Raw genomic sequence first — 57671 nt, 5'->3', positions numbered from 1 at the left:
CCGCGTTGGGGAACATGAACCACCAGAGTAGGCATGCCACCGGCCAGTAGGTCAGAGCCGCAACCGCGAAGTACCACGGCCGCCAGCCCTCCAGCAGACCGGAATATCCTTGCCCGACGGCCCACCTGTGCGTGGCCCAGGTCCACAGGCCATAGCCCATCAAGAAGGCAAGGGACCAGCCAATGCGTGCTGCCTGGCTTGGACCCCGGCTCCGCCAACGAGAGACCGAAGCGACCACCGCGCGCATCACGAACCCATGATGCCCTGCCTTGCCCTCCGGAGCTGGTGGCGATTCTGCGGGAGCACCTCGACCGGTACGGGACGGCGTCGGACGGGTGGTTGTTCTTCAGCGAGCGGAGCAACGTGGTGGCGGCGTCGACGTACTCCGGGTCTGGGACGAGACGCGGACTCTGGCGCTGGCTCCGGCGCAGGCCGCCTCGCCGCTGCCCGGGCGGCCGTACGACCTACGGCACGCTCCCGCCCCGGAGGTCGCGGATCGGACCGGTCACTCCGTCGACGTGCTGCTCAAGGTGTACGCGAAGTGCCTCGACGGTGACCGGTCTCGGATGAATGAGCGCGTCGAAAGGGCACTGGCCTCATGATCCGTTGCGATCGTCCGTGCCAGGATTCTCGAATGCTTCAGTCCGTAGAGATCAAGACTGTCCTTGCTTTAGCCGCCTCACCTTTCCACAACCTTCACTGGCCCTGTCTGTCAAGGTGAGTTGAGGCCAGCGGTTCATAGCAAGTCCGCCGGACAGGGCGAGTTCAGGATCGAGAAGCGTTGACTACTGCTGTTGAGATGGTCCTGGCTCAGGATGGGGTCATGAGTCGCAGAAAGGGCCCGCGTTCCGGAACGTGTCAAGGGATTGAGGCCAGCGGGAGTTCAGCGGCTTGTCGTTTCGGTTCGGGTTTGTTGATCCAGACCTGGCGGGCAGGTCGAGGATCTTGGGTAGTAGCCGGGTGGTGCCGAACCGTTCCGGGCGCGCCGTGCGGCTGCGGCGAGGGCGTCCTCGCGGTTGGCGCGGGCGTCCTCGCGGTTGGCGCGGGCGTCCTCGCGGTTGGCGCGGGCGTCCTCGCGGTTGGCGCGGGCGTCCTCGCGGTTGGCGCGGGCGTCCTCGCGGTTGGCGCGGGCGGTGTGGTGGCGGCCGTGGTCAGCCCGACCGGGAAACCGTCAACCGGCTGCTGCACCGCTTCTACACCCGATGCGCCGCCACCGACCTGCCCGAACTGCACCGCCTCGCCGCCACCATCGAGAATCGAATCGGTCAACCAGACCTTCAAAGGCCAAACCTGGAGCAGCAACACCGTGGCCGAACCCCGGCAGGCGTGGTCGTACGCGTCCTGCAACGCATCCTTTGCGTTGACCGCCACCATCTGGCACAACAGGCCAACCCATCATGCGCTCACTTGTCGCGTACGACCACTGACCCGTTGGAATGGATCACCCACAGAGGGCTTCGCCCCGGACGATCAAGCGGTAATGGTGGGTGATGACCGATCCGTACCGATGAGGTAGCTCAAGAATTCAGGGCTTCCACCGCTTGCACGATCATGGGGTTGTCGGACTGGAGCTGCTTCAGCCACCCAACGTTCTCCAACGGGTACTGGTTGATGAGAATCAGCGTTTGCTCGACATCGGCGATCTCTGCGTAATGCTGGGCGATCACCTCCTGAAGCCCGACAACCAGCAGACGCTTGGCATCGACGTTCGACAGTTCGGGAGCTTCGAGAAAACCGACAGGTCGGATCGGGCCAGCGTCGACCCGTCCGTCCTGACAAACGTTCTCCTGCGGGTATTCCCTCAGAAAGATCCGGGTGTCGGGAAACTGGTAGGTCTTGTCGATGACCGCCGTCAACCCGGCCAGCAGCTCGGCCTTCGCGCTCCGGTCGAGTCCGGATGGAACCTCGAGAAACATCAGTGGCATGACAACTCCCTGCGTCGATCGCACCCAGCCGAGGGTCAGCGTGGGCTGTGGCCTGACTAGGCCCACTCTAGCAGTGAAGTTGGAAAAACCAACCTTGAAGTTGGAAACTTGAACTCTGTGTTACGATCAACACATGGCTGGACAGCGGAAGTACCACGACGCCTGTGCGGTGGCCCACGCCTTGGACATCCTCGGCGAACGCTGGGCACTGCTGGTCGTACGCGAACTCCTGCTCGGACCGAAACGGTTCAGTGACCTGCGGGCGGGACTGCCGTCCGTGAGCACGGACATGCTCACCACACGGCTCCGGGAGCTTGAGTCGCACGGTGTCGTACGCCGACACAAACTGCCCGCTCCCGCAAGTTCCTGGGTCTACGAACTCACGACATGGGGATCGCAACTCGAGCCGATCGTCGTGTCACTGGCCCAGTGGAGCAGTCAATCGGCCGGGCTGGCCGATCGCGCCAACGAGCCGCTCAGCGTCGACTCCGCCGCGCTGGCCCTGCACACCCTGTTCAAACCCGATGCCGACCCGCGTGTGGCCGCCACCGTCGAACTACGCCTCAATGGTCAACCATTCAGGGTGAACGTGACACATGGCGCGCTCAGCGTAGAACGCGGCGAGGCGCCAGACGCTGAGATCAGCATCACCACGGACCCTGCGGCGCTAACCGCGCTGCTCACAGGCACGAGTTCCTTGAACGCGGAGCGCAAGGGCGGTCGTACCAACCTGCATGGAGACCCCGCCGCCGCGCAAAGGTTCCTCGATCTATTCGGCACGCCCACTCACGACACGGCAACTCCCTGAGCCTCGATCCACCGATGAGGGTCGGCTCGACGGGACCTCGGATATAGAAAGTGCCCTCTGAACTGGAAGGATAGGAGTTACGACGCTTCTATCACCTCTCAGAGGGCGGTCGGAGACCCTTTAGGTTGATCTATGCGTTGAGTCCGTTTGGAGATCGTTCTGCGGGTTCATGGTAGATAGTGATCACTCGATGGCGTGAAGAATGAATACCGGTCATGTCCTGGCCACCGGTTGCGGTGTTGGGCTGGTCATGAGTGATCGCAAGCCGTACCCCAGCGACGTCACCGACGAGCAGTGGGCGATGATCGGCCCGTTCCTGAACGCGTGGAGAGCCAAGCGGGTCTCGGTCGCGGGCCGCCACGGGGAACAGGATCTGCGGGAGGTGCTGAACGCGATCTTGTACCAGAACCGGACCGGCTGTCAGTGGGCGTATCTGCCGCACGACCTGCCGCAGAAGCCGGTGACCTACTACTACTTCGGGTTGTGGCGGGACGACGGTACCGACGCCGCGATCCATGACCTGCTGCGCTGCCAGACGCGGGAGAAGGCCGGCCGGGCCGAGGACCCGACCGCAGTCGCGGTGGACACCCAGTCGATCAGGGCCGCGAACCACGTCCCGGCCGCCACGACCGGTAAAGATGCCGGCAAGAGGGTACCGGGTCGCAAGCGGGGCCTGGCCGTGGATGCGTTGGGCCTGATCATCGCGGTCGTTGTCACCGCGGCGTCGGTCACCGACAACCAGGTCGGGATCGAACTGCTCGACAAGGTCGCCGAGCACACCCCGACGGTGACCCATGCCTGGGTCGACGCCGGCTTCAAGCAGGACTTCGCTGTTCACGGAGCCGTCGTGGGCATCGACATCGAGGTCGTCAAGCGATCCGACACCCTGCCGGGGTTCGTACCGGTCAAGAAGCGGTGGATCGTCGAGCAAGCCTTCGGCACCCTGATGCTGCACCGCCGCCTGGCCCGCGAGTACGAAAGCCGGCCCGAGTCATCGGTCTCGCGGACACTGTGGGCGGCGACGGCGAACATGGTCCGCCGGTTGACCGGTACCAGTACCCGGACCTGGCGAAACGGGTAGACCGCCGGTGCACCTCGACACGATCCTCGGCCTGATCACCGAACGCGAAACCAGCGCACGCCGGGCCGCTGAGCAACTCCGCGCGCAGATCGCCGCGCTCACCAGCGAACTCGCCCGCATCGACGCTGAACTGGCTGACCTGACGACCACCCGCAGCACTCTGCGCGTTCTGGCCGCCGCCGAGTTCACCGCCGACGACCCGACCGTGACCAGCTCCGCCTACCAGCAGATCCTCGCCGTCCTGGCCGCGTCCGCCACAGGGATGCGCGCCAAGGACATCTGCCTCGCACTCGACATCGAGCCGCTACCGAAACACGTCGAAGGCACCCGCGCCAAGCTGAAACGCCTGGTCAGCCGGAATGTCCTCACCGAGAGCGAACCCGGAATATTCGCTCTATCCCCAAAAAGGACCTAATCTCCGCAACCGCCCTCTCAGGTGCTCGCCGTACTCAACGGCGTGTCCCGGCGCACCTTCTACCGGTGGCGTGAGCTGGGCATCGCCCCGAAGTGCATCAAGCTCCCAAACGGTGAGCTGCGCATCGAGCGGCGCGGCCTGCGGGCTTGGCTGGAGCAGCATCGGGAGGCGGCGTGAAGTCGCGCGAAGTGCGGATTCGCGGTATCCAGGTCAACGCGCTGGCCAAGCGGAAGAAGTCGTACACCGTCCGGTGGCTGGTGGCGACGGAGCCGAAGTCTCGGACGTTCGGCACTCGGGCGCTGGCCAACAACTTCCGCTCGGACCTGATGCAGTCCGTGAATCGTGGCGAGGCGTTCGACACCGATTCCGGGCTGCCCGATTCGCTGGCTAGGCCGGACGAGTCGGTGACCTGGCTGGCCTTCGTACGGCGGTATGTCGACATGAAATGGCCGGTTGCCGCCGCGAAGTCGCGAAGTCGCGGGACAGCATGACGGACGGGCTGGCGGCCGTGACCGGCCTACTCGTCCAGGACCTGCCCGGCCGGCCTGATCCCGCGCTGGTGCGTCGGGCGCTTCACGAGTACGAACTTCCGCCGGCCGCCCGGCAACTCGACCGACCGGCGGAGGTCGCCGCTGCGCTGCGGTGGCTCGGCAAGGCGTCCCGTCCGCTGCCCTCCCTGGCGGAAGCGTCGGTGGTCCGGCCCGCGCTGGATGCGCTCGGGCTTCGGATGGATGGCCGGCCGGCCGCCGCCTCGACGGCCAGGCGGCGGCGCTCGGTGTTCTACAACGTGCTTCAGTACGCGGTCGAGCTGGAACTACTCGACTTCAACCCGGTCGACAAGCTGCGCGTACGGTCCACTCGACGCAAGGTGACGGTGGAGATCGACCGGCGGGTGGTGGTCAACGTCGGCCAGGCGCGAGACCTGTTGACCGCAGTGACCTACGTCGGCCGGCGCGGCAAGGACGGCCGGCGGGGTGAACGGCTACGGGCCTTCGACGCCTGCCTCTACTTCGCCGCGCTGCGGCCGAGTGAGGCGTTGGGCCTGCGGCAGCGGGACTGCCACCTGCCCGACTCGGGTTGGGGCCTGCTGACAGTGGAGAAGTCGCGGCCGGCGGCGGGCAAGCGGTACACCGACAGTGGCGAGGTGCACGACGAGCGTGGGCTCAAGCACCGGGGCGAGACGGAAGCGTGTGAGGTGCCGATCCCGCCGGAGCTGGTGACGATCCTGCGGGAGCACATCGACCGGTTCGGCGTCGGCGAGGATGGTCGGCTGTTCCGCAGTGAGCGTGGCAACGTGGTGGCGGCGTCGACGTACTCCCGGGTCTGGGAGGAGGCTCGGACGTTGAGCCTGCCACCGGACCGGGTGGTGTCCCCACTGGCGGGGCGGCCGTACGACCTGCGGCACGCGGGCGTCTCGCTGTGGCTGAACGCCGGGCTACCCGCTCCGGAGGTCGCGGATCGGGCCGGTCACTCGGTCGACGTGCTGCTCAAGGTGTACGCGAAGTGCCTCGACGGCGACCGGAGTCGGATGAACGAACGTATCGAGGCGGCGTTGTCCGCGTGATGATCACGTGTGGGGTGCGAGGGGCCGTGGCCGATGCTGCGGCCTCTCCGCTTTTGTGGCCTCTGACCTGCGCGAACACGCCTCGAAAGAGGCCCAAGATCATTGCACGTATTTTGCACGACTGGCGACAAACGGCGGCTCGGGTAGCCTACGGCTGCCTACGAGATCACATCGGCCGGAGAGTGTTTCCGCTGGTCGGAGGGCGTTTTCGCTGATCGTCGAGGTGCCCCCGGCAGGATTCGAACCTGCGACACACGGTTTAGGAAACCGATGCTCTATCCCCTGAGCTACGAGGGCCTGGTGATCCACACTACCTAGCGGCGGCTGTCAGCGTACCGCAGGGAGCCCCGGCGGCGGTCAGCGCTGGCACCGCCGCCAGCGGACCGCACACCGACCGCACGTGATCGGGCCGGATAGGCGGACCGCCACCGGCGATCATGGTCCGGCAGCGTCGGTCACCGCCGGTCAGGGACGGCAGGAGTCTCTACGCGAGTTCGCACAGCGCCACCTCTCCTGATCTTGGTTGTTTGGGCTGGTAGGGGGCCTTGTCGCGGATGCAGGCCCAGAGGACGTTGAGGCGTTGTCTGGACAGGGCTGCGGTGGCTTGGCGGTGTGGGTTTTTCCTTCGGCTCGTTTCTTGTCGTAGTAGGCGCGTGATCGTGGGCAGTGGGTCAGGGCGGTGAAGCTGGACATGCTGAACACCCGGCGTAGACCCCGGTGGTATCGGTGCGGCCGGATCTGATGACCTTGCCGGCGTCCGGAGTCGCGGGAGATCGGGGCGAGCCCGGCGTGGGCGGCGAGCGCTGCGGCGCTGGGGTAGGTGGTGAGGGTGCCGGCGTGGGCGAGGAACTCGGCGGCGAGGGTGGTGCCGATACCCGGCAGGCTGGTGACGATCTCTCCCAGTTCGTGCTCGGCGACCACCGCGGTGATGGTTTTCTCGATGGCGACGATGCGGTCGTTGACCGCTTCCAGATCGGTCGCCATCTGCGCCAGGATCCCGGCCGCAGTGGCCTCCCCCGCGACGGCGACGGTCTGCGTCCGCGCGGCAGTGAGGACTTTGGCGGTCAGCGCTTTGGCGGCCCGGACGCCGTGCTGGCGCAGGTAGGCCAGGATGCAAGCTTCGCCGGCACGGCGCAGCCCGCCGGGGGTCTGCCACTGGACGAGGAGCCGAAGCGCGCCCTTGCTGCGCAGGTTCAGCGTCTTCTCCAGGGCGGGGCTGATCATGGTCAGCAGGTCCTGGATGCGGGCGGTGAGGCGGACCCGGTCGGCGACCAGGTCGAGGCGGCGGGAGACGAGCAGCTTCAACTGCTGCTGCACCCCGTCCGCGAGGGTGAGGGTCGGTAGATCGGCGCGCATGCGCAGGGTCTGGGCGATGACGTAGGCGTCGTGAGCGTCGGTCTTGCGTTCGCCGTGGAACGCCTCCGCCATCCGCGAGGTGACGGTGCCGCTGACGTAGCGCACGTCCGCACCCCGGTCGAGCAGGACCGCCAACAGCAGCGAGGCAGGTCCACCCCGCAGGTCGACGGCCCAGCGGATCGGCTTGCGGCGCTTACCGAGCCGTCCGGCGATGCCGGAGATGGCCTGCTGGTCGTTGGGGATCTTCTCGGACAGAACGACGGTGCCGTCGTCGTTGACGACGCAAACGTGGTGGTGGGTCTTGCCGACGTCGACGCCGGCCCACAGGCTGCCCACCGGGCATCACCCTCTTCGGTTGTCTGATCAAGGGGCGTGGACCCCGCCGCGGTTCAGTAGTCACAACTTCGGAAAGGGCGATCGGTCGCAAGTCTCCATCCAGTGCTGATACAGCGGTCATCAGCGAGGGCCGGGGCGTCCTACTCCAAGCTGGCCATGACATCGGCAGCACACACCCAGACAGTCACCCGACCCTCCGGGTCCACCCCGCCAAACGACGCAGTTCGATGTCCGGTTGCGGGTCCCGACGGACGCCTGGAGCGCACCGCCGCCGGCGTCGACTGTCTGGGGCGTCACGCTGGCACGCCGCACCGGCCCTCCACGATCCTCGTCGCACCTTGGCGACGGTCAGCGGGGAACCATGCGTCAGGTTTCGAGACCTGTGCGGTTGAGGCGTTCGAGCAGGCTGGGCTTGCGGGCGTGCACCGTCCGTAGCTCGGCCAGGCGATTTCGGAACGATGTGCTGTCTCCGTCTCGTTCAGCGAGGTCGCGCAGGTCGACGAGGAGTTGAACGGCGGTGTCGTACTCGCGGGGTTTCTTCGTGGCGATGAGTTCGGCGACCCGCTGCCAGGCGGCGGGTTGGTCGACTGCGAGGGTGTCAAGGTGTCCTTGCCGTGCTGCCGCAGCGGACCGTTCGCGGCGAATCCGGTCGCGTTCGCGTTGCTCGGCGTCCCGTCGTTCCCGTTCGGCGCGCAGGTCCGCGGCGGTGGCGAGCAGTTCCCCGGCGGTGCGGGCGGCTGCCGGGGTGGGCGTACCGGTGGGGTGCGCGTCGCGGTAGCGGCGCAGCAGTCGGCTGCGCAGGTGGCCGTCGCCGGTGATCAGGTCGGTCAGGATGGCGTCCTTGTCCCAGGCGGGCAGCCCTACGACCCACGTGCGTAGTTGCGCGGCGGTCGGTTCACCGGAGGCGGCCGGCGGCGACTCGGCCGCCGCGGCCGCGATCAGGTCGGGGTCGATGCGTAGGAACTCGGCGACGGCGGTGAGGGGCGCGTCGAGGGTGCCCAGTCGGGCTGGGACGGGTGGTTCGGGCTCGTCGTCGGCGATGTCCTCGGACTGTACGCAGCGGAGTCAGGCGAGGTAGAGCAGGCGCAGGTCGCCGGCGGCGAGGCCGGCCCGGACCGGGATGATGGAGGTGAGCAGGCCGTGGCCGTCGAGGTCCCATTCGTCGGTGCCGTCCTCGTCCTCGTCGTGGAGGTCGATGATGACGTGCTCGCCGGCAGTCCAGGCGCAGGCGCTGTCGCCTTGGCAGTACTGGGCGGCGGTGGCGGGGTCGAGCACGTGTTTCGGTAGCCGCAGCATGAGCTGGCGGGTGCCCCAGTTGGCCAGGTACAGGTGCGCGTCGAAGTACCGTTACATCAGCGTGCGCGGGTCGCCCTTGAAGTTGCCCCACTCGTAGGTGTTGACGAAGCTGGTGGCGGTGATGTCGGCCCGGGTCGACAGCGACCGAAGCTCGGCCCGTTCCCGGCCGGTGAGGGGCCGGTCGACGGCGCTAAATTCGTAGTACTGGTATTCGCTCACTGCGGACTACCTTCCGGCCCAGTGTCGGTAGGCGTCGATCCACGCGGCGCCGTCCGGCGCCGGGGTGGGTAGCGGCAGGTCGAGCAGGTCGATCCTCTGCCGGTGGCGGCCTCGGGCGCAGACCGCGACGACGCTGTCCGCGGTCGGGTCGATCTTCCGCACGGTGACCTCGACGCCGAGGACGGTGGTGGTGGTGAACGGCACCGCCAGATGCTCCTCGATCATGGTGAACAGGCCGGTGGGCTGCTCGTCGTCGCCGTACGCGTCGACCGTGGCTTCCTCAAACATCGCCTCCAGCGCGGCGTTGCCCTTCGATGCCATCGGCGGATGGATAGCGGACCGGTGTCGGGGTGCTCGAAGCCCGATGCGCGAGGATGGTCGGCATGAGTTCGGTGGCCGAGTTCGTCGATCTTCGGCGGGAGGTGGAGCGGTTACGGGCGCATGACGCCCGACTGGCACGTCCGCTGGACCTGCGCGGCCAGGACACCACCGCGGCACCGGAGCAGTTTCGCACCGGTGGAGCCGCCGGGCCTGGTCACCATGGCCTCGCCGACCCGGGACAAGCTGGCGTTGTTCGCCGACCGGTTCCGGGTCGACCTGTACGCCGTGCGGCGCAAGAACAGGCCCACTTGAAGATCCGAAGGTACAGCCGGACAGCTCGCGTACGTGGCCAGCCTGTCCGATCTCGGGCCTACCGGTCGCGCCGGCCAGGGCTGCAGGCCAGGGCGCCTACCCAGGCGCAACAGCTCTGGACGCAGGTTCCACGATCACCTCGGAGACCCTTGGCGCCTCGCGCGTCTCGCCGCTCTCCGGAGCCGGGTGGGTAGGGTGGGTAGCCGTTCGCGTCCTGTGGAGGAGAACGATGACCGCTCAGCCATCCAGGCCCACGTTCGGTTTGGACGATTTCGGGCTGGACGACCGGATGCGGCTGTTCGGTTACGTGACGGCGGAGAACCGGTTCGCCTATCTATGGCTGCTGCGGGCGTTCGACTCAGCACGGTCCAGCTACCACGTGGTGCTGCACACCTCCGACGTGGCCGCGGCGCTGGCGACGCTGCACGAGGCGGACGCCGACTGCCCGGACCCGGCCGGGCTGGAGTTGCCGCGGCTGCTCGACGCCCTGGTGGAGTGGGGTGTGCTCGACCGGGGACAGGACGGTTCCCGGGCCACGACGCTGGCGGAGTACCGCAACCGGCACTCGGTGTACCAGTTCACCGAGGCGGGCTACCGGGCGCACCGGGCGGTGGAGGCCGTGCTGTCGGCGAGCATGGACGACTCGACGCTGTCCCGGCTGGTCTTCGCCGACCTGCTGGCGGACCTGAACGCGCTCGCCGCAGCCAACGAGGCCGGGGACGCCGAAGAGGTCTACCGGAAGTTCAACCGGTTGGACCGGGCGCTGGCCGACATCGCCGAGCGGGCCGCCCGCTTCTACCACATGCTGGGCGACCTGGGCCGAACCAACGACGTGCGGCCGGAGGTGTTCCTCGCCCACAAGGACGCGCTGCTGGCGCACCTGCGGGACTTCCACGACGAGTTACAGCGGTACACACCCCGGCTACGCGCGGCGGTGCACGAGGTCGAGGCCACCGGCCTGGACCGGCTGATCGAGGCCGCCGCCGAGGCCGACGAGCGGCTGTTCCACACCCCGGTGCAGCGGCTGGAGGACTGGCGGCGGCGCTGGGCGGGGCTGCGGTCCTGGCTGGCGCCGCCAGGCCCGGAGCAGCCCAGCGAGGCGGACCGGTTGTCGGACGCCACCATCGCCGCGATCGGTGACGTGCTGGCCCTGCTGCGTCGGGTCACCGAGGCGCGTCGCGGCGGGGTGAGCCGGGAGTCGCAGTTGCGGCACCTGGCCGCGTGGTTTACCCACGCCGGCACCCAGGAGGCCGCGCACGCCCTGTTCGACGTCGTGTTCGGCCTCGGCGCTCCGCGCCACGTCGGGGTGGCGCACCCGGATCCGGAGGGGATCGCCAGCCGGCTGTCGTGGTGGGAGGCGCCGGCAGTGGAGTTGTCCCGCACCCTGGTGACCACCGGCCGGGCACCGGGGCAGGGCCGGGGGCGGCCGGCCCGGCTGGACCGGGTCGACGACCGGCGGCACCGGCTGCGCGGCGAGCAACTCACCCGGGAGCACCGGTTGGCCGACGCGGCGACGGCGCTGGCCACCGAGGGCGTGGACGATCACCTGTTGGACCGGTCGCAGACCCAGGTCCTGCTGCGCCTGCTCGACATCGCCCTAGCCGCCCGGGTGGGCGGCCGGGCCGGGGTGCCGCTGGCGTCCGCCGCGCACGGCGTGCGACTGACCCTCACCCCGACGCCGGGCCGGTTCACCACGGTGCGCACCGCCGAGGGCCGGCTGCATCTGGACGGGTACGCGTTGACGGTCACCGCCGCGCAGCACACCGCGGTCCGCCGACCCGAGCTGGTGCCGGCGTGACCGCGGAGGCAGGGGCGCCGCGGCCGGCGGCCCACCGGTTCGCCGCCGACGTCCCCGAGTTGGAGCTGGCGGACTACCAGCGGGCGGTCCGGCTGGTCCTGCGCCACCCGCTGATCACGGCGACCTGGCCCAACGAGCGGGCACTACCCCGCGTACGGCGGTTCTCCGCCACCCTGCGCCGGGATCTCGCCGAGGCGTTCGGATACCGGCTGGAGCTGCACGGTTCCACAGCCCGGCTGGTACGGGCGAAGGACCAGCTCGACGGCACCCAACCGGCGGTGTCGCGCACCGGGCGGCCGTTCGACCGGCAGCGCTACGCGTACCTGTCGTTGTGCCTGGCGGTGCTGGGCCGCGCCGGGATCCAGATCACCCTCAGCGAGTTGGCCGACTCGGTGGCCGGCGACGCGAACCGGATCACCGGTCTGGGGTTGGATCCGGATCACGGCCCGGACCGGCGGGCGTTCGTGGACGCGGTCGGCTGGCTGGAGGAGCGGGGCGTGCTGCGGCTGGCCGACGGCTCCAGCGCCGCCTGGGCCAGTGACCCGGGCGCCGGGGAGGCGCTGTACGACGTGGCGCGGGACGTGGTGTTCGCGCTGTTCCGGCCAACCCGGGTGCTGCAGCACATCGACTCGGTGTCGGCCCTGCTGGACCGGGCGATGAGCAGCAGCGGCAACGCCGAGCGCCGGCAGGCGGCCCAGGCGGCCCGGCGGGCGGTGGTGGAGTCACCGGTCGTCTACCACACCGACATCGACCCGGCGGTCGCCAACCATCTGCGCGGCTCCGCGCTCGCCACCGACCTGGCCCGGCTGACCGGTCTGCGGGTGGAACGGCGGGCCGAGGGCGTCCTGCTGGTGGACACCAGCGGGTTCACCGCGGAGCGGTTCCCGGGCATCGGCTCGGTGGCGCAGGCCGCGGTGCTGCTGGCGGTGGAGATGGCCGACCGGGTGGCGGATCCCGACGGCCGCCGGGTCAAGCGGCTGACCCCGCCCGACGGGCACGCCCGGCAGCAGGCGCTGGCGAGCCAGATCGACGCCGGCCTGCCCACGGCCACCCTGGTACGCCTCGACGACGCCGGTCCGGACGAGCCGTGGACCGCCGAGGACCGGAGTGACAACGACGAGGCCGAGGGGGCAGGCCGGTTGCCGTTCGTCACCGACAGGTTCCTGCATACCGCCGTCGGGGAGATCCTGCAGCGGTACGGGACCGCGTTCGGAGCCCAGTGGCACGCCGACCCGGAGCGGCTGCGCGCCGAGGCGGTCGCGCTGCTGGAACGGTTCGGCGCGGTCACCGCCGTGCCGGGCGGGGTGCTCGTCCGGCCGCTGGTGGGCCGCTACCGCCACACCATCGCCATGGTCAAGCGCCGTGCCACCACCGAGACCTTGTTCTGAGGGAAGTCGATCGTGATCGAACAACGCGCCGTCCGCCGGTTCGCCCCCACCCGGGCCGGGATCATCAACCTGTGGGACTACCGGGACGAGGAGTTCAGCTTCGTCGACGGGTGGCTGGTGCTGCGCGGTCCCAACGGATCCGGCAAGACCAAGGCGCTGGAGGTGCTGTTCCCGTTCGTCCTCGACGGGCGGATCGAACCGCGCCGGCTCAACCCGTTCGCCAGCGAGGACCGGACTATGAAGTCGAACCTGCTCTACCGGGGGCAGGAGGTCACCCACGCGTACGTGTGGATGGAGTTCGGCGACGGCGACCAGTACGTGACCGTCGGCATCGGGTTGCGGGCACACCGGCACGTCGACCGGGTCACCCGCTGGCACTTCGTGGTCGACGGCCGGGTCGGGGTGGACTTCTCCCTGCTGGACGCCGACGACCGGCCACTGACCCGCCGCGATCTGATCGACCGGCTGGGCGCCGAGGCGGTGCGGGACTCGGCCGAGGACTACCGGCAGCTCGTCGACGCCCGGCTGTTCGGCCTCGGCCCGGCCCGCTTCGAGCAACTGCTGGACCTGGTACTGACCCTGCGCAAGCCGCAACTGGCAAAGGACCTCAACCCGGTCGAGCTGTCCCGCACGCTGCAACGGGGGCTGCGCCCGGTCGAGGACCACCTGCTGGTGGAGGCCGCTCGCTCCTTCGACGACATGGAGGCGGTCGCCCGTACCCTCGAAGGGCTGGTGGCGGCGGACGGCGCCACCGCCGCGTTCCTGACGGTCTACTCCACCTATCTGCGGACCCACGCGCGGGCCGCCGCCGACGCCCTGACCGCCCGCCGCGACGCGGTCGCCACGCGGTCCAACGCACTCGACGACGCCCGTCACGCGGCCGGCGCGGCGGCCGAGGCGGAGTCCGCGGCGGGTGAGCGGCTGCGGGCCGTGGAGGGCGAACCCGGACGGCTGCGCGCCCACCTGGACAGCCTGAAGGCCTCGGCGGCATACCAGTCCCACGAGCAACTCGCCGACCTGCAACGGCACGTGCACGACCTGGCCGAGGCGGCCGGACGGGCCGACGAGGCGGTCGTCGCCGAGGAGAGCGCGGTGGCGCGGCGGCGTACCGAATCGGAACGGGCGACGGTCGCGGCCCGGGACACGCGGACGGCGGCCGACCGGCTCGCCGCCGATCTCCTGCTCGACGCGGAGGCGGCCGGAATCGCCTGGAGCGTCGACGACGTCGCCGCGGACGACCTGGCGGCCCGGATCACCGCGCGGGCCGCCGCCCGCCGCGACGACGTGCGCGCCGTCCGCGCGCAGGTGACGCGGCACGACCAGGCCGACCGGGACCACGCCCGGGCCGCCGCCGACGCGGCCGGCGCCACGGCTGCCGCCGCCGACGCCGAGCAGGCCGAGCGGCGCGCCGAGGACGCCGTCACGCAGGCCCGCGCTCATCTGCGCGCCCAGATCGAGCAGTGGGCGCAGGGCAACGCCGGGCTGCTGGCCGACGTCGCGCGCCCGGACCTCGCCGCCGGGCTGAGCGCCGCCGTGGACACCACCGGCGAGCCGGGCGCGCGCACCCTGCGCGAGGTGTACGCCGACGCGACGGCCACCGTGGTGACCCAGCGGCGGGACCGGCTCGCGGCGCTGGCGGCCCAGCGGGCGGCGCTGGCCGACCGGCGGGCCGAGGTGGCCGCCGAACGGGACCGGATCGCCGCCGAGCACGACGACGCGCCACCCGCCCCGGTGACCCGGCCCGCACCACGCGCCGGCCGGCCCGGCGCACCGCTGTGGCGGCTGGTCCGTTTCGCCGACGGGGTGAGCGGCGCGGACGCAGCGGCGGTCGAGGCGGCGCTGCACGCGGCCGGGCTGCTGGACGCCTGGCTGCACCCCGACCCCGGGACCGCGACGGCCGCGCTGGCCGGCGACGACCTCGACGGCTACCTGCTGCCGCTGCCGCCGCACCGGCGGCCCACCGGGGTCACCCTCGCCGACGTGCTGGCCCCCGAAGAACAGGACGACGTGCCCGCCGCGCGGATCACCGAGGTGCTCACCTCGGTGGCGCTGGCCGACGTGACCACGCCCGACACCTCGCCGGTCACCATCGGCGTCGACGGCCGGTACGCCCAGGGCATCGCCGCCGGCCGGTTCGCCAAGACCTCCTGCGAGTACATCGGCGCGACCGCCCGGGCCGCCCGCCGCGCCGCCCGGGTCGCCGAGTGCGACCGGCTGCTCGCTGTCATCGACGCCGACCTCGACGCGGTGGACCGCGACCGCGCGTCCGTCGAGGCGCTGCTGGCGGCGGTGGACGCGGCCGCCGCGCACCTGCCGGCATCCGCGCCGGTCCACACGGCGCTGCGCGAGCTGGACCGGGCCGCCGCGACGCTACGCGCCCGGCAGGAGGCCAGCGAGGCCGCCGCCGCCCGCCTCGACCAGGCCCTGGCCGAGCGGGCCGCCGCCGCGGCCGCACTGCGCCGGAGCGCGGCGGAGCGGTCGCTGCCGGTCGACCGGCTCGACGACACCGCCGAAGCGGTGAGCCGCTTCGAGAAACGAGGGGTACGCCTGGAGGGCACGCGAACCGCCGCCGTGCGTGCCGCCGAGCAGGAGGACCAGGCCCGGCAGCGCCACGACGAGGCAGTCGACCGGTTCTCCGCCGCGGCGGAGACCGCACGCACCGCTCGCGCGCGGCACCAGGAGAAGGCGGAGGCGTACCGCACGTTGCGCGACAGCGTGGGCGCCGACGCGGAGCAGGTGCTGGCCGACGTGGCCCGGACCGCCGACGCCATCATCGGGGCGGAGCAGGCCGTCGAGCAGGCCCGCACCCAACTCGGCGCCGCCCGGGAACGGCGGGTCGCCGCGCTGACCCGGGTGGAGCTGGGCGAGCAGGCCCTGGTCGCCGCCGTCGCCGAGGCGCAGCACGACGCCCAGCGGCTGCGCCCGTACGCCCAACCGGACCTGCTGGGCCTGTTGCGCTGCCCCGCCGACCTGCGCTGGCCGGCGCTGACCCCGGACGACGAGCTGCATCCGCAGGTGGCAGCCCTGCACGAGGCGATTCTCGCCGCCACCCGGGAGCTGAGCCCCACCGAGACGTCGCTGAAGCAGAGCGCCACCCGGCTCACCACCGCGCTGACCGAGCTGCAGGCGCAGCTACCCGCCGCGGGCCTCGACCACCGGCCCGAGTGGGCCACCGACGACGGGGTGATCGTGGTCCGGGTCGCCGACGAGCAGGGCCTCACTCCCGTCGCCCACTTCGCCGACCGGATCGCCCGCGAGCGTCGTGGCCAGGAGCAACTGCTGACCGACTCCGAGCAGCGGGTGCTGGAGGACGCCCTGCTCGGGCAACTCGCCCGGCAGATCCACCACCGGACCATCGAGGCCCGCGACCTGGTGGCGGCGATGGACGGCCAGATGCGTGCCCGCCGGATGTCTTCGGGGCTCACCGTGGGCGTCGGCTGGCGGCTCGCCGACGACCTCGACGCCGAGCAACGCGACGTCTGCAAACTGCTCGAACGCGACCCGGCCCGGCTCGGGCCGGCCCAGCTCACCGCCATGCGTCGGCACTTCGCCGCCCGGATCAAGACGGCGCGGGCCGCCGCGCCCGAACGGCCCTACCGGGAACTGCTCGGCGACGTCCTCGACTACCGGCAGTGGCGCGCGTTCGCGTTCACCCTGCACCGGCCCGGCGGCGGCACCGAGGCACTGACCCGGGCCCGACACAGCCAACTCTCCGGCGGCGAGCAGTCGGTCTCCCTGCACCTGCCGCTGTTCGCCGCCGCCAACGCGCTGTTCGGCTCGGCCCGACCCGACGCACCCCGGCTGCTCGGCCTCGACGAGGCATTCGCCGGCGTGGACGACACCGGACGGGGTGAGCTGATGGCGCTGGCGAAACAGTTCGACCTGGACCTGTTCATGACCGGCTACGACCTCTGGGCCACCCACCCGGCGGTCAGCGGCGCCGCCCACTACGACCTGTCGCACTCCGCCGTGGAACACGCCGTGTCGACCGTGCTGCTGGTCTGGGACGGGTCGACCAACATCGCCGACTTCGACGGAACCCTGGCCCGCGCCCTCGGCTCCCCGGAGACCCGCCGCGCCCCCGGTGTTCGCGACGAACCCGAGCGGGCCGGCGTGCTGCTCGACCTCACCCACGAATGACCGACGATCGCGGCGAACCGCCGTCGGACCGGGCCGCCGCACACCCGTCGCTCATGCCGACCGGGTGGGATCGGCCGAGCGGTCCGGCGGATCTCGTGGATCAGCCCGGCTGGCGGCGGTTGCTGGCGGCCGCCCGGCGCAGCCTGGAACGCACCGGTGGCCGGCTCGACACCACCGTGACGCTCTCCACTCCCACCGACGACGAGCGCCTGGTGGTCATCGGCATCACCGGCACCCACCGCTCCGCAGCGGCGGCCCGCCTCAGTGTCCGCCTGACCGACGTGGACGAGCACCTGCGCGCGGCACACGCGACCGGCCTGGTCGAGGTGCTCACCGCAACGGCCCCGCTGCGCAACCTGCCGTCCGACCGGACACGCGAGACGGTGGCCCGCGACGCCGTCCTCGCTGTGGCCAACGACGGCCGGCACGCGAGCAGCCCCTGGTACGCCGAATGGCTCGACGGTTTGCGCCGCGCCGGCGCCTTGACCCGCGTCGTCCGCGCCGGACTGCCGTTCGAGGATGTGGTCCGCGTCCTGGACGCGCTGCCCGCGGCCGACGAACCGATTCCGGTCTTCGCCGACCGGGTACTGGACGACACGAAGGCCCTCACCGACGGGCCACTGCGCGGGCTCGTCCTCCGTGCCGTCGCCGCCTGGCAGCAGACGGCGCTTCCGGTCGACGGCGAGCAGGAACGGGCGTTGTGGGAATCGGTCGGTCTGGTCCCGGACGACCTCGCCAGCCAGGTGCTGGTGCTCAACGCACCGGCCACCGGCGGGCTGGTCGGGCGGTGGCTGACGGAAGCCGCACAGGCAGGTGTGCCAATGCGGGTCACCCTGCACCAACTGCGCCTGGCACCGCTCACACTGAACTGCCACGAGGTATACGTCTGCGAGAACCCCGCCGTGCTGCGCGCGGCCACCACCGCGCTCGGGGCCCAGGCCCCGCCGCTGATCTGCACCGAAGGGGTGCCGTCGGTCGCCGTTCACACGCTGCTGCGTGCCGCTCGGGGAGCGGTGATCCGGTGGCGCAACGACTTCGACTGGACCGGCGTACGACTGACGGCGGCGGCTCTCCAGCTGTATCCGGGCGCGGTCCCGTGGCGGATGACCGCGGCTGACTACCTGCCGGCGGCGGGCACCGGCACGGCCCTGCTCGGCACGCCCACCCGGACGCCGTGGGACGAGTCGCTGGGCGAGGCGATGCGGCGCACGGGCCGAGCGGTGATGGAGGAACGGCTGCTCGACCTGCTGATCGCCGACCTACGCGTGACCGGAGCCGGGTAACGGCTGGCAGGAGTTGACCAACTTGCTGGATGCCGTAGGTCGAACGCCGCAGGCCCGCGTATCGAACACGGGTGTCGCCGCAAATTGAAAGGGCGCCTCCTCGCAGATCGAACGTGCACTGGCACTTGTTGAGTTGACCGGTCATCGACGAAGTTCGACTCGCTCCGGAACTGCTGCTTGCCATCAAGGCAGCCGTCGCGGTGATGACCCGCATCCGGACGACAGCGAAGCCAAGCACGCTTGGCCTAGCGTTGTAAGCTGACGGGCATGAGTCGGTTCTCCGAGGATGAGCTGCAGGCGGTCATCTCCCGGTACGAGGCGACGCGGGCGCAGGCGTTGACCGAACGGGACGAGCAGCTACGGGCGTTTCACGCCGCCGGCTGGCGACCGGTCGATCTGCAACGGGTCACCGGATACAGCCGGGAGACGATCCGCCAGGCACTGCGACCGGAGGTCCGGCGCGCGACAAACCTCAGCCGGCGCCGCACATCCCCCCAACCGCCGGCGGACTACCGACCCTACGGTGACCGGAAGCCCTACGTGGTGGCCGAAACCCTTGCCGCGCTGCACGGCCCGACTGACGGCACGGTGACGCTTCCGCGTCATCTCGACTGGTCCGGGCATGCCGAGTACGACCTGAACCGGCCCGCACGCCTGGCCAGCATGTACAAGGTGGTACTCACCGAAGCCAGCACGGCCGAGGACCTGAACACCTGGCTCGACGCTGACCTCCTCCGGCGACTCTGGCCCACCCTCTGGCTGCCACCCCAACTCCGCCAGCACTGGGAGGAAGCCTTCCCCGAACTCGCCGCCACCCGCAGCGACGCGGCATAGCGGTGGACCCCTTCCACGAACGCCTCGCCCGTAACGGGCTCGCGGCGGCCGACCGATACGGCTTCGCACTGGCCGGCGGCTACGCGGTTCAGGCCGCCGGACTTGTCGAACGACCCAGCGAGGACGTTGACCTGTTCACCGCCTGGGACCGCCGCCAAGAGTTCACCGCCGCGATCGCCGCCGTCGTGAACGCCTACCGAGACGACGGCCTGACCGTCGAAACCGAGCGCCAGTACGACACCTTCGCCCGGCTGGCCGTCACCGACGGTGTGCGGGCTTCCAAGGTCGAACTCGGCGTGGACTGGCGCGCCAACGAACCGATCCTCATGGCGATCGGACCCGTACTCCACCCCCCGCATTCCGCTGCCCAATGAGCGGACGCCTCGGGTGATCGGCGTAGACGATTTCGCTCTGCGCCGGCGGCACCGCTACGCCACCGTGGTGATCGACGCCGAGACCCATGAGCGGACCGACGTGCTACCCGACCGCACTGCCGACACCCTCGAAGCGTGGTTGCGCGCACATCGGGGCGTCGAGGTCGTATGCCGCGACGGCTCGACGACCTACGCCGAGGCCATTCGCCGTGCCCTGCCCGACGCGGTGCAGGTCGCAGACCGGTGGCACCTATGGCACAACCTCTGTGAAGCCGCCCTCAGCGAGGTGCAGGCGCACAGCACCTGTTGGGCCCCTGTCCTGGACGCACCCATCTACGACGGCCCCCGCGCGCAGACGACCCAGCAACGCTGGCACCAGGTCCATGACCTGCTCGACCAAGGCGTGGGCCTGCTGGAGTGCGCCCGCCGCCTGCAGTTGGCCCTGAACACCGTCAAGCGCTACGCGCGAGCCGACCGGCCCGAGCGGATGCTCCGCGTCCCCAAATACCGTGCCAGCCTCGTCGACCCCTATCGCGAACACCTACGCAAACGTCGAGCCGAGGACCCCGGCGTCGGCGTCAAGCACCTCTTCGAAGAGATCAAGACCCTCGGCTTCACCGGCTGCCTCAACCTCCTGCACAAGTACATCAACCAAGGCCGCGCGGACGCCGACCGCAGCCACATCTCCCCACGCCGCCTCGCCCGGATGATCCTCACCAGACCCGACAACCTCAGACCCGAGCACCAAGATCTACTCGCACGGCTCACCGCAGCCTGCCCAGAGATGACCCAACTCGCCGCCGCTGTCGGACGCTTCGCCGAGCTCCTGACGCCTCAGCCCGGAAACACCGACCGGCTTTCGCACTGGATCCTGCAGGTCCGCGCGGGCGATCTACCTCACCTGCACGCCTTCACCCGCGGTCTGGAACGCGACCGCAACGCCGTGAACGCCGCGCTCACGCTCCCCTACAGCAACGGCCCCACCGAAGGCGTCAACACCAAGACCAAACGAATCGCACGTCAAATGCACGGACGAGCAGGCTTCACCCTGCTCCGCCACCGCATCCTCCTCGGATAACAGCACCCTCCGTCACCACCGAAAGTGAGACAGGGCCGTTGTTTTTACAGTCCCTCACCAGAACGCGGAACGGGCTGGTTTCCGGCAACGGAGACCAGCCTCGATCCGCCGCCAAGCCGCCGGGCGGGTTGACGGTCCATCAACTGGTCGGCCATGATGCCTCGATGTCGGCCAGGGTCGTTCCGGTGTCCTGTCCGTTGATCCACGCCGTCATGCCGCTCCAGAACGTTCCCGCGCCAACCTCCGACGGCATGAGGTCGGACGCGTCGAACCGGAACACCGCCCCCGGGTCCTGAAGTAGCGCCACCGACTGCTGGTCGATCGGGTTGACGACGTTCGTCACGTCCAGTTGCCGGTTCGCCGAAACCCAGTTGCCGAGCTTCGCCCGACTATTGGCGAAGTGCCACCGAACCGATCCTCATGGCGATCGGACCGGTACTCCACCCTGACGACGCGGTCGCCGGTTACCAGGCCGGCCTGGCCGATCCGTCCTGACCCACGCCCGATCCGCGCACCCACCGGGTCCGGGTACGCTGCCCTGCCCTGCCCAGACCGGGGCTGGGACCGGGACCGGTGCCCTATCCCCTGAGCCACGAGGGCGCGAGGGGGCGCAGCCTCGCGACCTGGGATTCCCTGGGCCGCAGGAACTGACCCGCGGTCACCCACGTCGCCCGTACCCCTGTTCGCCCAGCCCAGGACCAGCAGCATACGAATTCGGGTACGTCACCGGTGGTTGGCCGCGTGCCGGTGGAACGCCGTGTCGGTGGCCGTGTCAGGGCAGTGTCAGGGGGGTGACAGGCCAGCTGCCCATGGTGGTCGCATGACAAGTTCAGCGATCGCGGCCTCCGGGCTGCGGAAGGCGTACAAGGACAAGGTCGTGCTCGACGGCATCGACCTGGACGTCCGCGCGGGCACCATCTTCTCCCTGCTGGGTCCGAACGGGGCGGGCAAGACGACGACGGTGAACGTGTTGACCACGTTGGTGCGGGCCGACGGTGGCTCGGTGCGCGTCGCCGGGCACGACGTCGCGACCGAGGCGAAGGCGGTGCGGTCGGCGATCGGGGTCACCGGTCAGTTCGCGGCGGTGGACGAGTTGCTGACCGGGCGGGAGAACCTGCAGCTGATGGTGGACCTCAGCGGTCTGCGCACGAAGGACGGCAAACAGGTCATCGGTCAACTGCTGGGGCGGTTCGAACTGACCGAGTCGGCGGACAAGCCGGCGTCGACCTACTCGGGAGGCATGCGCCGGAAGCTGGATCTGGCGATGACGCTCGTCGGCGACCCGCGGATCATCTTCCTCGACGAGCCGACGACGGGGCTGGACCCGCGCAGCCGCCGCACGATGTGGTCGATCATCCGTGACCTGGTGGCGGATGGTGTGACCATCTTCCTCACCACCCAGTACCTCGAGGAAGCCGATCAGCTCGCCGACCGGATCGCGGTACTCGATCAGGGCCGGCTGGTCGCCCAGGGCACCCCCGACGACCTCAAGCGCCAGATCCCCGGGACGCACGTCCGGCTCCGGTTCGCCACCGTCGCCGAACTCGACGCTGCCGCGCGCGTCCTCAGCGACTCCACGCGGGACGACGAGGCACTGGCCTTGCGGGTTCCCGGCGACGGCGGGACGAAGTCGCTGCGGGCTCTGCTGGACCGGCTCGACGAGTACGCGATCAGCGCCGAAGAGCTCTCCGTACAGACCCCCGACCTCGATGACGTCTTCCTTGCCCTGACGGGCCGTACCACGGAGGTGGCCGCGCAGTGAGCAGCAAATCCCACTCGATCGTCATGTTGCGTCGCAACTTCCTGCACATCGCCCGGAATCCGACGTCGGTGTTCAACGCGGTCCTGATGCCGATCGTGCTCATGCTGATGTTCGTCTACATGTTCGGAGACGCGTTCAGCGTCGGTGTCGACTACATCGACTACGCGACACCGGGGCTCATGCTGCTGGCCGTCTGCTATGGGCTGGGGACGACCGCGACCGCAGTGAACTCCGACATGACGAAGGGCATCATCAACCGGTTCAAGGTCATGCACGTCTCTCGTGATGCCGTGCTGACCGGCCATGTCGTCGCCACTGTGCTGACCAACATGGTCGCCATCGCGGCCCTCCTCGGGGTGGCCTTCCTGCTCGGCTTCAACCCGTCGGCGGGTCTCCTCGACTGGCTCGGCGCGATCGGCGTCATTCTGCTGCTCAGCTTCGCGGCGAGCTGGCTCACCGTCGCCCTCGGGCTGTCGGCGAAATCTCCGGAAACGGCGGGCCTGGCCGCCGTACCGCTGATCATGCTGCCGTTCTTCAGCAGCGCGATCGTCCCCGCAGAGAAGATGGGAGTCGGACTCCGGCAGTTCGCGGAGTACCAGCCCTTCACCCCGATCATCGAAACCCTGCGCGGCCTCCTCAACGGCGCACCGTCCACCGGCACGGCGATCACCGCCATCGCCTGGTGTGTCGGCATCGCCCTCGTCGGATACCTGTGGGCGCGGTCCACGTTCACGAAGCGAGCGTGACCGCGGCCAATTGGCTCCAATCCGTCTCAGAGCCCTTTCGAGCCTCCTCGGCGAACGTCGCTTCGCCGAGGAGGCTTCGCACCGTCCGCTCGATCCGGGCCGCGTCGGGGTGGGAACGATCCGGCTGACCACGCACGGCGGCACTTGCCCCGAGCAGCCGCGCGGCCTGCTCGGGCTGGTCGCGACGCAGCGCCAGATCCGCGACCCCGACGAGCACCTGTGCGATCGTCGATGCGTAGCCAACCTCGAGCGCCGCCTCACACGCCGCCGCGCGATGCGTACGGGCCTCGCCGACGTCGGTGGCCAGGTAGCCCAGCAGGTCGTGGGTTCCTGCCCGGACACCCGCCTGCTGCGCCTCGTCGCCAAGCAGCGCCGTCATGACTCCGAGCTGCTCGTACGCCTCCTCGGCGTGGCCGCCCCAGCGCGCCAGCTCCGCTTTCGACAGCGCCAGTTCGGCGAGCGCGCCCGGCCACGTGACCCGTTGGGCGAGCCGTTGTGACTCGGCTATTGCCGCCGCGCTGGAAGCCTCGTCGCCCAGCAACCAGTAGAGCCGAGCCTGTCGGGATCGGACCCGGATGATCTCCTCGGCGGTGCCGACCTCGGTGACGACCGCGATTGCCTGTTCGTAGTACGCGCACGCGGTGGCGATATCGCCGCGCACGGCGAGTAGCTCCGCCAGCTCGGTCAGGGCGAACGAGATGCCGAACCGTTCACCGAGGGCCCGAAACTCGGCGAGTGCCTGCTCGAGATACCCGACCACATCCGGCCCGTCCTGGCCGAGCATGATCCGCATCTTGCCCAACTGAAGCCGGGCCAACGCGCGTACCCAGGGGTCCTCGTCGTCCAGCAGCGGTTCCCATGCCGCCAGGATCGCGTCCGGCGCCCGCAACATTCGTTCCAGCGGAACGACGAGCGACAGGCACGGGTGGCCGCGTCGACCGTGCCGGCTGAACCGGTATGCCTTGTGGATCCACTCGGCGGCGTGGTGTTCGTCGCCCAGCCCGGAGTTCACGAACAGCACCACGAGCGCGTACACCGTGGCCCGGATGCCGTCGGGCACCTCGCCGGGCGTTTCGATGGCCGCCGTCATCAGCTCCATGCCCTCGGTCCGGTAACCGCCGAGCCACCAGTACCAGCCGGCGCCGGCGGCCAGCCGCATCGCCGCATGCGCCTCACCCGCCGCGAGCGCACCGCGCATCGCGGCGGCGATGTTGTCGTGCTCGGCGTCGAGCCTGGCGAGCCAAGCCAACTGGTCGGCTCGGCGAAGCTGCGGCTCGGCAGTCTCGGCGAGGTCGGTGAAGTAGGCCAGATGCGCGTGACGCGCCAGGTCCGATTCCCCCGCCTCGGCAAGCCGGTGCCCGGCGTACTCCTTGATCGTGGCGAGCAGGCGGTAGCGCAACGCGCTGTCACCGTCCGCGATCAGCAGTGACCTCTCGGTCAATGCCGTGAGTATTTCGAGCACCTCCTCCTGCTGGATCGTGTCGTCCGCGCAGACCCGTTCCGCGGCTTCCAGGCTCGCCCCGCCGGCGAACACCGACAGCCTGCGCAGGACCGTCCGTTCGGCGTCGGTCAGCAGTTCCCAGCTCCAGTCGACCATCGCGCGCAGCGTTCGGTGCCGGGGCAACGCGGTACGGCTGCCGCCGGTCAGCAGCCGGAACCGGTCGTCGAGCCGGCTGGCGAGCTGGTCGACGGACATGGTGCGCAACCTGGCCGCGGCCAGTTCGATCGCCAGCGGCATCCCGTCCAGCGCACGGCAGACGCGCGCCAACGTCGACGACGTGTGGGCGTCGACCGCGAGATCTCTGCGCACCGCGTTCGCCCGCTCGCGCAGCAACCGCACGGCGGGAGAGGACTCGATTTCGGTGGGGCTGGCCTCCCGGGCCGGCAGGGCCAGCGGCGCGACCGGCCACAGCGCCTCGCCGATGATGCCGAGCGGTTCCCTGCTTGTCGCCAGGATCCGCAACCGCCGGCACTCCCCGAGCAGCCGGTGGGCGAACGTCGCCGCCGACTCGATCATGTGCTCGCAGTTGTCCAGGATCAGCAACATCGCCCGGCTCCGGATCGCCGTGACGAGCCGGTCGGTCAGTTCCGTGTTCGGTGCCTCGCCGAGCAAGGCGTCCCGGAGGCCGAGCGCCGCGAGGGTCGCCTGGGCCACGTCACCGTCGGCGCCGACGGCGGCGAGGTCCACCAGCCAGGCGCCGTCCGGTAGGTCGTCCAGCAGCCGGCGCGCGGTTTCCGTGGCTAGCCTGGTCTTCCCCGATCCGCCCGGCCCGATCAGGGTGGTGAGCCGGTGTTCGCCGGCGAGTGCGCCGACCGCCGCGACAGCTTCGTCCTGGCCGATGAAGCTGGTCAGCTCGGCCCGCAGATTGGTCTTCCGTTCCTCGCGCCGAACCACCTCACCCCGGAGCACGGCGACGTGCAGTGTCGAGAGCTCCGGTGCGGGATCGACGCCCAAGGCGTCCGCCAATGCCTCTCTCGCGCGCTCGTAGACCAGCAGCGCCTCGGTGTCACGACCCGTCCCGGCGAGGGCACGCATCAGCGCGGCGACCAGGCGTTCCCGCACCGGGTTCGCGGCCACCAGGTCGGTCAGCTCGGTAACCACCTCCGCGCCGTGGCCGAGGCTGACCTCCAGGTCGAACCGGTCCTCCAAGGCGGCCAGGCGTAGCCGGTCGAGCCGGGTGACCGCCGCATCGAACGCCGCGCTGTCGGTCAACCCGACGTCCTGCATGGCCGCACCGCGCCACAGGGCGAGCGCCTCACGCAGCCGTCCAACCGACTGCGGATCCTCGCCGTCGTGGGCCCGGTTGAGGAGGCGTTCGAACCGTACGGCGTCGACGGCGTCCGGCTCAACGGTCAACCGGTAGCCGTCCGGCTGCCCCTCGATCAACCCCTCCGGCAGCACCTTCCGCAGCCGGGAAACCAGACGTTGCAGGGCGTTCGCCGCGTCAGAGGGTGGCTGCTCACCCCAGACCCAGTCGACGAGCGCCGCCTTGGAAACCACGCGACCCGGGCTGAGCGCGAGCGCGACCAACAATCCACGCAACCGCGCACCCGTCACATTGACCGGGACGTCACCGTTCACGCGTACCTCGAACGGTCCCAACATCCTGATCTGCACCTGGCAGATCCTGCCACGGACCGTCCGTGGCCCTTCACCTGCGCCGGGTGACCTGGCAGGATCGTCGCGTCGCCGTGTCAGCGGCAGGACAGGGCGGTGACAGGAGGCGCGGCAATTCTCTGGCCATGCAGAGCATGTCGACCCTCACCGCCGCGCCGGAACGTGTCCGACCGAACCGCTTCGTCGAACTCCTGGTCGCCGACCGTCACTCGCTTCCGCTGTCCGTCGCGTTGCACCTCGCGCCCGGAGCACTGATCGTCGGCGCTTACGCGCTCCTGGCCGAACCGTTCGTCAAGGCGATCGGCTACCCGATCTTCCTGGCATGGGCGATCGCCTTGGTCGTCGTGCTCGTGCCGATACAGTTCGGCCTGTTGTGGCTGGGCCGAAAGCGCACCGGCCGCCTATCACTGCGCGGAGTCCTGGCCTACCTGGACAGGCCGATCTCCCGCGGGAAGATCATTGCCCTCATCGCCGGGCTGATCGTTTGGATGACGGTGGTGTCCCTGTCGCTCACCCCGCTGGACAGTCTCATCTTCGACAACTTCTTCACCTGGATCCCCTTCGAGGGCGCGGGCGGCAGCGCCACCACCTACATCGACGGGTACCCCCGGCCGATGCTGGTCACCACGATGCTGATCTGCCTTCCGCTGACCGGGTTCACCCTGCCGCTGATCGAGGAGTACTACTTCCGCGGGTTTCTGCTGCCTCGCATTGCCCACCTGCGCTGGGGGGCGCCCGTGCTCAACACTGTCCTGTTCTCCGTGTACCACTTCTGGTCGCCGTGGAGCGTACTGTCGAAGATCATCTTCTTGTTCCCGGCGGTCTGGCTCGTCTGGCGCAAGCAGGACCTTCGGGTGTCGATCGGCATGCACCCCGGTACGTGCCTACTCATGGCCACGGTGGGCACCCTCGCCCTGATCCTGGTGTAGAACTTGTTCGAGGTCGGGTTTGCGATGTCCGCATGTGCGCCCCTCTCCCTGCTGCTCGTGCCGGGGTCGACCGACACGAGCAGGCCGTAGTGCGGGAGCAGCCCGTCGACGTCGGTGGTGTAGACGTTGAGCCGGACGAGGTTCGCCTGGGAAATACCGACCGCGGCAAGCACGCCCGCCAGGTTGTCGGTGCTCAGCGACAGCTGTGCGGCCATGTCACCTTCGTGCTGCGGCACCTGGGACGAGAATGTGTGCCAGATCCAGCTTTTCAGGCGGAGCCGACAACTTCTCGCGCCATGAGCTGAAGCCGGCCGAGCCGACAGCGACGTCTTGCCCGGCCGTCCCTCATCGTCACGTCACAACTGGGCGTCGCTACGCACGTCGTCTATCAACTGGCCGGTGTGGCAGCGGCCCGCGAGCACGATCAGCCGGACATGCTGCCCGTGTTCCTCTATCAAGCAAGGTCTGGACGCGGGGCCGCATGGTGCGTGGGTGGACCTCGCCGACACCAAGGGCTTCAACGCGGCCAGCACCTCGGCCCGGTCCTCCGACCCGGCCGACGACCAGTCGCCGGTCAGGTCCCGTCGGCGGGCGGCCAGGAAGCCGGCAGTACGCCCCGGGGCGGCCGGCGCAGCAGGGTGACGGGTCTCGCGGCAGCGCACGCCTGGGACAGCCACTCCAGGACGGTGATCGAGTCCGCCGCCGAGCAGTGCCACCGTCAGCATTCAGATCAGATGAGGGCCGACCGTCAATAGGCGAATCCAGGTTTAGTGAGGCCACAAGCGACCCAAATCTGCAAGGCATTGAGACTCCCATCTCGGCAGGCGAAGTTCCTGGCCGACGGGGAGAAACCAACTCTATGCTTGCCACCGAATACCTGCGGCTCATCCGGGCCGGGGGAAAGCACCAATACAAGGAATTGCGGATGCGCCGGGATTCTGCTCTGAACAACGGCACTGCCGGCATCGACCAAGTAACACGAAACGGCGAACCGCCAACCCGTACCACGGAGGACGTCGCACACCGATCCGCGGTCGCCGAGGAACAGGGCTTTCTCGACCTGGCCACGGCTCGGCGCGACCGGCTTGCCGACCACCTTCAGGCCGAGCTTTCGTCAGACGCCCTGAACGCGTTGGAACGGGCCCGGCAGCGCATGCTCCGCCAGCAGTACGAAGAGCTACGGCGCGCACGGGAGGGGCTGGTCTTCGGCCGCCTCGACGGCCTTGATGGCACCGTGCGACACATAGGCCGTGTCGGTCTCCGCAACGAGGGCGAGGACAGTGAGCCACTGCTGGTGGACTGGCGCGCTCCCGCAGCCCGGCCGTTCTACACCGCGACGGCTGTCGACCCACAAGGCCAGGCACGGCGGCGTCACATACGCACGACAGGATCGGCTGTCGTCGGCATGGACGACGAACCACTGGACGGGACCATGACGACGGACCTGGTCGGTGAAGGCGCTTTGCTGGCCGCCCTCGACCAGCGGCGCACCGGCCACATGTCGACGGCGATCTCCACGCTGCAGCGCGAGCAGGACGACATCATCCGGGCCGAGGCGACCGGCCCGCTGATCGTTCAGGGCGGCCCCGGCACCGGCAAGACGGTGGTTGCCCTGCACCGCGTCGCCTACCTGCTGTTCGCCCACCCGAAGATGGCCGAGCAGGCGGTCCTGGTCCTCGGCCCCTCGCCGCGGTTCCTCCGGTACATCGCCCAGGTGCTGCCCGCCCTCGGCGAGACCGCCGTCGTCTCGGCGACCTGCGACACCCTGCTGCCCGGGATCCGCGTGGGCCGCGACGAGAGCCGGGTTCTCGCCGAAATCAAGGGCCGTGCACTCTGGCAACCCGCGCTCGAAAACTATGTCACGTCGCTGCTCCCCCGGCCCCGCGCGCTGAAGCTGCGCTGGGAGGGCGAGTTCTACGTCATCACGGCCGCATCAGTGGCACAGGCTCTCGCCTCGGCGGTGCAGGGACGCCCGTACCACCGCGCCCGCGCGGCGTTCGCCGAGCAGCTGCACCACCTCCTTGCCGAGGCCGTCGTCGAGCAGCGTGAGGCGCTGATGAACGAGATGGAGGAGGGCTTCGAGGACATCCTCGCCCGCGTCGACCGGAGCATGCGGCAAGACCACCACCCTGACAGGGCACCCATCGGCATCGACGTCGACGGACTGCTCTCCGAGGAGGAGGTGGAAGACCTTCGTCACCGTATCGCCGGGAACGCCACCATCGCCCGGTTCGTCGAGGCATGGTGGCCCACCCTCGACGCCGAAACCGTACTGCGTGACCTCCTGACCGACCGCGCCCTGCTGGGCCGGTTCGCCCCGCGGCTGTCCCCGCAGGAGATCACCGCCGTCTCGGCCGAACCCGCGCTGTGGGCATCGAGCGACATACCGCTGCTCGACGCCCTCGCCGACCTACTGGGCGAGGTCGACGCCCCGCAACCACAGGGCGAGTTCGTCGCCGACCACGCTCGCCGGCAACGCGGCTGGGTGTACGGCCACGTCGTCATCGACGAAGCGCAAGAGTTGTCCGAGATGCAGTGGCACATGGTCCTACGGCGCTGTCCCAGTCGCTCCATCACGGCCGTCGGCGACATCGACCAGGCGGAGGCGGCACACCGGCACGCCAGTTGGGCACAGGCGGTGCAGGCCGCTTTCGGAGACCGCTGGACCGCCGCGGAACTCACCATCTGCTACCGGACCCCGCGTGAGGTCATGGACCTCACCGGACCCGTCCTGAAAACGGCTGGCAGCCACAACACGCCGCCACGGGCGGTACGCTCCTCCACCATCGCCCCCTGGGAGCTCACGGTCACGCCCGTCGAGCTTGCCGACACCGTCGCCCGAACCGTGCGACAGCTGCAGCAACGGTGGCAGGGTGGCACCGTCGGCGTCATCGCCCCCGCCGGCCGCATCGCCGAACTCCAAGCCGTACTGGACGATGTGTCGGTGCTCACCGCGACCCAGGCCAAGGGACTGGAATGGGACGCGACGCTTCTCATCGACCCCCAGGGCATCGCCGCCGAACCGCGCGGCTGGAACCGCCTCTACGTCGCGCTCACCCGATGCACCCAGGAACTCGGACAGCTGATACTCACGTAGCAAACGTCGCCTTCTGGGACAACTCCTCCGGATGTTGGGCGTGTCCTCAACACGTGAGGACCCGCTCTGGACGTCAGAAGAGATGAACAGCCGCCGGAGAACGGCGATCGGGAAAGGTGGGTGCCGAGCCCCGCACAGCGTGGGCGCGACTGGTGGAGGCGCTGGTGGCCGAGCGCGCCCCGACCGGCCGGTACGGTCGGGGCGGCTGTGTATCCGCTGGCCCTCCTTGCCGAGGATGGCCGGAACCTGCCCTGGACGAGCGAGCGACCTCCTGGCCGACCGCATCTACCGTCTGTTGCCGGCCTGGCCGCCCGGGCTCACCTCAGGTGCCGGGCGAAGAACCGGTTCCCGGCGTCCCCCTCGAACAGCGGGACCCCGGTGTGCCCGCCCATGTTCGCGTGCAACGTCTTCTCCTTGGAGCCGAAGGCGTCGAACAGGTCCAGAGCCATCTGCCGGTCGTTTCCCTCGTCGTCCCACTGTCGTCAACCGGATCGCCGGCCTCCAGCGCCCGGTGCAGGTCGGCGCGGGCCTGCTCGGCGACGGCGGAACGGGGCCGTTCGCCGCTGCCGGGAAGTTCGATTGTGGCCACGGCGAAGCCCTCCGCCGCGGAGTGCCGGGCCCGGGCCACCAGTCGGGGGTACATCCTGTGCAGTCCGCCGGGGTGGCCGAGCAGGATCAGCGGAGCCGGTGTGGATGCGAGGCCGGGCGTCCACAGGATGCCGGGAATCTCGCCGAGGGTGAATCCACGCTCGAGGACGCCGTCGTCGAGGCGCTGTTCGGTGGTGAATCGCATGGTCGTGCCTTTCGGGAGTGCTCGTGAACGGCGCTCCCGGACGACCTACCGCCCGACCGTGACCCCAGAGGGGAGCACCCATGTCGATACGGTCACGGGTACCACCTCCTCGTTCTCTCCGCACGGCCTCCACGACGAACTCGACCAGCACGGCGGCTCAGCCGCCTGAGTACCGCCGCCCACCAGGCGGTGCGAACGCCGGCACGTCCCCCTGGCCAGGCGGCGTCGGGCGCCAGAAGCGGGCGCGGCCGTCAACCAGCCAGGGCAACCGCCGGCGGGGGCAGCGCGGTCGCGCCGACGGGTCCTGCGAGCTCAGTCGCTCTCGTCCACGAACCTGTAGTAGCTCATCCGGAAGCGCTGCAGCAGGGCACGCATGAAATCCGGGCCGGCCTGCGGCGGTACCCGTCCCGAGCCGACCGGAACGCCGTTGTCGTAGAAGTCCCGCGCCAGTGTTCCCCACTCCGGGTCGTGGATATCCAGCGACACCGCCTGGCCCGGCTGCCAGCGAAACTCGGCCACCCGCCGACTCCTGCGCCGGGCGGACGTGTACAACGCCACCCGGGTAGGTGCCCGCTCGGTCATGCCTGACCTCCTCGCCCAGTCCGAGGTCGCGTTAGCCTGTCGGCCAACGCGGGCCGGATGGCTGGTCCCGGCGATAGTGTGAACTGATCGTTCGGTTCACCTGCGCAGGAGACGATATGGCAGACGTATCCGCAACCCCCAGCGGCACATTCCAGCTCGGCGGGGACCTGCCGGTGACCCGGCTCGGATTCGGTGCCATGCGCCTCACCGGCGAGGGGATCTGGGGCGACCCACGTGATTCAGACGAGGCGGTACGGGTCCTGCGCCGGGCCGTGGAACTCGGCGTCAACTTCATCGACACCGCCGACGCGTACGGGCCGTTCACCGCCGACCTGTTGATCCACAAGGCGCTGCACCCGTACCCGTCCGAGCTGGTCATCGCCACCAAGGTCGGGTTCACCCGGCAGGGGCCCGGGGTCTGGACCCCGGTGGGCCGGCCGGAGTACCTGCGCCAGCAGGTCGAGCTCAACCTGCGGCACCTCGGGCTGGACCGGATCGACCTGCTCCAACTCCACCGGATCGACCCGAAGGTGCCGCTGGAGGACCAGCTCGGCGAGCTGCGCGCCCTCCAGGACGAGGGCAAGATCCGGCACGTCGGTCTGAGCCAGGTGTCGGTCGCCGAGGTGCAGGCCGCTGCGACGATCACCCCGATCGTGTCGGTGCAGAACCGGTACAACGTGACCGAACGCGACGACGACACGCTGCTGGACCACAGCGAACAGCACGGCATCGCCTTCATCCCGTGGGGTCCGCTGGGCAGTGGGCCACTCGCCCGCGAGGGGGGACCGCTGGAGCGGATCGCCGCCGCCCACCACGCCACCGCCGCCCAGCTCGCGCTCGCCTGGCTGCTGCGACGGTCGCCGGTGATGCTGCCGATTCCCGGTACGTCCACCGTCGCCCACCTGGAGGAGAACGTCGGTGCGGCCGGTATCGACCTCACCGACGCCGAGTTCGACACCCTCGCCGGCGCGGCCTGATCGGGCGGAACCGGCGATCGCCCTCCTGTGGCTGCGGGGCGGTCGAACGGGGCGAGGCCCGGCCGGGCGTGGACGCGGAGACCGCGACCGACGTACTGTCCGGCCCGCTCGTCTTTCGGCTGTCGACCCGGCACCAGTCGTTGACCGGGGCCGAGGCCGACCGCCTCGCCACCGCGGCGCTGGACGGGTCCTGGTGCGGTACCTCGCCGAGGAGCGCGCCGACCGATCCAGGTGGTTGCACTGCCCTGCGTTCTTCGGTGCCGATGCGCTGTCGGGGGGCCGCCCTAGACTGCGGCGTCATGGTGATGGCGAGCTTTGTCGATGAGACGACCTGTGGGCCCGGTGCGGCGGCGTGGCAGCGGAAAGCTTCGGGCAGCGGCCGCCGCGGTGCGGGACAGTCCGTCGCCGCGTCCTTCCGGAGGTCACGCCGGTCACTGTCCGTACGCTCGTGCCGCTGGTTGGTCGATGATGCCTACGCTCTCTCCTGAGCGCGAGCGCGCCGAGCGGATGGCGGCGCTCGCCCGTGTCGGCGACGTCGAGGCCCTCGCCGACGAGGTGCTGGCGTACACGTCCGTCTATACCGGACAGTGGCGCCACGAGAGCCGGGACGTGACCGAGGCCCTCCGGCTCGTCGCGCCCGAGCGCAAGCCCGAACTGCTGATGGCGATCCTCGAACGCTCGTGCCGGGTCACCGACGCCGAGCAGCGCCGGGTCACCAACGATCTGCTGCAGATCCTGGTCCAGCCGTACAGCAAGATCAGGACACCGGACTCGGCCGCGGTGGCGCTCGCCTTCGCCGCCCGGCACACCACCTATTTCGGTGGCGACGAGCTGCGGCGGATGGTCGAACTCCTGCTCGGCGCCGGCCGGCCGGTGCCGTTGGAGGTTGTCGCCATGATGCGCCGCACCGTCGCGCACGGCTACTGGGGCTCGGCGGATGCGCTCGCCCCGTTGCTGGACAAGCTCGACGTACCGGTGCTCAACCCCGGCGAGGCGTGGGCCGACCGTGCCCTGGCCGACGCCGCGTCGCTCGACCCTGCCGAGGCCGGCCGATGGCACGAGCTGTTCCGGCACGCGGCGACCGCGACGAGCGCCAAGCCGTCGCGGAAGTGGGAGACGACCGGCCGGAAACTACTCGACGAGCTGACCGATCCCGGCGACCGGCTGCGGACCTGGCTCGCCCTGGTCGGGCGTCCGCGCACCGTCACCCTCAACCGCACCCAGTGGGAACACGACGTCAACGAGGCGTACGACCAGTACAACGCGACGACGCTGCGGGGACTCGTCTGGCTCACCTCGTTCCTGCCCGACCACCCCGAGACCCCGCGGGTGCTCGGGGCGCTTGTCGGGACGTCGCTGCGCAAGATCGCCGGGCTCGGCCCGCGCAACCCGAAGGTCGCGAACGCCGGCGTGTACGCGCTGTCGCGCATCCCGGCCGAGGAGGCGCTCGCCCAGATCGCCCGGCTCGCCGCCCGGGTCACCTTCAAGGGCACCCTGAAGGAGCTGAACGCGGCCCTCGACGCCCGCGCGGCGGCGCTGCACCTGACCCGGGACGAGATCGAGGAACTGGCCGTCCCGGCGTACGGGCTGACCGAGGTCGGCCGGCGTGTCGACCACTTCGGCGAGGCCTCGGCAACCCTGGACGTCACCTCGGGCACGGTTACGGTTACCTGGCGCAACGGCGCCGGGAAGATCGTCAAGTCGGTTCCCGCCTCGGTGCGGTCCGGATTCGCCGAGCAGCTCGCCGAGTTCAGAGCCGCCGTCAAGGACATCGAGAAGATGCTGTCGTCCCAGGCGGAACGTCTCGACCGCCAGTTCCTCGCCCGACGGGTCTGGCCGTTCGAGGCCTGGCGCACCCGCTACCTCGACCACCCCCTGGTCGGCACATTGGCCCGCCGGTTGATCTGGCTGGTCGACGACGTGCCGTGCGCGTACGGGGACGGCGTTCTGCGTACCAGCGAGGACAAGGAGATCGTCACCGGCGGGACCGTACGGCTGTGGCACCCGATCGACCGTCCGGTGGACGAGGTGCTTGCCTGGCGTGCGTGGCTGGAAGCCAGACGCGTGACGCAGCCGTTCAAGCAGGCGCACCGCGAGGTCTATCTGCTGACCGCCGCCGAGGAGAACACCGGGACCTATTCCAACCGGTACGCGGCGCACATTCTGCGTCAGCACCAGTTCCACGCGCTGGCGGCGGTCCGGGGCTGGCGCAACAAGCTGCGGCTGATGGTCGACGACGAGTACGAGCCGGCCACCCGGGTGCTGGCGCAGTGGGGGCTGCGGGCGGAGTTCTGGATCGAGGGTGTCGGCGACGACTGGGAGGCCGACGCCACCGAGTCGGGGGCGTACCTACGGATCGCCACCGACCAGGTCCGGTTCTATCCGATCACGGCACCCGACAACTACGCGCACGCCGGTGGCGGCGGCTACGAGCAGTGGGTGCACCAGGACGCCCAGCCGACCGACCCGCTGCCGCTGGCCGAGATCCCGCCGCTGGTCCTGAGTGAGGTCCTCCGGGACATCGACCTGTTCGTCGGCGTCGCCAGCGTCGGCAACGATCCGACCTGGCAGGACGGCGGTCCCGGGGGGCGGTTCCGCGAGTACTGGGCGTCGTACAGCTTCGGCGAACTCAGCGGCACCGCGCAGACCCGCAAGGGGATACTCGAACGCCTCGTCCCCCGGCTGGCCATCGCCGACCGGGCCACGGTCGAGGGCCGATTCCTCGTCGTCCGAGGCGAGCTCCGCACCTACAAGATCCATCTAGGTTCGAGCAACATCCTGATGAGCCCGAACGACCAGTACCTCTGCATCGTGCCGAAGCAGTCGGCCGGCGCCTCGACCGGGGAGATCTTCCTACCCTTCGAGGGCGACCGGGTGCTCGCCGTCATCCTCAGCAAGGCACTCATGCTGGCAAAGGACACCCAGATCACCGATCCCACGATCGTCCAGCAGCTGCGGCACTGACCCGGCCACCTCGTCGCAGCGCCACCCCGGCCTGCGGTGGGCAGCCGGTGAGCGGGGCCGGACCCGCTCTACCGAACGCCTGTCACCCGATCACCGGGTAGCTGCTCGAGCCCAGAGCGCCTCCCGGCCACGGGCCGATCGCCACGGAGTCGTTCACCACGGACGGCGCGACTCCCGGCTGGGTCTCCCGGTCGGTACCGGTCCTGCCGTCGAGGACGACGGGTCCGTTGTCGGTCCTTCCGTAGACGACGCCGTGCCAGGTTCCGGTCACGATGGGAACGAGACGCCCGCCGCCCGTCGTGATCGACCACAGCCAGGAGCCAGTCTGCGCGTCAAGCGCGCCCACCCAGTCGCCGCCGGAACAGACCGCGATGGCCTGCTCGTCGTACACACAGTCCAACGGGCTGGGGGCTCGCGCATCGGGCTTGTCCTCGGTGACGGTCACCACCCGTCCCGTCGCGATTTCCACAACCTCGACGTAGCGCTTCCCGTCCTGGTCGGCGCGTCCCCGGACCACCGCCTTGGACGGGCCCGCCGCGAATACGTCGACCGAGAACGCGTCACGCGGCGACGCCCATCGCTGCCGACCGGTTCGCGCGTCGAGCCCGCGGACCTGGACCTTTGGCGTCCGCCCGGCGCCGGGTTGCCGGCCCGCGACCACTCCCGCCGCCACGGCCCGCCCCGCGAACCCACGCATGCTCCACAGCACCTTGCGGCTGTCCAGATCCAACGCGTACGTGTCGCCGCCTCGGGCCGACGGTGACGAGTCCGCGATGCGAACGATCCCCACCCCGTCGGCCACACCCACGATCGAAACCTCGACGCCGCTGGAACCGCCGTTCTCGGGCCACCCCTCGATCGGTATCTCGGCGCGCCAGTCAGCCTGTCCACTCTCCGGGTCGATCGCCACGACCTCGATCAGCGGGCGGCCCGGCGTCGTGCCCTGTCCTGGTGACTCACCGACGAACGGCGCGAGCACGGTTGGCCGGCCTCCGACGGACGTCAGTGCCGGCGACGCGATCACCGTACCGATCTTCGGCAGCGGGTGGGTCGGCTTGATCACCTCCCGAACCGTGTTGGTACGGAGGTCGACCAGGCGGATCTCCTCTCCGGAGGACGCCGTCGGTTTGCTGCCGTGGATCGGAACGACCGCCGTGGTGCCGTGTAGCAGCACCTCGGCCGCGTCCGTGGAGACCTCCAGCGGCGTGACGGCCGCGGCATCGAAGCGGGTCGGCGGGTCGAACGACTTGAACTCGACAGGCGGCCTCGACGTGGGAGTGCTGATGGGGTCCACCGGTTCGATCGGCGTGAACGAACACCCACCAATTGCCGCTGTCAGCAGCAGCACCACTCCTGTGATCGTCCGCGTCGGCGTCCCATTGGCAGCATTCACGTTCGGCAACGTAGCAGGCCTGATCGATGAGCGCGGCGTTCCACCCCCGTTAGGTGGCCACCGCGCCGCAGGTCGGAACATCCAGGAACTGGGCGGCGGGGGTTCGAACAGACGGCAGTTAAGGAACATTTAGGGATCTACACAAATCCGCCCCGAGTTCACCCACGTATCCATCGGCGGCTGCGACGGGCAGCGGACGACCGAGGGAGCGGTGTTTATGTACAGGCGAGGCAGGACGACCAGCCGGGCGCGGAGGATCTTCCTCGGCGTGGCCGCGACAGCCCTGCTCGGCGGCGCGTTGGCGGCCGGAACCGGGCTCGGCAACGCGGGCGAGAACTGCAGCGGCCTGGACACCGCGCTCCGGAACAACCTGAACTTCATCGCCGAACAGCAGGCCAACCCGGACGTACTCGCCGAGGAACGGATCGCCAACCGGCGGGCCGTGGTGGACCTCATCCAGCAACGCCGGGCCGTCGCCGGCTGCACCGCCGACGTACGGGCGGACGCACCTGCGGCACCGGCCGTCCCACCAGCGTCCGACCCAGGCCCCCAGCCACCGAAGGCACCGCCCGGGACGCCGGCCGACTCGGACGACGGCAACGCGAACGGCGGCAGCGGCTCGAACGGCGGCTCGTCCGGGGCTGGCGAGGTCGTCTGCAAGGGCTCCACGGTCACCCTGTTCAACGAGGATGCCGAGCCGGCCGCGTCCAGTGGAACGTTCCCGATCGGCACCCGGCTCAGGGTCACGAACCTGGACAACAACAAGACCGTCACGGTCACGGTGACAAGCCCGTCCGGAAGCTGCGTCCTACTCAACAACGCGGCGTTCGAGCAGGTACGTGAGCCGGGCAAGTTCCTGATCCGGCGTCCTCTGGTCGAGCGGGTGGGCGGCTGACGGCCTGATCGGCCGGTCGAGGCGGTCGCCACGTACCTCGCCGAGGGATACCACGTGACGTGCCGCCCGGCGACCTCAGCGTCGTCGGGCGGCCTCCACCTCGGCGACCGCCGCCCGCACGTGGTCGGCAAGCTCCGCCAGGAAAGCAGCCGCCCCGCCGGCATCGCGCCCCGGCCGACCCGACTCAGCGGCTGGCGAGTCGCCGACCCGACAGTCGGGACGGGGTCGGTCAACCGGACGGCTGATTGCCGGGCAGAGAATGGCGGAGCATCGAACCACGTCGTGCCCCATTCGGAAGGCGAAGGGCCCCAATCACTGGCTCGGCTTGCCGCAAGTCGCCATCATGGAACGACCGGAGGGGGAGTCTCGATGCGAGCAGGGTACCGATTACTTCTGTACGTCGCGCCAATCCTGATCTTCGTAACGTTGGTGACCCTGTTCCGCTTCTGGCCTCCGGCGATCATCAGCATCGCGGCCGTCAGCATCGGTGCCCTGATGATGGCCGTCCTGTTGGCGATCGTCCGGCGTCGACGGGACGCCCCGCCGGTGGCCGCCGTACCCGGTGGGCTGGAACGGACCGCCGACACGCCCCGGGACCAGCCGGTGATCCCCGCCGAACTTCCGCCTCCGGGCCTGCTCGTCGGCCGCGACGACACCCTCGCGGAGTTGCGGGCACACCTGTCGACACCGGCCGAGGAAGGGACCGGGCCCCGGCTGATCGTGCTGTACGGCGACCGGGGCGTCGGCAAGACCGCGCTCGCCATCAACCTCGCCCACCAGGTCGCGGAGGACTATCCGGACGGGCAACTGCTGTTCCGGTTCGACCGGGCCGACGTGACCACCCCGGAGGAGCGGCTCGGGGTTTTCGTCTGGGCGTTGAAGGGGCCGAAGGAGCGCATGCCCGACCCGGCCGATCTGCAGCGCTGGTACCGCGAGCGTACGCAGCGACGTCGGGTCCTGGTCATCCTCGACAACGTGGAGACGGTGGAACAGATCCAGCCCCTGCTGCCCGCCGGCCCGGACTGTCTGGCCGTCGTCACCGCGACGGACGAACTGACCCCGCTGCGGGAGCCGTTCCCGCATCTGCGCAGCGTGCCGGTCGCACCGCTCACACCGCCGGACGCGACCCGTCTGCTGCGCGAGCTGATCGGCGTCGAGCGGATCTCGGAGGAGGATTCACCGCAGGCGGCGCGGATCGTCGTCGCGTCCGGCGGTTATCCGGTCGCGCTCTCCATCGCCGGCGCCGTACTCGCCAGCCGTCGCAACTGGACGCTGGAGGTCGCGGTACGCCGGATGGACGAGGCCGCCGCCGCCTCGCCCGGCGGCACCGGCGTCCCGTTCTCCGGCATCCTCGACCTGGCGTACGCCCTGCTCACCCGGACCGAGCAGAACGCCCTGCTGCTGCTCGGCCTGGCCGACACCCACCAGGTACAGCCGTGGCTGCTCGCCGCCCTGCTGCGCGGCCAGCATCCCGAGGAGGCGAGTTCACCGGGCCTCGCCGCCCGGCTGCTCGACCGGCTGGCGCTGGCCCGGTTCGCCGAGCGCCAGGTGGAGGACGACTCGGGCGTTTCGACGTACACCCTGCCCTGGTACGCCCAGGCCTACGCGACCGGCCGGCTGCGCGCCGAACCGCCCCCGCTTCCCGTCGACCTTCAGCAGCGGATCCGGGGCGAACTGCGCAACGAACGGGACCGTCGGGCCGCCCGGGACGTGGAGCGGCAACTGCGCCAGACGGTCTACCAGCAGCTGGACGAGGGACGGATCAACCAGGCTCTGGAGAGCGCGCGGGAACTGCTGGCCTGGAGCCGCGACGACGACGTACGGCGCGCCGACGCGCTCGTCGGCCGGGCGACAGCGGGGGCTGGCACCCCCGGCGGCACACCGGCCGCCGGCGGTACCACCGCACCGGCCGGGGCCGGCGCGACGACCAGCTTGACCGGTGTCACGGCCCCGGCCAGGGTCAGGGAGAGTCTCGCCCTGGTCGCACTCGGCGAGGTTGTCGCCGAGTTCGGCTGGATCGACGCCGCCGCGGCGTACGCCCGGGAGGCCCGGAACCTCAGTGGCGACTCACCACTGGTCCGGGCGCGCGCGTTGCGGCTCTCCGGCAGTCTGCGGCTGGGCCAGCGGCAGATCCCGGAGGCCGAGACGGAACTCGACGAGGCGCTGGACGCCGTCGGCCGCACCGGAGACGAGGGAGAACACATCCGGGTGCTGCGGGAGCAGATCGTGCTGCAGGCGCTGCGCGGCGACCCGGCGCGGGGGCGACGGTTCGCGAAGATCGCCGAGTCGATGACCGCTTCGGGAAGTGGCGCCGCCCGCCGCGAACGTCCCGGCATCCTGCTGGCGCACGGCGTCGTGGAGCAGATGTGCGGGGATCCGGACCGGGCCCGGGAGCTGTTCACCGAGGCGGAGAAGCTGACCGCCGACCCCGCCGCCCACCAGGAGTTGCGCTGCTGCTGGATCCGGTTGCAGCATGCCCGGCTCCTGCTCCAGGAGGAGAAGTACGACCAGAGCCGGGAGTTCGCGGTCACCGCCCTGTCCGGGTTCACCAAGGTGGAGCACCGCTACGGCGCCGGCCACGCCCGGCTGGAACTCGGCCGGGCGTACCTGGCGGAGGAAAACCTCGAACGGGCGGTTCCGCTGCTGGAGGAGAGCCACGGCACGTTCCGGCGGTGTGGCGATCGGTGGATCATGACGGACGCGGCGACCGCCCTGGCCCAGGCGTACCACCTCGCCGACCGGGTTCAGGAGGCGACCGCGCTGCTCCGGGCGGCCAGACAGACGTACACCAGGGTCGGGGACGCGTACGGTCAGTGGCTGGCGGGCCGACTGCTCTGGGAGGTGGAGTCGGACCTGCGCGACGAGCCGACCGAGCCGGTCGAACCGGCCGGCGGGCCGCCGGGCCCCCACCCGGGCCGTATCCGTCGAGCCGGCGCGACGACCGTCGCCACCAGATGACGGCAAGGGACAGCGGACGGCCGGCCGAGCCGGTACCACTGCGCCGGCGGCTGCAACGGCTGCGCCGCCGGGCGCGCTGGCTCCGGCTCTGGGTCGGAGCGATCTTCACCAGTCTCTCGCTCACCCTGAGCACGCTCTACGAGAACCTCCCGACCAGTTGGCAGTACGTCGCCCTCGGCGCGTTGAGCCTGATCGGCGCGGTCACCGTACTGCTGCTCGAACCTCCGGAGGCTCTGGAGGCCAACAAGCCCACCGCGCCCCGGGAGCCGCGCGCGGCGCCGGGGCCCGCCACCCGGATGGTGCCGTACCCGGGGGCGCGGCGTCCCGTCGGTCCGGGGTCGCGGCAGCCGATCGGCTCGGGACCACGGCAGCCGACCGGGTCGCGGTCCGGCCGGCCGGGTACCACCGTCGACGGCGGCCCCCGCCCGGTGGACGGCTGGCTCGGCTGGTTGCCCAACCTGACCCGGTACTTCCGGGCCCCGATCGGTCGCTGGCGGGTCGAGGCGGTGCCCACCCTGCCCGCCCGCGACGACCTGTTCCGGGGACGGGACCGGGAACTCGCCGACCTGCGTACGCAGCACGACCTGCAGCGGGCGGCCCGGCCGGAGCCGCCCCGCCGGTCCTGGTGGCGCCGCCGGCAGCGGCCCCAGGCCCAACCGGCGACCGGCCCGGTGGTGCTGCGGGTGCACGGCATGCCCGGGGTCGGCAAGAGTGCGCTCGTCGACGCGCTGGCCCGGGAACTGGCCGCCCAGTACCCGGACGGCCAGGTGTACGTCAGTCTCGGCACCGGCAGCGCCCACCGGCCACCGCACGAGATCCTCCAGGAGTTGCTGCTCGCCCTCGGCTGGCAGGTCGGTGAGATGCCGGCGCAGACGGAGGCCCGGGCCGTGGTCTTCCGCTCCCTCACCGCCCGGAAACGGATGCTGTTCATCCTGGACGCGGCGCGCAGCGCCGAACAGGTGCGGCTGGTCATGCCGAACTCCCCGACCACCGCCGTACTGATCACCAGCCGGCGCGACCTGCGCTGGCCGGACCACCTGCCGACACCGTCGTACCACCTGCCGCCGTTGGACGCCGACGACGCGCTGGAGATGTTCGCCGCGGTCTCCGGGGTACCGGACGGGGTCCGCCCGGAGTGCGTCGCGGAGATCGTCGACTACTGCGCCGGCCTGCCGCTCGCCATCCGGGCCGCCGCCGAACGGGTGGCCGAGGACCGCGCGGACGCCTGCCAGGTCGCGGGCCTGCTCCGGGAGGAACGCTCCCGGCTGGGCTGGCTGGTCCGGCCGGGCCGTCCGCTGCGGCGGCACCTGCGGACCGAGTACGAGCGGCTCCTCCCCCAGGAACAGACCGCCCTGGCGCTGCTCTCCCTGATCCCGTCCGCCACCTTCGTGCCGTGGGTGCTGACCCCGATGATGGAGCTGCCGAGCGGCGAGGCGGACGCGCTCGTCGACCGGCTGGCCAGCGCGCAACTGCTGCAGGACCAGGGGATGGACGACACCTCGCGGGTCGCCCGGTACGGCCTGCACCCGCTGGTCCGGCTCTTCGCCGCCGAGCAGGCCGCCCGACTGCCCCGGACCGAGGTCGGGGCGGCCTTCGCCCGGCTGGACGAGGCGTACCTGGAGGTGGTCGCCGCAGCCCTGGACGTGCTGGAGGTGGACTTCGCCGCCGTCGACCCGCCCCGCTGGCTGTCCGCCACCTCGACCCTGCCGAAACGGATCGCGGACAGCCCCCAGCAGTGGGTACGTCTGGAGTATCCGAACCTGCTCCGGCTGGTCCGCGCGGCCAACATCCCGGACCGGATCTGCTGGCGGATCGGCGCCTGGCTGGACGGCTGCGTACCGGCCGACGTGTCCACCGCCGACACGCTCGACGCGTACCGGATCGCCAGTCAGGCCGCCGAACGGGAACAGGAGTGGCTCGGCCTGGTCGACGTACTGCTGGCCGCCGGGACGTTCCTGGTCGCGGTGGAGCGGTACCGGGAGGCCGAGGAGACCTTCGACCGGGCGACGGCCCTCTGTGAGCGGCTGCGACGCGACGACCCCGGCGACAACTCGCCGGAGGCCCGGAAGGCGACGCTCCGGCTGGCCACCGTCCGACGCAAGATCGGCGAGGCGTTTGTGCAGGCCGCCCGGTACCGGGAGGCGGTGAAGACGCTGGAGGACGCGCACCGCCACGCGGTCGCCGTCGACGAGCAGGGCGAGCAGCGGCTGGTCCGGGTGCTGCTCGGCGAGGTGCACCACGTCGACACGCCGGAGGCGGCCAAGGACGAGCTGCTCGACCCGAGGATCCCCGACGCCACCCGGTACCGGATCCTGCTGGCGCTGGCCGAGGCGGCGCGGCGGCGCGGCGACTGGAACAGCGCCGACAGGTACTTCGGCCAGACGCTGCAGTTCGTGGCGAGTGACCAGCGCCGCAAGGCGACCGTGCAGTACCGGATGGCCCGGTCGCTGCTCGGCCGGGCGGTCGCGGAGGACGGCGACGGGACCACCGAAACCTGGGCGGCGGTGCGGGCCGTCCGGCGGGCCGCCGCGGCCGCGGTCACCTTCCAGCGGATGGGCAACCCGATCGGCGAGGTACGGGCGTACTGCCTGCTGGCCCGGGCCGTACTGGCGTTGGACTGGTGGGTGGAGGCGGACCGGCTCGCCCATGTCGCCGCCGGCCGGCTCGACCTGCTGCGGGTCCGGGGTGAGCCGACCGCGGTGCTGGCCGCACTCGCCGCCCGGCTGGACCGGGTACGCGGTGAGATCCGGCTGCGGGCCGGTGACCGCGAGGCGGCCCGGCACCTGCTGATGACCGCCGTGGCGACCTTTGCCGAGCAGGAGGACTGGGCGGCGCTCGGCGACGTCCTGCGCACCCTGGAACAGGACCAGGTTGATGGTCGGGGGCCGGTGCTCACCGCCGGCTGGGCGCTGCCCGCCGGGCTGCCGCGTCCGGAACTTCCGTTCCCGTACGCCGCGGTGCCGACGGCGCGGGATCCTGGGGCGGTACCGGGACGGTTGCGGGAGGAGATCCGGCAGGCGCTGACACCGGCGCCGGCGGTGGCGTTCCGGGGCGCGGTCGGTGTGCAGTTGAGTGGACCGGCCACCGGGGCGGTACCGGGCACCGAGCCGGTGCCGGTCTGGCGCGCACCGGTCGGCCGCCGCTGCGACCTCACCGTGGTCGTCGCGACCGGGCAGCGGCCGTACGCGCTCGGCGAGCACCCGGTGCTCGACCCGCCGTCGGTGTGGCGTCCGGCGGCGGCGGCCGGTACGGCGGCGGCGGAGGTTCCGCTGACCGTGCTGGTCGACGCGCCGTTTGTGGAGGTGTCCCGGCCGGAGTTGACCGTCACCTGTCCGGCCAGCGACGCCCAGGTCCGGCACCGCACCGAGCTGGTTTTTCCCGAGCCGGGCGAGCACGAGGTGCGGATCGTGCTGCTCTCCTCGGACCGCCTGGTGCAGTCCCTGCCGATCCAGATCGAAGCGGTTCCGGACGACGTACCGGCCCGCCTGGTGCCGTCGGGCGGCCCGGACCACGGCGGTGACGGGTGAGCGACGGCGTCCGATCCGGACCGGACGGGAGGGTGACGGATGAGCGAGAGTACCGGCGACCGGACGAACCGTCGGCCCGCGGTGCGGGTGTACACGACGGAGCACGAGGGCGCGCTGCGGCTCGACCTGGAGGCGCCGGTGGTCGGGGACAGCCTGGCGGTCCGGCTCGCCCCGCTCGCCGAGGTACGTCAGCACGGCGCGAGACTCCATGTCGGCCTTGCCCGGATCCTCCGGGAGCAGCGGAGGCGGGCCGTCGCCGCGGCGACGGCGGACCCGGTGGAGGCGGCATGGGAGAACCTGACGGCGGCCGGTGACAGTCTGACGGCGCTCGGCGCGTACGGCCGGGCGTTCCTCTTCGACGTGCTCGCCGATCCGCAGGGTGACTCGGGCCGGCTGGTCGAGTTCCTGCGTACCGCCTGTCCGACCTGGCGCGCCCGCTCGGCCGAGCCGCCGCTGATCCACGTCGTCAACCGCGCCGACCATGTTTTTCCGTGGGAGTTGCTGCCGTTGTTCGCACCGACCCGGCCGCCACCGGTACGTGACCAGCCGGGGCTGGAGTCGGCCGCGCTCGCCTTTCCGGGTTTCGCCGCGGTGGTGGAGCGCCGGGACCGGAACGATCCACAGTGGAACCTAGACCTCGCCGGCTGGGAGCGGTTGCCGGTCCGGATGGTCTACCACTCCGGCTATCCGGGGGCCCGCCGGGAACTCGACTTCTTCCGCAGTCGGGGTGACCGGCTGCGGCTGGAGGGGCCGTACCCGGACGACCTCGACAAGCCGGACGCGCCGAGCCTGGCCGCCCAGCTCTGCGACCCCACGCTCGGCGTCGACGGCAGTCGGGGGGTGCCCGCCGACCAGATCCTGCACTTTGCCTGTGACTGTGAGGCCCGGCCGGAGGACCCGGACGGGCACGGCTACCTGCTCGCCGACGAGCAGCGCCGGGAGTTGCGGGTCCGGCTCACCGAGTTGAAGGCGGACCTGGTGGAGCGGTGGGTGGCCCAGGGGCCGGGGCGGGCGGGGACCGACAAACCGCTGGTCTTCCTCAACGCCTGCGGCACGGCGGTGATGGACCCGCACAGTGCGATCTCGCTGCTGCAGCCGTTCCAGCGCAACGGCAACCGGGGCGTCATCGGCACCTCGGCGAACATTCCGGACGGGATCGCCGCCGCGTTCAGCCGGTGGTTCTACACGGGGCTGCTGACCGGTGCGACGGTGGGGCGGGCGTTGCACGAGGCGAAGTGGCGGCTGCTGCGGGACCGGGGCAGCGTGCTGGGGTTGCTGTACTCGTTGCACGGGCTCGCCGGCATGCGGGTCACCCCGCTTCCGGTCCGCCCGGGGTGACCAGGCCCGTCTCGTACGCCAGCCTCACCAGTTGCGCCCGGTCCCGAGCGCCGAGCTTGCTGATGATCCGGCTGACGTGGGTCTTCGCGGTCAGCGGGCTCATCCGTAGGGCACGCCCGATGCCCGTGTTGTCCAGGCCAGCAGCGACCATCGCGAGCACCTCCCGCTCCCGGTCGGTCAACCCGGCGAGCTGTTCCGGAGCGACCCGGGGCGGCGCCGGGCGCCGTTTGAACTCGTCGATCACCTGACGGGTCACGCTCGGGCTCAGCAGTCCCTCGCCGGCGGCGACCACCCGCACCGCCTGGCACAACTCGTCCCGGCCCACCGTCTTGGTCAGGAAGCCGCTCGCCCCGGCCCGGAGTGCCTGGAAGACGTACGCGTCGATGTCGAACGTGGTCAGTACGACGACGCGTACCCCGGCGGTCTCCGGGTCGGAGGTGAGCCGCTCGGTGACCGTCAGACCGTCGAATCCGGGCATCCGGATGTCCAGCAGTGCGACGTCGGGCCGGGTGAGCCGGGCCAACCGCAGTGCCTCGACGCCGTCGGCAGCCTCCGCCACCACCTCGATGTCGCCGTCAAGAACCAGTAGCCCGCGCAGACCGGTCCGGACGAGTTGCTGGTCGTCGGCGATGAGTACCCGGATGCTCATCGCCGTCCGGCCCCGCCGAAGCTCCGCCCACCGTCCGGCGCGCCTCCCGGGACGGCCCCCGCCGGGGCCGCCACCTCCGGCAAGCTCACCGGAGCGTCCGACGGCCGGGCCGGAGTCACCGGTGACGCGGCGGGCAGCGGCAGCCAGGCCCGGACGGTGTAGCCACCGGTGGGCGCCGGTCCGGCGTCAAGGGTGCCGCCCAGGCTGTCGGCCCGCTCCCGCATCCCGGGCAGGCCATGGCCGACGACGGTGGACGGTGGGTCGGTGCCGGCCGGTGCGGGCGGCGTACCGTCGTCGGTGATATCGAGGTGTACCCCGTCCGCCGCGTAGCGGAGCGTCACCACGACGCGGGTGGCGTGCGCATGCCGCAGCACGTTCGTGACCGCCTCCTGGGTGATCCGGTAGACCGTGAGCCCGACCGCGGGTGGCAGGGGGCGGGACCGGCCGATCCGTTGCAGGCTGGCACGCAGGCCGGTGTCGGCCGCGCGGTCGAGGAGCGCGTCGAGTTGTGTCTCGTCGGGCAACGCCTGCCGGTCGGGCCCGGTACCGGGTTCCCGGAGCAGGCGTACCGCCGACTGGAGTTCGTCGATCGCGTTCCCGTTGATCTGCCGGGCGCCGTCGAGCACTTCCCGGGCCGCGTCCGGATCCACGTCGAGCAGTTCCCGGGCCAGGTTGAGCTGGACGCCGACCACCGTGACGGTGTGTGCGGTGACGTCGTGCAACTCCCGGGCGATCCGGATCCGTTCCGCCAGCATCAGCCGCGCCGCCTCTCGTCCACGCTGCTCCTGTTCTGCGGCGAGCCGGGCGTGCGCCTCCCGGGCGAGCAGTTCCCGGGCGCGGACCGCGGCCCCGGCCATCAGCGCCAGGCCCAGGATCGCCGCCTCCCGGAGCACGCCGTCGAGCAGTTCGAGCGGACCGACCCCGGCGTGCAGCACCCAGCCGGTCGAGACCAGCAGGGTCGAGGTGCCGATCGCCGCTCCGATCAGCGGTTGACCGGCGCGGGCCACCGCGTAGAGCGGGACGAGCAGCGGCCAGATCGGCGAGATGCTGGGAAAGTCGGTCAGGTTGTAGGTCATGACCGCGACCAGGGACAGGACCAGGACGAGTACCGGGCGACGGTGGCGCAACAGCAGCAGACCGCCGACGGCGAGGCCGAGCGCACCGGCGACCACCGGGGAGGAGCGCTCGGCGGGCTCGGCGGACACCTCGGTCGCGACCGTGACGGCGACCGCGACGGCCAGGGCGAGTGGTACGTCGAACCGGCCCATCGGTCCTCACTTTCCGTGGCCGGTGTGCGGGTCGACGAGCGTTCCCGGCACCAGCGGCGCGTCCTGAGCCGACACGGTAAGGAATTGTCCCATCATTCCGGCATCCTCGTGGGCGAGCAGATGGCAGTGGAACATGTACGGCGTCCGTGCGTCCGAGTGCGCCAGGAACCGTACGGCCAGCCGGACCCTGCTGCCCGGTGGCACGTACACGGTGTCCTTCTCCCCGGTCAGGTACGGTGCGGGCGGCCGGCCGTTCACCTCGTGCACTCGGAACGCGGCGCCGTGCAGGTGGAAGTTGTGTGGGATCAACTGGCCGTTGACGATCTCCCACCACTCCACCGTTCCGGTCCGGACCACCCGGTCGATCCGGGTCGGGTCCATGGTCCGGTCGTTGAGCAGGAAGTCCCCCATCGTGATCCGGAACGGCGGCGCCGCACCGGCATCCGCAACGGGTGGCGCCGGGGCGCCCAGTCGCTCCGGTGGCGGCGCCGCCGGCCGCAGCGTGTCGGCCGTCACGATCTTCAGCAGGTCGAAGGTGTCGTGGCCGCCGGCGAGTCGGCGGTAGACGGCGTTGCCACCGAGCGGCGGTGGGAAGCTCCGCAGCACCACCTGCTCGCCGGCCCGGAACGGCACGACGATCTCGGCCCGCTCGCCCGGCGAGAGCATCAGCCGGCGTAGCGGCAGCGGTTGCTCCCGCAGTCCCGCCTCGGTTGCCACCAGCGCGAACTCACGGTCGTCGGTGAACCCGACGGAGAAGACCCGGGCGTTCGCGCCGTTCAGCAGCCGAAATCGGACCTGTTCGGCACCGACCTCGACGTACGGGTCGTACGTCCCGTTCACCAGGATCCGGTCGCCGAGCAGACCGGTGATGGTGAGCCCGCCGAAGCCGAGGTCCGACTCGTCCAGGGAGCCGTCGTCGCGAAACGTCCGATCCTGCAGGATCAGCGGAATGTCGTCGTCGCCGTACCGGTTCGGCAGCCGCAGCGTGTCGGACTCGTCGTCGTCGATCAGGAACAGCCCGGCGACGCCCCGGTAGACGTGTGCGGCCGTATGCGCGTGCAGGTGCGGGTGGTACCAGAGGGTGGCGGCGCGCTGCTCGACCGTCCAGTACGGCCGCCACACCTGCCCCGGCGCGATCGGTTGGTGCGGTCCGCCGTCCATCGCCGCCGGCAGGTGCATGCCGTGCCAGTGCACAGAGGTGGTCTCCGGGAGCTGGTTGGTCACCTCGACCGCGACCCGGTCGCCGCGCCGGACCCGTAGGGTCGGCCCGAGGATCGATCCGTTGGCGCCCCAGGTCCCGGTGCTGGTACCTGGGAGCAGTTCGGTACGCCCGGCGGCCAGGGTGAGCCGGAACCGTTTGCGGCCGTCGTGGTCGGTCGACGGGGTGAGCAGCGGAGGAACGGCCAGCCGGTTGCGGAAGGTGAGGGTGCCGACGTTGGTGCGCCCGGACTCGGCGTAAAGGTATCCGCCGATACCGGCGGCCGGGGCGGCCAGCAGACCGCCGGCCACGGCGAGCCCGCGCAGCAGGGTGCGTCGTCTGGTCACCGTGCCCCCCGGCGCAGCCCGTACAGCAGCAGGACGGCGCCGATGGCGACCACCCACCAGCCGAGCAGCGCCTCCGGCATCGGGACCAGTCCGGGGTCGTCCAGCCAGACGTGCGGCGGTACGAAGAACCAGCCGAGGTTGAAGACCAGGCCGACGAGTACCAGTACAAGTCCGGCCCAGCGCAGTTGTTTCCCAGTCATGCCCGGACGGTAGGACGGCGGGGTGGGCCGGGTCGTCCGCCGCCGGGAGTCGGAACCGCTACTCCCCCTGGTGTACCACCCTGAGCCCACCCCGATTCCCGGTCCGGCCGGCGGGCCGCCCGGAGCATCGGACCTCCGGCGCCGGTCAGCCGACCGGGAGCCGGTTCAGCCACTCCTGCCAGATCCGCTCGGTGCGGGCCGGGTCCGGGTCGGCGGCGAAGATGTGGTGGCCGACGACCAGGGCGTTGCCCCGCTTGGTGCCGGAGTGCAGGAAGCGGTAGATCGCGTCGTCGGTGCGGACGCCGACGTAGGTGGGCAGGCACACGAGGTCGACGACACCGTCGATCGGCGGCAGCCCGTCGACGGTGAGCCGGGCCGGGGTGCCCTCGGTGACCGGTCCGGTGATGCCGAACGCGTCGGCGACCGCGGCCCAGACCTGGTCCGGGTCGCCTGCACCGGGCCGGAACGCGGTGACCGGGGTGGCGGTGCGGCCGGTGAAGTGGGCCAGGTACGCGGCCAGGCTGCCCAGGTACATGTCCCAACCGACCTGCATCGCCTCGTACTCGGTTTCCCAGTTGTCGCCGAGCACGCCGCTCTGCACCAGCCGGAGCACGGTGCTGCCCTGGTCGCGTCCCTCGATGAGGTATTCGGTGGCGAGGAAGGTGCCGTCCGGGCCGGGCTCGGTCCGGTTCGCGAACCGCTTGCCGGGTTCCCAGGCGGTCACGGTCGCCTCGGCGACCTGGCCGAGCATCGAGAAACGCGTCTGGCCGCCCTCGCGCGGCTCGACCTCGCTGCGCCCCATGAACCAGGAGTCGATGCCGGGGCCGGTGGCGATCGCCGCCCAGACCTCTTCCGGCGTCCCGGCCAACTCGATGGTCTTCTGCAGTTCGAATGGGTGTCCCATGGCGGGGTTTCTCCGTCCTTCTGGTCAGATCGGGCCGGGCCGGGCCGTCGCGTCGGACGTTCCGGACCCGGCATGTGCCGCGCCCTGTCGGGCGTCGGGCGGGTGGTTCGGTGGCGATGCGGGGGACCGGTGGGGGCCGGGTCAGCGGCGGCCGCGACCGGTGCGGTGGCGCAGCATCGGCGCCAGCGCGACGGCAACCGCGACGTGGATCAGGCAGAGCATGATCCGGGTGTCGGTGGTCGCCTGGTGGAGGAAGACCGGGACGAAGGAGGCCAGCAGCACCACAGCCGCCAGCACGCTCCAGATGGCCCGGGCGTGCCGGGTGAACCGTTCCAGCAGGGCCAGGGTCCCCCAGCCGAGCAGGGCGAAGAGCAGGGCGAAGACCGCGATCTCCGGCAGGATGAGCGGGTGCGGCACCGGGTTGTTCGGCGCGACGAGTGCGAAGTCGGTGCCGGCCGCGCGGGGCACCAGGTAGAGCAGGCTGCTGGACACGACGGCGGCGGCGACCCCGAGGGCGCGTTGGCGGCGACGCCCAGCCGCGGTGGTGGGTTCGGCGATCTGGACGGTCGGGTAGGTCGCGATGGCGGTGGCGCTGGTCATGTCACTCACTCCTCGGCACTCGTGTCGTCTGTTGGTCTGGTGGGCGGCGGGTCGGCACTCGGGTGCAGGGCGAGCAGCACCCGGTGCTCGCGACCGCCGGGGGCCTTCTCGTCGTGGTACCTGCTGACCAGGGCGGTGACGGCGCTGGCAAGTTCCTCGGCGAACGCGGCCCGGTCGGCGGCGGACGCGAACCGTACCCGGCCGTCGACGGCGAAGGTGGCGACCCGCTTGCCGGCCCGGTCGGCGCCGGTGATCAGGGCGCCGACGTCCTGGACGAGTCGGGCGGCCAGCGCCAGCAGCCAGCGGGCGGAGAGCCGGTCCGGTGGCTGGGCCGCCGGGTCGGGCCGTACGGCGGACAGGGCGACCGGCGAGATCACGTACGACGCCGCGGTGGCCCGCATGACCCGTTCGGTCATGTTGCCCTTGCGGCGTTCCTCGACCAGCTCGATCAGGCCGTGCTGCTCCAGGGCCCGAAGGTGGTAGTTCACCTTCTGTCGGGCCAGACCGACCCGGGTGGCCAGCGTCGCCGCCGACGCCGGCTCGCTGAGGGCGGCCAGCAGCCGGGCCCGGATCGGGTCCAGTGACGCCTCGGCCGCCGCCGGGTCCTCGATCACCGCGATGTCGAACATGCCCATACTCTGACACCGACAACCTGCTTAGTCAAGACAAGAAATTTTGTCGGCGCGTCCGAGGCAATCAGCTCCACCGGCGTGTCGATTCCGGGCCGCTCCGTTCGTCGTCAGGCTGGGCGGCGAGCGCCCCCGCGACGACCCGAGGGAGACAAGCGTGAAGTACCTGTTCCTGCTCTACGGTGACCCGACCGGCGACCCGACCGAACCGGCGGCGGTCCAGGCCGAGATCGACACCTACTGGGCGTACGACAAGCTGCTCGCCGACACCGGCGCACTGCTCGACAGCCAGGCGTTGCAGGGCACCGAGACCGCGACCTGCGTCCAACTCGGCGCCGACGGCGGCCGGACCGTCACCGACGGGCCGTTCGCGGAGACCCGGGAGATCCTCGGCGGCTATTACCTGGTGGACCTGCCGGACCTGGACGCCGCCGTCGACTGGGCCGCCCGCTGCCCGGCCGCGTCGCGCGGCACGGTCGAGATCCGGCCGGTCCTGGAGTTCGACAAGCCGGAATGGTGGTCGGATCCGGCGTGACCGAGGTACACGCCGTCGAGCGGGTCTTCCGCGAGGAACACGGCCGGCTGCTCGCCCGGACCCACCTTGTGGATGATCTTGCGGAGTCCGAACTTCCAACGGCAGGCGCGACACCTATCGTGCGCGCCTGTCGCATGGCGGCTGTTCAGTCCTTCGGTGCGACCCGGACACGGTTCCCGTCAGGATCGGCTGCGAGGAAGGTCAGCCCGAACCCCGCATCGCGAGGCTGGTCCAGGATCGTGACGCCCTTGGACTGCCACTGTTTGAAGATCGCGTTGATCTCGTCGGGTCCACCGCCGCTGATGGCCAGGCACACCTCACTGGTACGCGGGACGTCCGGCGACAGGTCCTCGAACTGGCCGGACCACAGAGCGAGGTCAGCGCCTGGTCCGAGGTCGAAGGTGATGTATCCCGGAGTCTCGAGCGAGGGGCTCATGCCGAGGAGGTCGCCGTAGAAACGGGCTGCGGCGGGAGCGTCGCTCACATAGACGATGGACACGACGGACGTGGTCATGTTGTTCCTTCTCGCAGGTCGTAGGTACGCATCCACCAGCCTGGCCGGAATATGCGCCGCATCGTGTCGCAATTCCTGAAAAACTTGGTGGGTGACCCCGGACCGCTTCTTCGCCCTGCTGCTGCTCCTGGAATCGAGGGATGGCGCGACCACACAGGACCTTGCCTCGGCGCTCGGGGTCTCCCTGCGAACCATCACCCGGGACCTGAACTGGCTCCGCGACGCCGGTCTGCCGGTGACCGCACACCGGGGCCGCCTCGGCGGCGTGACCATGCTGCCCGGGTCCGGGCTCGACCTCACGCGGCTCACGGCTGACGAGCGTGATCACCTCTCGCTCATTGGGCTGGATGAGATACAACGCGCGGAGCTCGACGCCTCGGTCGAAAGCCGGCGCGCGCTCGCCAAAATCGCAGCGAAACAGTCACGTCGAGATCAGGAACTCCTACCGCTCACCGACGTAGTGCACGTGGACAGCCGTCCCTGGCTCCAGACATCAGCGTCCGGCACGACTCCGGCTTCGCTGATCGGCTCGGTGCGGCGAGGTCGCCGGCTACGGATCGAGTACAACAGCTCACGCGAGTCATGTCCACGCGACCTGGTCGTGGATCCCTACGGGCTGTTCGCCAAGGCCGGCGTCTGGTATCTCATCGCCGACTGTGCCCGGGTGCCACGGATGTACCGACTCGAACGGATCACGACGTGGAAGGAAGTCGATCAGCCACGACGGATCCGCGAGAACCAGACCCTGGCCACCGTCGCTGCCGCGCTCATTGATCAGTGGGCACACAACCACGCGATAGAGGTCAGCGCCACCATCGACCAGTCCCAGATCGAGCGGGCGGATCGGATTTTCGGCCCACGACTCGTCCGGGACGACCGGGAAGAATCCGCCACCGACCACAAGGTAACAATTCGCTTCCTGCATCTAGAGGACGTGCGAGCATTGCTGCCGTTCGGGGACGCCATTACTGTGCACGGCCCCACCGAAGCCCGGGCTCACCTCCGCACCCTCGCCACCAACCTTGCCCACCACTACGCGCCGTTACCAACGTCCTGACCACCAACACCTAGTACTCCAGCCGCACTTCGTGATTTATGAACTGCCTTCGCCGGTCTTCCAGCCTGGTTCGGAAGGGCGCGTAGTCGTGATCCGGAAAGATCTCTGGGAAGATCCGCAGCATGTTTCGCATGGCGTCCGCGGCGAACTGGAAGTTCATGTCCTGGGCGTCCACCTCGGCGAACAAGTACTGCCAACCGTAGGTTCCCTTGGTCACCAGGAGCGCATCGAGGTAGTCGCAGTAGTCCAGGTCGAGCTTGTGCAGGCGGCTGGTTCCGTCGAAGAACCACACCTCGGGGGACGTCGCACCCGGTCGGATCCGCAGGCTCGTGAACGATCCGCCCCCGCCCTTCGGGTGTTCGTCAAAGGGCCGCAGTTCCTCGTACGACTCCGGCCCGGACTCGGTGTCGACCTCGAGGTCCAGGTCTTCGACCCCGCCGAACATCGCGGCGCCCAGGTGACGGACCGAGAACTCGCCGGTTTGGTAGAGGTCGCCCTGCTCCACGGCCCAGTGGCTGGACACCGCTTCGAAGCGGAGGAAGCTCCGCTGGAGGCGGGGGTCCAGTTCCACCCCGCACTCCTCGGCGATGAGCTGGAAGGTTTCGTCCGCGTCCCCGACGAACTCCTCCACCGGGCCTCGCTCCTCGTGCATGACCTGCACTGCCGGAGCGCTCTGAAGCTCGTCCAGCATCCGCACATAACGACGCTCGTAGTCCGTGAGCCTTCTCAGGTCGTACATCACCTCTCGACAGGGTCCTTGCACACGGCTTCGCTGCGGTCCCCGCCCAGGGGATCCCCGGGTCCTGATCCTGCCAGAAGCGATCGACAACGCAGGGCCGACCGCTCGGCCTGTAAACGGCCGCTCGCCCTATGGACGGTGTCCCGAAAGGACAGTCCATACGTCACGAAGTGTGGCTGGAGTGTTAGTTCCGGAAAGTTCCATCGAACGGGTTCGTTCCGCACCTCCGCCGCACCCTGCCCCGCCGCCTCCGAGCTGACCAGCGGCTCAGCTTCACGGAGGGGCGGGTCAGCGGACGTCCGACCCGCTGCTCGTCCAGATCGGACCGACGTTCGTCCCGTTGAAGTTTCGGAATTCTTTCGTTAGCATCCCGAAATCGAGTCGTGTCGATGAGGTCCGCGCAGTGTGACCGGATCCGGGCCACCGGGTCACGCGCGGAAGGGCTACCTCGCGCCACCGTGTCCGGACGGCTGACGGCCGTGTCGGAGGCGCCGGCGTACGCCACCTCGACCGACCCGAACCGCGTGCGGAGATGCCACCGCCCGAGGTGCCCACCCCCGACCGTCCCAGCGGTCCGGACCGTTCACGCAGATCGACGTCTCCTGCTGAGTCGGCAGCACAGCAGGCGGTGACCCGATCACCCCGCGCCACCCACACCACCATCGAGAGGCACGAACCATGAGTTACGTATCCCCGCCGACGGGCAGACGCCCGAAGCTGCGGCAAGGCGTACGCGTCCTGCTGGTCTCGGCCGCCGCTGCGCTGGTCGCCAGCGGTACCGCGATCACCTTCGCCGGCTCCGCCAGCGCCGCGAGTACCCTCGGCGCGTCCGCCGCCGAACGCGGTGGCCGGTACTTCGGCGCCGCCGTCTCCGTGAGCAAGCTCAGCGACAGCACCTACACCACCGTGCTGAACCGCGAGTTCAACCAGATCACGGCCGAGAACGAAATGAAGATCAACGCGACCGAGCCGCAGCAGAACCAGTTCAACTTCACCAACGGCGACCGGATCGTCAACCACGGGCTCAGCCGGGGCTGGAAGGTCCGCGGCCACACCCTGGCCTGGCACTCCCAGCAGCCGGCGTGGATGGAGGCGATGAGCGGCAGTGCGCTGCGTTCCGCGATGGTCAACCACGTCACCCGGGTCGCCTCCTACTACGCCGGCAAGATCGACTCCTGGGACGTGGTGAACGAGGCGTTCGATGACGGCAACAGCGGCGCCCGCCGCGACTCCAACCTGCAGCGCACCGGCAACGACTGGATCGAGGCCGCGTTCCGGGCCGCGGACGCGGCGGACCCGAACGCGAAGCTCTGCTACAACGACTACAACACCGACAACTGGACCTGGGCCAAGACCCAGGCGGTGTACCGGATGGTGCAGGACTTCAAGCAGCGCGGGGTGCCGATCGACTGCGTCGGCTTCCAGTCGCACTTCAACAGCGGCTCGCCGTACCCGAGCAACTACCGCACCACGCTGTCCAGCTTCGCCGCCCTCGGCGTCGACGTACAGATCACCGAGCTGGACATCGAGGGTTCCGGCACGACCCAGGCGAACACCTACCGCAACGTGGTGAACGACTGCCTCGCCGTCTCGCGGTGCACCGGCATCACCGTCTGGGGCGTCCGGGACTGTGACTCGTGGCGCAGCGGCGGCACTCCGCTGCTGTTCGAGTGCAACGGCAACAAGAAGCCGGCGTACGACGCCACGCTCCAGGCGCTCAACAACGGCGTCACCCCGACCAACCCGCCGACCACGCCGCCGACGAGCGGGCCGACGAACCCGCCCACCACGCCGCCGACGCAGGGACCGGGCGGCTGCTCGGCCACCGTCTCGCTGAACCAGTGGAACGGCGGCTTCGTCGCCACGGTACGGGTGACCGCCGGCTCGTCCGGCACGAACGGCTGGTCGGTGGGGATGACCCTGCCGTCCGGTGCCACGGTCACCAACGCCTGGAACACCCAACGCAGTGGTAACAGCGGCGCGGTCACGTTCACCAACGTGAGCTACAACGGCCGGATCGCCGCCGGACAGTCCACCGAGTTCGGTTTCCAGGGCACCGGCAGCGGCAGCGGCATGAGTCCCACCTGTTCTGCCAGCTGAACCGTAGCCACCAGCCGAAGGGCCGGTGCGGAGGACGCGGTCCTCGGCACCGGCCCTTTCGTCAGCCCGGGTCGGGTGGTGCTGACGGTCACCCGCCGGTGGACGGCCACTGCGGCCAGGTCGCCGGCTCCTCCGGGTCGCCGTCGAGCCGGAGCCCGTCCACGACCCGGGTCAGCCGCACGGCGGTGATCCCCTCGGAGGCGCCGAGCTCGACCCGCAGGCCGTCGAAGTCCGGCACCACGAGCCGGGTCCCACCCGACGCTGTCGTCGACCCGTACGCCGGACGTCCGGCCAACCGCTGCTGCGCCGGAGTGCCGTCCGCCGTCCGGCGGCGTACCCCGATCTCCACCTGCCCCTGGTGATGGCCGACGGTGAGGACCGCCTCCACGAGACGGGTGAGTCGTCCGTCCGCGTTGGGCACCTCGCCGCCGGCCATGGTCACCCGACAGCCGAGCGGGATCTCCGCCGGTGACCACGCCGGCAGCCTGACCGGTGCGGAACACCGGGTGGCGGTGTCGAGGCGTACCCGGTTCGCGATGCTCCCGGCCTCGGCCGCGCGGCCCCAGCCGCCGTGCCCGGACACCTGGGCCCACACCCCCGGAGCCGCCTTCCACCGCAGGTGGAAGGCCTCCGCACGGTCGCTGCGCTGGACGTGGAGGGTGGCCGGCAGTCCGCCGACCGTCGCCGCCGACAGCTCCGGCTCGGACCAGGCGGCGGTCGGCTCCACGTCCTGTCGCTGCACCAGCAGGTCGAGCGGCCCGACCGCGCGGGCCAGGGCGACCTCGGTGTACCGCGCCCCGGCGGTGACCGCCACCCGCTCGCTGCCGGACTCCACCGCCCAGGTCACGCTCTGTGCGCCGACGGTGAACCCGTCGACCGCGAAGTGCAACACCCCCGGATCGGTGCCGACCAGCCGGGGTGCGTCCGCCGCACCCGGTACGCCGACCGCGACCGGCGGCGTCGGTGCCCGTCGACCGACCGACGGCGGAGCCGGGGTATGCGGCGCGGCCGGCGGTGGTACGCCGGCCACCCGGTCGCTGGCGGCCGGCTCCAGGACGGCGAGCCCGGCGACCGCCAGCGCGACGGCGGCACCGGCCCCGACCAGGGTGCGGCGACGACGACGTTGGAGACGGCCCCGGCGCAGGGCCGAGGCCGCCAGGTCGGCCGTGTCGACCGGGCCGCCCACCCGTTCGGCGAGGCTGCGGGCGAGGGTCCGCTCGAGTTGGTCGGTCACCGCCCACTTCCCGGCACCGGATCGGCGACACCGAGCGGACCGCCGCGCAGCGTGGCGAGGGCCCGGAGCGCGGTGGCCCGGACGGTCTCC

At 70.6% G+C, this 57671-nt stretch carries 47 protein-coding genes, 1 tRNA gene and 4 pseudogenes (1 of these 52 only partly in view); 30 read left to right on the top strand and 22 right to left on the bottom strand.

The features are described from left to right. The first annotated feature begins 335 nt into the window (after positions 1-335). Positions 336-602 (top strand): hypothetical protein, encoded by a 267-nt coding sequence (locus ABGB21_RS26490; RefSeq protein WP_347680048.1) that lies wholly within the window; start codon positions 336-338, stop codon positions 600-602. Positions 603-1517: 915 nt separating this feature from the next. Here the strand turns inward: ABGB21_RS26490 and ABGB21_RS26485 are convergent. Beyond that, entirely contained in the window at positions 1518-1925 is a 408-nt protein-coding gene (locus ABGB21_RS26485) for a hypothetical protein (protein ID WP_347680046.1), read from the bottom strand. A gap of 133 nt (positions 1926-2058) precedes the next feature. Between ABGB21_RS26485 and ABGB21_RS26480 the strand changes: the two genes are divergently transcribed. The 6 genes from ABGB21_RS26480 (at position 2059) to ABGB21_RS26455 (ending at position 5793) form a co-directional block, all read left to right on the top strand. Continuing rightward, the gene (locus ABGB21_RS26480; RefSeq protein WP_347680044.1) at positions 2059-2733 is read left to right on the top strand and encodes a winged helix-turn-helix transcriptional regulator; all 675 of its coding nucleotides are present in this window, start codon (positions 2059-2061) and stop codon (positions 2731-2733) included. Positions 2734-2983: 250 nt separating this feature from the next. After that, positions 2984-3814, top strand: coding sequence for an IS5 family transposase (locus tag ABGB21_RS26475; RefSeq protein ID WP_347680042.1), 831 nt, complete (start codon positions 2984-2986; stop codon positions 3812-3814). Positions 3815-3821: 7 nt separating this feature from the next. Beyond that, positions 3822-4229, top strand: coding sequence for a hypothetical protein (locus tag ABGB21_RS26470; RefSeq protein ID WP_347680040.1), 408 nt, complete (start codon positions 3822-3824; stop codon positions 4227-4229). Between the two features lie 21 nt (positions 4230-4250). After that, positions 4251-4406, top strand: coding sequence for a helix-turn-helix domain-containing protein (locus tag ABGB21_RS26465; protein ID WP_347680038.1), 156 nt, complete (start codon positions 4251-4253; stop codon positions 4404-4406). Beyond that, positions 4403-4720 (top strand): hypothetical protein, encoded by a 318-nt coding sequence (locus ABGB21_RS26460; RefSeq protein ID WP_347680036.1) that lies wholly within the window; start codon positions 4403-4405, stop codon positions 4718-4720. Before ABGB21_RS26465 ends, ABGB21_RS26460 begins: the two co-directional genes overlap by 4 nt. Next, the gene (locus ABGB21_RS26455; protein ID WP_347680034.1) at positions 4717-5793 is read left to right on the top strand and encodes a site-specific integrase; all 1077 of its coding nucleotides are present in this window, start codon (positions 4717-4719) and stop codon (positions 5791-5793) included. Before ABGB21_RS26460 ends, ABGB21_RS26455 begins: the two co-directional genes overlap by 4 nt. Positions 5794-6017: 224 nt before the next feature. Here the strand turns inward: ABGB21_RS26455 and ABGB21_RS26450 are convergent. Further along, a tRNA-Arg gene (locus ABGB21_RS26450) sits at positions 6018-6090 on the bottom strand. Positions 6091-6258: 168 nt separating this feature from the next. Next, positions 6259-7485: an IS110 family transposase gene (locus ABGB21_RS26445; RefSeq protein WP_347680032.1), complete on the bottom strand. Its 1227-nt coding sequence runs from the start codon at positions 7483-7485 to the stop codon at positions 6259-6261. Between the two features lie 507 nt (positions 7486-7992). Here ABGB21_RS26445 and ABGB21_RS26440 point away from each other — a divergent pair. Then, the gene (locus tag ABGB21_RS26440; RefSeq protein WP_347658030.1) at positions 7993-8364 is read left to right on the top strand and encodes a hypothetical protein; all 372 of its coding nucleotides are present in this window, start codon (positions 7993-7995) and stop codon (positions 8362-8364) included. Positions 8365-8550: 186 nt separating this feature from the next. On the opposite strand, the gene ABGB21_RS26435 is transcribed toward ABGB21_RS26440, so the two are convergent. From ABGB21_RS26435 to ABGB21_RS26425, 3 genes are read right to left on the bottom strand one after another with little or no spacing between them, the layout of a single operon-like run. Next, positions 8551-8781: a hypothetical protein gene (locus ABGB21_RS26435; RefSeq protein WP_347680030.1), complete on the bottom strand. Its 231-nt coding sequence runs from the start codon at positions 8779-8781 to the stop codon at positions 8551-8553. Between the two features lie 51 nt (positions 8782-8832). Continuing rightward, positions 8833-9000 carry a hypothetical protein gene (locus ABGB21_RS26430; protein ID WP_347658032.1) on the bottom strand — a complete coding sequence of 56 codons (168 nt, stop codon included), beginning with the start codon at positions 8998-9000 and terminating at the stop codon, positions 8833-8835. Positions 9001-9006: 6 nt separating this feature from the next. Further along, a complete protein-coding gene (locus ABGB21_RS26425; RefSeq protein WP_347680028.1) occupies positions 9007-9321 on the bottom strand; it encodes a hypothetical protein in 315 nt (104 codons plus the stop codon). A gap of 120 nt (positions 9322-9441) precedes the next feature. Here ABGB21_RS26425 and ABGB21_RS26420 point away from each other — a divergent pair, with 120 nt between their 5' ends. The 8 genes and pseudogenes from ABGB21_RS26420 to ABGB21_RS26385 all read left to right on the top strand — a co-directional run. After that, entirely contained in the window at positions 9442-9633 is a 192-nt protein-coding gene (locus ABGB21_RS26420; RefSeq protein ID WP_347658034.1) for a hypothetical protein, read from the top strand. A gap of 229 nt (positions 9634-9862) precedes the next feature. Then, positions 9863-11431: a TIGR02677 family protein gene (locus ABGB21_RS26415; RefSeq protein ID WP_347658035.1), complete on the top strand. Its 1569-nt coding sequence runs from the start codon at positions 9863-9865 to the stop codon at positions 11429-11431. Next, a complete protein-coding gene (locus ABGB21_RS26410; protein WP_347658036.1) occupies positions 11428-12819 on the top strand; it encodes a TIGR02678 family protein in 1392 nt (463 codons plus the stop codon). The genes ABGB21_RS26415 and ABGB21_RS26410 overlap by 4 nt, the downstream gene beginning before the upstream one ends. Positions 12820-12831: 12 nt before the next feature. Then, a complete protein-coding gene (locus ABGB21_RS26405) occupies positions 12832-16959 on the top strand; it encodes a TIGR02680 family protein (RefSeq protein ID WP_347680026.1) in 4128 nt (1375 codons plus the stop codon). Then, complete coding sequence (locus ABGB21_RS26400; protein WP_347680024.1) at positions 16956-18242, top strand: TIGR02679 family protein; 1287 nt, start codon at positions 16956-16958, stop codon at positions 18240-18242. Before ABGB21_RS26405 ends, ABGB21_RS26400 begins: the two co-directional genes overlap by 4 nt. A 267-nt stretch (positions 18243-18509) precedes the next feature. Continuing rightward, complete coding sequence (locus tag ABGB21_RS26395) at positions 18510-19076, top strand: hypothetical protein (RefSeq protein WP_347658039.1); 567 nt, start codon at positions 18510-18512, stop codon at positions 19074-19076. 2 nt (positions 19077-19078) lie between these two features. Next, a pseudogene (locus tag ABGB21_RS26390) lies at positions 19079-19429 on the top strand (nucleotidyl transferase AbiEii/AbiGii toxin family protein); the annotation flags it as partial. Between the two features lies 1 nt (position 19430). Next, positions 19431-20528: pseudogene (locus ABGB21_RS26385) on the top strand (ISL3 family transposase); the annotation flags it as partial. A 139-nt stretch (positions 20529-20667) separates the two neighbouring features. Here ABGB21_RS26385 and ABGB21_RS26380 read toward each other — a convergent pair. Further along, positions 20668-20928: pseudogene (locus ABGB21_RS26380) on the bottom strand (carbohydrate ABC transporter substrate-binding protein); the annotation flags it as partial. Positions 20929-21348: 420 nt separating this feature from the next. On the opposite strand from ABGB21_RS26380, the gene ABGB21_RS26375 reads away from it, so the two are divergent. Beyond that, entirely contained in the window at positions 21349-22290 is a 942-nt protein-coding gene (locus tag ABGB21_RS26375) for an ATP-binding cassette domain-containing protein (protein ID WP_347658040.1), read from the top strand. 23 nt (positions 22291-22313) lie between these two features. Then, a complete protein-coding gene (locus ABGB21_RS26370; protein ID WP_347658051.1) occupies positions 22314-23036 on the top strand; it encodes an ABC transporter permease in 723 nt (240 codons plus the stop codon). Here the strand turns inward: ABGB21_RS26370 and ABGB21_RS26365 are convergent. Next, the gene (locus ABGB21_RS26365) at positions 23020-26154 is read right to left on the bottom strand and encodes a BTAD domain-containing putative transcriptional regulator (protein WP_347658041.1); all 3135 of its coding nucleotides are present in this window, start codon (positions 26152-26154) and stop codon (positions 23020-23022) included. The two genes, ABGB21_RS26370 and ABGB21_RS26365, sit on opposite strands and share 17 nt — an antisense overlap. A gap of 26 nt (positions 26155-26180) precedes the next feature. Here ABGB21_RS26365 and ABGB21_RS26360 point away from each other — a divergent pair, with 26 nt between their 5' ends. The 3 genes from ABGB21_RS26360 to ABGB21_RS26350 all read left to right on the top strand — a co-directional run bounded on the left by ABGB21_RS26360 (position 26181) and on the right by ABGB21_RS26350 (position 30180). Beyond that, positions 26181-27083 carry a CPBP family intramembrane glutamic endopeptidase gene (locus ABGB21_RS26360; protein ID WP_347658042.1) on the top strand — a complete coding sequence of 301 codons (903 nt, stop codon included), beginning with the start codon at positions 26181-26183 and terminating at the stop codon, positions 27081-27083. A gap of 492 nt (positions 27084-27575) precedes the next feature. Further along, positions 27576-27725 carry a hypothetical protein gene (locus ABGB21_RS26355; RefSeq protein WP_347658043.1) on the top strand — a complete coding sequence of 50 codons (150 nt, stop codon included), beginning with the start codon at positions 27576-27578 and terminating at the stop codon, positions 27723-27725. Positions 27726-27942: 217 nt separating this feature from the next. Next, positions 27943-30180, top strand: a complete 2238-nt coding sequence (locus ABGB21_RS26350; RefSeq protein ID WP_347680022.1) for a UvrD-helicase domain-containing protein — start codon at positions 27943-27945, stop codon at positions 30178-30180. Positions 30181-30497: 317 nt separating this feature from the next. Here ABGB21_RS26350 and ABGB21_RS26345 read toward each other — a convergent pair. Continuing rightward, a pseudogene (locus ABGB21_RS26345) lies at positions 30498-30973 on the bottom strand (hypothetical protein). Positions 30974-31285: 312 nt separating this feature from the next. Further along, on the bottom strand, positions 31286-31555 hold the full coding sequence (locus ABGB21_RS26340; RefSeq protein WP_347658045.1) for a hypothetical protein: 270 nt from the start codon (positions 31553-31555) through the stop codon (positions 31286-31288). 116 nt (positions 31556-31671) lie between these two features. Here ABGB21_RS26340 and ABGB21_RS26335 point away from each other — a divergent pair, with 116 nt between their 5' ends. Together ABGB21_RS26335 and ABGB21_RS26330 are read left to right on the top strand one after the other, a co-directional pair. Further along, positions 31672-32532, top strand: coding sequence for an aldo/keto reductase (locus ABGB21_RS26335; RefSeq protein ID WP_347658046.1), 861 nt, complete (start codon positions 31672-31674; stop codon positions 32530-32532). 465 nt (positions 32533-32997) lie between these two features. Beyond that, a complete protein-coding gene (locus ABGB21_RS26330; RefSeq protein ID WP_347680020.1) occupies positions 32998-35496 on the top strand; it encodes a DUF4132 domain-containing protein in 2499 nt (832 codons plus the stop codon). Between the two features lie 82 nt (positions 35497-35578). Here ABGB21_RS26330 and ABGB21_RS26325 read toward each other — a convergent pair whose 3' ends face one another. Beyond that, a complete protein-coding gene (locus ABGB21_RS26325) occupies positions 35579-36847 on the bottom strand; it encodes a PQQ-binding-like beta-propeller repeat protein (protein WP_347680018.1) in 1269 nt (422 codons plus the stop codon). A gap of 310 nt (positions 36848-37157) precedes the next feature. Here ABGB21_RS26325 and ABGB21_RS26320 point away from each other — a divergent pair, with 310 nt between their 5' ends. The 4 genes from ABGB21_RS26320 (at position 37158) to ABGB21_RS26305 (ending at position 45607) form a co-directional block, all read left to right on the top strand. Further along, positions 37158-37784, top strand: a complete 627-nt coding sequence (locus tag ABGB21_RS26320) for a hypothetical protein (RefSeq protein ID WP_347680016.1) — start codon at positions 37158-37160, stop codon at positions 37782-37784. Positions 37785-38153: 369 nt separating this feature from the next. Beyond that, complete coding sequence (locus ABGB21_RS26315) at positions 38154-40742, top strand: AAA family ATPase (protein ID WP_347680014.1); 2589 nt, start codon at positions 38154-38156, stop codon at positions 40740-40742. Then, positions 40739-44269 carry a tetratricopeptide repeat protein gene (locus tag ABGB21_RS26310; RefSeq protein WP_347680012.1) on the top strand — a complete coding sequence of 1177 codons (3531 nt, stop codon included), beginning with the start codon at positions 40739-40741 and terminating at the stop codon, positions 44267-44269. Before ABGB21_RS26315 ends, ABGB21_RS26310 begins: the two co-directional genes overlap by 4 nt. Before the next feature lie 39 nt (positions 44270-44308). Next, a complete protein-coding gene (locus tag ABGB21_RS26305) occupies positions 44309-45607 on the top strand; it encodes a CHAT domain-containing protein (protein WP_347680010.1) in 1299 nt (432 codons plus the stop codon). On the opposite strand, the gene ABGB21_RS26300 is transcribed toward ABGB21_RS26305, so the two are convergent. The 7 genes from ABGB21_RS26300 to ABGB21_RS26270 all read right to left on the bottom strand — a co-directional run bounded on the left by ABGB21_RS26300 (position 45579) and on the right by ABGB21_RS26270 (position 51402). Beyond that, entirely contained in the window at positions 45579-46256 is a 678-nt protein-coding gene (locus tag ABGB21_RS26300; RefSeq protein WP_347680008.1) for a response regulator transcription factor, read from the bottom strand. The genes ABGB21_RS26305 and ABGB21_RS26300 overlap by 29 nt on opposite strands. Then, positions 46253-47524, bottom strand: coding sequence for a sensor histidine kinase (locus tag ABGB21_RS26295; protein ID WP_347658510.1), 1272 nt, complete (start codon positions 47522-47524; stop codon positions 46253-46255). The genes ABGB21_RS26300 and ABGB21_RS26295 overlap by 4 nt, the downstream gene beginning before the upstream one ends. Before the next feature lie 6 nt (positions 47525-47530). Continuing rightward, on the bottom strand, positions 47531-49069 hold the full coding sequence (locus ABGB21_RS26290) for a multicopper oxidase domain-containing protein (protein WP_347680006.1): 1539 nt from the start codon (positions 49067-49069) through the stop codon (positions 47531-47533). Beyond that, the gene (locus tag ABGB21_RS26285) at positions 49066-49269 is read right to left on the bottom strand and encodes a hypothetical protein (protein ID WP_347658512.1); all 204 of its coding nucleotides are present in this window, start codon (positions 49267-49269) and stop codon (positions 49066-49068) included. Before ABGB21_RS26285 ends, ABGB21_RS26290 begins: the two co-directional genes overlap by 4 nt. A 145-nt stretch (positions 49270-49414) precedes the next feature. After that, on the bottom strand, positions 49415-50173 hold the full coding sequence (locus ABGB21_RS26280; protein WP_347680004.1) for an SRPBCC domain-containing protein: 759 nt from the start codon (positions 50171-50173) through the stop codon (positions 49415-49417). A 141-nt stretch (positions 50174-50314) separates the two neighbouring features. Then, on the bottom strand, positions 50315-50773 hold the full coding sequence (locus ABGB21_RS26275; protein WP_347658514.1) for a DUF6069 family protein: 459 nt from the start codon (positions 50771-50773) through the stop codon (positions 50315-50317). A gap of 5 nt (positions 50774-50778) precedes the next feature. Continuing rightward, the gene (locus ABGB21_RS26270; protein ID WP_347680002.1) at positions 50779-51402 is read right to left on the bottom strand and encodes a helix-turn-helix domain-containing protein; all 624 of its coding nucleotides are present in this window, start codon (positions 51400-51402) and stop codon (positions 50779-50781) included. A gap of 157 nt (positions 51403-51559) precedes the next feature. Here ABGB21_RS26270 and ABGB21_RS26265 point away from each other — a divergent pair, with 157 nt between their 5' ends. Then, entirely contained in the window at positions 51560-51937 is a 378-nt protein-coding gene (locus ABGB21_RS26265) for a YciI family protein (protein ID WP_347658516.1), read from the top strand. A gap of 145 nt (positions 51938-52082) precedes the next feature. Here ABGB21_RS26265 and ABGB21_RS26260 read toward each other — a convergent pair whose 3' ends face one another. Next, a complete protein-coding gene (locus ABGB21_RS26260; protein WP_347658517.1) occupies positions 52083-52451 on the bottom strand; it encodes a VOC family protein in 369 nt (122 codons plus the stop codon). 91 nt (positions 52452-52542) lie between these two features. On the opposite strand from ABGB21_RS26260, the gene ABGB21_RS26255 reads away from it, so the two are divergent. Beyond that, positions 52543-53508, top strand: a complete 966-nt coding sequence (locus ABGB21_RS26255; protein WP_347658518.1) for a WYL domain-containing protein — start codon at positions 52543-52545, stop codon at positions 53506-53508. Between the two features lie 10 nt (positions 53509-53518). Here ABGB21_RS26255 and ABGB21_RS26250 read toward each other — a convergent pair whose 3' ends face one another. Then, on the bottom strand, positions 53519-54250 hold the full coding sequence (locus ABGB21_RS26250) for a hypothetical protein (protein WP_347658519.1): 732 nt from the start codon (positions 54248-54250) through the stop codon (positions 53519-53521). 675 nt (positions 54251-54925) lie between these two features. On the opposite strand from ABGB21_RS26250, the gene ABGB21_RS26245 reads away from it, so the two are divergent. Next, positions 54926-56347 (top strand): endo-1,4-beta-xylanase, encoded by a 1422-nt coding sequence (locus ABGB21_RS26245; RefSeq protein ID WP_347652651.1) that lies wholly within the window; start codon positions 54926-54928, stop codon positions 56345-56347. Between the two features lie 88 nt (positions 56348-56435). Here the strand turns inward: ABGB21_RS26245 and ABGB21_RS26240 are convergent, their stop codons facing one another. Both ABGB21_RS26240 and ABGB21_RS26235 read right to left on the bottom strand, forming a co-directional pair. Next, positions 56436-57581, bottom strand: a complete 1146-nt coding sequence (locus ABGB21_RS26240; RefSeq protein WP_347652652.1) for a hypothetical protein — start codon at positions 57579-57581, stop codon at positions 56436-56438. Beyond that, positions 57578-57671 carry the final stretch of a SigE family RNA polymerase sigma factor gene (locus tag ABGB21_RS26235; RefSeq protein ID WP_347652653.1) on the bottom strand. The gene runs 428 nt beyond the window's last position, so 94 of the gene's 522 nt are visible here — the last part of the coding sequence; its start codon lies off the right edge, out of view; the stop codon is at positions 57578-57580. Before ABGB21_RS26235 ends, ABGB21_RS26240 begins: the two co-directional genes overlap by 4 nt.

It is taken from the genome of Plantactinospora sp. B24E8 (assembly GCF_039871735.1).
GTDB lineage: Bacteria > Actinomycetota > Actinomycetes > Mycobacteriales > Micromonosporaceae > Plantactinospora.
Note: the sequence above shows the minus strand (reverse complement) of the source record. Positions and strands in the feature narration are given on the sequence as shown.

Bases quoted from the DNA above. Each gene is read 5' to 3' on its own strand.
- ABGB21_RS26485 (WP_347680046.1), bottom strand. From the start codon at position 1,925: ATGCCACTGATGTTTCTCGAGGTTCCATCCGGACTCGACCGGAGCGCG.
- ABGB21_RS26480 (WP_347680044.1), top strand. From the start codon at position 2,059: ATGGCTGGACAGCGGAAGTACCACGACGCCTGTGCGGTGGCCCACGCC.
- ABGB21_RS26475 (WP_347680042.1), top strand. From the start codon at position 2,984: ATGAGTGATCGCAAGCCGTACCCCAGCGACGTCACCGACGAGCAGTGG.
- ABGB21_RS26455 (WP_347680034.1), top strand. From the start codon at position 4,717: ATGACGGACGGGCTGGCGGCCGTGACCGGCCTACTCGTCCAGGACCTG.
- ABGB21_RS26435 (WP_347680030.1), bottom strand. From the start codon at position 8,781: ATGCTGCGGCTACCGAAACACGTGCTCGACCCCGCCACCGCCGCCCAG.
- ABGB21_RS26425 (WP_347680028.1), bottom strand. From the start codon at position 9,321: ATGGCATCGAAGGGCAACGCCGCGCTGGAGGCGATGTTTGAGGAAGCC.
- ABGB21_RS26420 (WP_347658034.1), top strand. From the start codon at position 9,442: ATGACGCCCGACTGGCACGTCCGCTGGACCTGCGCGGCCAGGACACCA.
- ABGB21_RS26415 (WP_347658035.1), top strand. From the start codon at position 9,863: ATGACCGCTCAGCCATCCAGGCCCACGTTCGGTTTGGACGATTTCGGG.
- ABGB21_RS26400 (WP_347680024.1), top strand. From the start codon at position 16,956: ATGACCGACGATCGCGGCGAACCGCCGTCGGACCGGGCCGCCGCACAC.
- ABGB21_RS26395 (WP_347658039.1), top strand. From the start codon at position 18,510: ATGAGTCGGTTCTCCGAGGATGAGCTGCAGGCGGTCATCTCCCGGTAC.
- ABGB21_RS26375 (WP_347658040.1), top strand. From the start codon at position 21,349: ATGACAAGTTCAGCGATCGCGGCCTCCGGGCTGCGGAAGGCGTACAAG.
- ABGB21_RS26370 (WP_347658051.1), top strand. From the start codon at position 22,314: ATGTTGCGTCGCAACTTCCTGCACATCGCCCGGAATCCGACGTCGGTG.
- ABGB21_RS26350 (WP_347680022.1), top strand. From the start codon at position 27,943: ATGCTTGCCACCGAATACCTGCGGCTCATCCGGGCCGGGGGAAAGCAC.
- ABGB21_RS26340 (WP_347658045.1), bottom strand. From the start codon at position 31,555: ATGACCGAGCGGGCACCTACCCGGGTGGCGTTGTACACGTCCGCCCGG.
- ABGB21_RS26335 (WP_347658046.1), top strand. From the start codon at position 31,672: ATGGCAGACGTATCCGCAACCCCCAGCGGCACATTCCAGCTCGGCGGG.
- ABGB21_RS26330 (WP_347680020.1), top strand. From the start codon at position 32,998: ATGATGCCTACGCTCTCTCCTGAGCGCGAGCGCGCCGAGCGGATGGCG.
- ABGB21_RS26315 (WP_347680014.1), top strand. From the start codon at position 38,154: ATGCGAGCAGGGTACCGATTACTTCTGTACGTCGCGCCAATCCTGATC.
- ABGB21_RS26310 (WP_347680012.1), top strand. From the start codon at position 40,739: ATGACGGCAAGGGACAGCGGACGGCCGGCCGAGCCGGTACCACTGCGC.
- ABGB21_RS26305 (WP_347680010.1), top strand. From the start codon at position 44,309: ATGAGCGAGAGTACCGGCGACCGGACGAACCGTCGGCCCGCGGTGCGG.
- ABGB21_RS26300 (WP_347680008.1), bottom strand. From the start codon at position 46,256: ATGAGCATCCGGGTACTCATCGCCGACGACCAGCAACTCGTCCGGACC.
- ABGB21_RS26295 (WP_347658510.1), bottom strand. From the start codon at position 47,524: ATGGGCCGGTTCGACGTACCACTCGCCCTGGCCGTCGCGGTCGCCGTC.
- ABGB21_RS26285 (WP_347658512.1), bottom strand. From the start codon at position 49,269: ATGACTGGGAAACAACTGCGCTGGGCCGGACTTGTACTGGTACTCGTC.
- ABGB21_RS26280 (WP_347680004.1), bottom strand. From the start codon at position 50,173: ATGGGACACCCATTCGAACTGCAGAAGACCATCGAGTTGGCCGGGACG.
- ABGB21_RS26275 (WP_347658514.1), bottom strand. From the start codon at position 50,773: ATGACCAGCGCCACCGCCATCGCGACCTACCCGACCGTCCAGATCGCC.
- ABGB21_RS26270 (WP_347680002.1), bottom strand. From the start codon at position 51,402: ATGTTCGACATCGCGGTGATCGAGGACCCGGCGGCGGCCGAGGCGTCA.
- ABGB21_RS26260 (WP_347658517.1), bottom strand. From the start codon at position 52,451: ATGACCACGTCCGTCGTGTCCATCGTCTATGTGAGCGACGCTCCCGCC.
- ABGB21_RS26245 (WP_347652651.1), top strand. From the start codon at position 54,926: ATGAGTTACGTATCCCCGCCGACGGGCAGACGCCCGAAGCTGCGGCAA.